The 57,671-nt window shown below is 42.2% G+C and carries 49 protein-coding genes and 1 tRNA gene (2 of these 50 cut by a window edge); 20 read left to right on the top strand and 30 right to left on the bottom strand.

Annotation, left to right across the window (positions count from 1 at the left end; translation table 11 throughout):
• Positions 1-3,092, top strand: partial view of a translocation/assembly module TamB domain-containing protein gene (locus Q3A68_RS18655; RefSeq protein WP_302902639.1) — the 3' portion only. The gene continues 1,471 nt to the left of window position 1, outside the view; 3,092 of the gene's 4,563 nt are visible here — the last part of the coding sequence; its start codon lies beyond the left edge, outside the window; it ends in the stop codon at positions 3,090-3,092.
• On the opposite strand, the gene Q3A68_RS18650 is transcribed toward Q3A68_RS18655, so the two are convergent.
• The 3 genes from Q3A68_RS18650 to Q3A68_RS18640 all read right to left on the bottom strand — a co-directional run bounded on the left by Q3A68_RS18650 (position 3,086) and on the right by Q3A68_RS18640 (position 6,246).
• Positions 3,086-4,288 carry a bifunctional 3,4-dihydroxy-2-butanone-4-phosphate synthase/GTP cyclohydrolase II gene (locus Q3A68_RS18650; protein ID WP_302902638.1) on the bottom strand — a complete coding sequence of 401 codons (1,203 nt, stop codon included), beginning with the start codon at positions 4,286-4,288 and terminating at the stop codon, positions 3,086-3,088. The genes Q3A68_RS18655 and Q3A68_RS18650 overlap by 7 nt on opposite strands.
• 122 nt (positions 4,289-4,410) lie before the next feature.
• Positions 4,411-5,838 (bottom strand): LptF/LptG family permease, encoded by a 1,428-nt coding sequence (locus tag Q3A68_RS18645; protein ID WP_302902637.1) that lies wholly within the window; start codon positions 5,836-5,838, stop codon positions 4,411-4,413.
• 27 nt (positions 5,839-5,865) lie between these two features.
• Positions 5,866-6,246 (bottom strand): START-like domain-containing protein, encoded by a 381-nt coding sequence (locus tag Q3A68_RS18640; RefSeq protein ID WP_302902636.1) that lies wholly within the window; start codon positions 6,244-6,246, stop codon positions 5,866-5,868.
• A 223-nt stretch (positions 6,247-6,469) separates the two neighbouring features.
• Between Q3A68_RS18640 and Q3A68_RS18635 the strand changes: the two genes are divergently transcribed.
• Positions 6,470-6,546 (top strand) — tRNA-Met (locus Q3A68_RS18635).
• A 356-nt stretch (positions 6,547-6,902) separates the two neighbouring features.
• On the opposite strand, the gene Q3A68_RS18630 is transcribed toward Q3A68_RS18635, so the two are convergent.
• The gene (locus Q3A68_RS18630; protein WP_302902635.1) at positions 6,903-7,073 is read right to left on the bottom strand and encodes a hypothetical protein; all 171 of its coding nucleotides are present in this window, start codon (positions 7,071-7,073) and stop codon (positions 6,903-6,905) included.
• Between the two features lie 22 nt (positions 7,074-7,095).
• Here Q3A68_RS18630 and Q3A68_RS18625 point away from each other — a divergent pair, with 22 nt between their 5' ends.
• Complete coding sequence (locus Q3A68_RS18625; RefSeq protein WP_302902634.1) at positions 7,096-8,196, top strand: Fic family protein; 1,101 nt, start codon at positions 7,096-7,098, stop codon at positions 8,194-8,196.
• A gap of 492 nt (positions 8,197-8,688) precedes the next feature.
• Here the strand turns inward: Q3A68_RS18625 and Q3A68_RS18620 are convergent, their stop codons facing one another.
• From Q3A68_RS18620 to Q3A68_RS18595, 6 genes are all read right to left on the bottom strand, one after another.
• Complete coding sequence (locus Q3A68_RS18620; protein ID WP_302902633.1) at positions 8,689-10,173, bottom strand: alpha-L-fucosidase; 1,485 nt, start codon at positions 10,171-10,173, stop codon at positions 8,689-8,691.
• Between the two features lie 93 nt (positions 10,174-10,266).
• The gene (gene lacZ, locus Q3A68_RS18615; RefSeq protein ID WP_302902632.1) at positions 10,267-13,452 is read right to left on the bottom strand and encodes a beta-galactosidase, LacZ type; all 3,186 of its coding nucleotides are present in this window, start codon (positions 13,450-13,452) and stop codon (positions 10,267-10,269) included.
• Between the two features lie 92 nt (positions 13,453-13,544).
• A complete protein-coding gene (locus Q3A68_RS18610) occupies positions 13,545-15,197 on the bottom strand; it encodes a RagB/SusD family nutrient uptake outer membrane protein (RefSeq protein ID WP_302902631.1) in 1,653 nt (550 codons plus the stop codon).
• 40 nt (positions 15,198-15,237) lie between these two features.
• The gene (locus Q3A68_RS18605; protein ID WP_302902630.1) at positions 15,238-18,687 is read right to left on the bottom strand and encodes a TonB-dependent receptor; all 3,450 of its coding nucleotides are present in this window, start codon (positions 18,685-18,687) and stop codon (positions 15,238-15,240) included.
• 294 nt (positions 18,688-18,981) lie between these two features.
• Complete coding sequence (locus Q3A68_RS18600; protein WP_302902629.1) at positions 18,982-20,127, bottom strand: FecR family protein; 1,146 nt, start codon at positions 20,125-20,127, stop codon at positions 18,982-18,984.
• Positions 20,128-20,213: 86 nt separating this feature from the next.
• The gene (locus tag Q3A68_RS18595) at positions 20,214-20,804 is read right to left on the bottom strand and encodes an RNA polymerase sigma factor (protein WP_302902628.1); all 591 of its coding nucleotides are present in this window, start codon (positions 20,802-20,804) and stop codon (positions 20,214-20,216) included.
• Positions 20,805-21,437: 633 nt separating this feature from the next.
• Here Q3A68_RS18595 and Q3A68_RS23210 point away from each other — a divergent pair.
• Positions 21,438-21,524: a BBE domain-containing protein gene (locus tag Q3A68_RS23210; protein WP_368045690.1), complete on the top strand. Its 87-nt coding sequence runs from the start codon at positions 21,438-21,440 to the stop codon at positions 21,522-21,524.
• Positions 21,525-21,563: 39 nt separating this feature from the next.
• Here the strand turns inward: Q3A68_RS23210 and Q3A68_RS18590 are convergent, their stop codons facing one another.
• Both Q3A68_RS18590 and ppsA read right to left on the bottom strand, forming a co-directional pair.
• The gene (locus Q3A68_RS18590; RefSeq protein ID WP_302902627.1) at positions 21,564-22,085 is read right to left on the bottom strand and encodes a flavodoxin domain-containing protein; all 522 of its coding nucleotides are present in this window, start codon (positions 22,083-22,085) and stop codon (positions 21,564-21,566) included.
• A gap of 13 nt (positions 22,086-22,098) precedes the next feature.
• Positions 22,099-24,528, bottom strand: a complete 2,430-nt coding sequence (gene ppsA, locus Q3A68_RS18585) for a phosphoenolpyruvate synthase (protein WP_302902626.1) — start codon at positions 24,526-24,528, stop codon at positions 22,099-22,101.
• A gap of 146 nt (positions 24,529-24,674) precedes the next feature.
• On the opposite strand from ppsA, the gene Q3A68_RS18580 reads away from it, so the two are divergent.
• The 4 genes from Q3A68_RS18580 to Q3A68_RS18565 are packed head-to-tail and all read left to right on the top strand — an operon-like array spanning position 24,675 to position 28,091.
• Positions 24,675-25,055, top strand: coding sequence for a hypothetical protein (locus tag Q3A68_RS18580; RefSeq protein WP_302902625.1), 381 nt, complete (start codon positions 24,675-24,677; stop codon positions 25,053-25,055).
• An 18-nt stretch (positions 25,056-25,073) separates the two neighbouring features.
• Positions 25,074-26,537 carry an MBL fold metallo-hydrolase RNA specificity domain-containing protein gene (locus Q3A68_RS18575; RefSeq protein ID WP_302902624.1) on the top strand — a complete coding sequence of 488 codons (1,464 nt, stop codon included), beginning with the start codon at positions 25,074-25,076 and terminating at the stop codon, positions 26,535-26,537.
• The gene (locus Q3A68_RS18570) at positions 26,509-27,462 is read left to right on the top strand and encodes a 1-phosphofructokinase family hexose kinase (protein WP_302902623.1); all 954 of its coding nucleotides are present in this window, start codon (positions 26,509-26,511) and stop codon (positions 27,460-27,462) included. The genes Q3A68_RS18575 and Q3A68_RS18570 overlap by 29 nt, the downstream gene beginning before the upstream one ends.
• Positions 27,462-28,091 carry a hypothetical protein gene (locus Q3A68_RS18565; RefSeq protein ID WP_302902622.1) on the top strand — a complete coding sequence of 210 codons (630 nt, stop codon included), beginning with the start codon at positions 27,462-27,464 and terminating at the stop codon, positions 28,089-28,091. Before Q3A68_RS18570 ends, Q3A68_RS18565 begins: the two co-directional genes overlap by 1 nt.
• A 14-nt stretch (positions 28,092-28,105) precedes the next feature.
• Here the strand turns inward: Q3A68_RS18565 and Q3A68_RS18560 are convergent, their stop codons facing one another.
• Positions 28,106-28,471: a response regulator gene (locus Q3A68_RS18560; protein WP_302902621.1), complete on the bottom strand. Its 366-nt coding sequence runs from the start codon at positions 28,469-28,471 to the stop codon at positions 28,106-28,108.
• A gap of 201 nt (positions 28,472-28,672) precedes the next feature.
• Between Q3A68_RS18560 and Q3A68_RS18555 the strand changes: the two genes are divergently transcribed.
• On the top strand, positions 28,673-29,539 hold the full coding sequence (locus Q3A68_RS18555) for a universal stress protein (protein WP_302902620.1): 867 nt from the start codon (positions 28,673-28,675) through the stop codon (positions 29,537-29,539).
• A gap of 7 nt (positions 29,540-29,546) precedes the next feature.
• On the top strand, positions 29,547-30,410 hold the full coding sequence (locus Q3A68_RS18550) for a universal stress protein (RefSeq protein WP_302902619.1): 864 nt from the start codon (positions 29,547-29,549) through the stop codon (positions 30,408-30,410).
• 17 nt (positions 30,411-30,427) lie between these two features.
• Here the strand turns inward: Q3A68_RS18550 and Q3A68_RS18545 are convergent, their stop codons facing one another.
• The 7 genes from Q3A68_RS18545 to Q3A68_RS18515 form a co-directional block, all read right to left on the bottom strand.
• Complete coding sequence (locus Q3A68_RS18545) at positions 30,428-30,937, bottom strand: hypothetical protein (RefSeq protein ID WP_302902618.1); 510 nt, start codon at positions 30,935-30,937, stop codon at positions 30,428-30,430.
• Entirely contained in the window at positions 30,924-31,343 is a 420-nt protein-coding gene (locus Q3A68_RS18540; protein ID WP_302902617.1) for a hypothetical protein, read from the bottom strand. Before Q3A68_RS18540 ends, Q3A68_RS18545 begins: the two co-directional genes overlap by 14 nt.
• An 11-nt stretch (positions 31,344-31,354) precedes the next feature.
• The gene (locus tag Q3A68_RS18535; protein ID WP_302902616.1) at positions 31,355-31,516 is read right to left on the bottom strand and encodes a hypothetical protein; all 162 of its coding nucleotides are present in this window, start codon (positions 31,514-31,516) and stop codon (positions 31,355-31,357) included.
• A 4-nt stretch (positions 31,517-31,520) separates the two neighbouring features.
• A complete protein-coding gene (locus Q3A68_RS18530) occupies positions 31,521-31,862 on the bottom strand; it encodes a hypothetical protein (RefSeq protein ID WP_302902615.1) in 342 nt (113 codons plus the stop codon).
• Positions 31,863-31,899: 37 nt separating this feature from the next.
• Positions 31,900-33,213 (bottom strand): L,D-transpeptidase scaffold domain-containing protein, encoded by a 1,314-nt coding sequence (locus tag Q3A68_RS18525; protein WP_302902614.1) that lies wholly within the window; start codon positions 33,211-33,213, stop codon positions 31,900-31,902.
• Positions 33,214-33,260: 47 nt separating this feature from the next.
• Positions 33,261-34,124 (bottom strand): sensor histidine kinase, encoded by an 864-nt coding sequence (locus Q3A68_RS18520; protein WP_302902613.1) that lies wholly within the window; start codon positions 34,122-34,124, stop codon positions 33,261-33,263.
• Positions 34,125-34,295: 171 nt separating this feature from the next.
• Positions 34,296-35,081, bottom strand: a complete 786-nt coding sequence (locus Q3A68_RS18515) for a hypothetical protein (RefSeq protein ID WP_302902612.1) — start codon at positions 35,079-35,081, stop codon at positions 34,296-34,298.
• 374 nt (positions 35,082-35,455) lie between these two features.
• Between Q3A68_RS18515 and Q3A68_RS18510 the strand changes: the two genes are divergently transcribed.
• On the top strand, positions 35,456-35,968 hold the full coding sequence (locus tag Q3A68_RS18510) for a hypothetical protein (protein ID WP_302902611.1): 513 nt from the start codon (positions 35,456-35,458) through the stop codon (positions 35,966-35,968).
• Between the two features lie 82 nt (positions 35,969-36,050).
• On the opposite strand, the gene Q3A68_RS18505 is transcribed toward Q3A68_RS18510, so the two are convergent.
• Both Q3A68_RS18505 and Q3A68_RS18500 read right to left on the bottom strand, forming a co-directional pair.
• A complete protein-coding gene (locus Q3A68_RS18505; RefSeq protein ID WP_302902610.1) occupies positions 36,051-36,668 on the bottom strand; it encodes a CDP-alcohol phosphatidyltransferase family protein in 618 nt (205 codons plus the stop codon).
• A 5-nt stretch (positions 36,669-36,673) separates the two neighbouring features.
• Entirely contained in the window at positions 36,674-37,687 is a 1,014-nt protein-coding gene (locus Q3A68_RS18500; protein ID WP_302902609.1) for a metal-dependent hydrolase, read from the bottom strand.
• A 296-nt stretch (positions 37,688-37,983) separates the two neighbouring features.
• Here Q3A68_RS18500 and Q3A68_RS18495 point away from each other — a divergent pair, with 296 nt between their 5' ends.
• From Q3A68_RS18495 to pta, 9 genes are all read left to right on the top strand, one after another.
• Complete coding sequence (locus Q3A68_RS18495) at positions 37,984-38,754, top strand: MlaE family ABC transporter permease (RefSeq protein ID WP_302902608.1); 771 nt, start codon at positions 37,984-37,986, stop codon at positions 38,752-38,754.
• A gap of 6 nt (positions 38,755-38,760) precedes the next feature.
• Positions 38,761-39,528 (top strand): ABC transporter ATP-binding protein, encoded by a 768-nt coding sequence (locus Q3A68_RS18490; RefSeq protein ID WP_302902607.1) that lies wholly within the window; start codon positions 38,761-38,763, stop codon positions 39,526-39,528.
• A gap of 4 nt (positions 39,529-39,532) precedes the next feature.
• Positions 39,533-40,531: an MlaD family protein gene (locus Q3A68_RS18485; protein ID WP_302902606.1), complete on the top strand. Its 999-nt coding sequence runs from the start codon at positions 39,533-39,535 to the stop codon at positions 40,529-40,531.
• Positions 40,532-40,883: 352 nt separating this feature from the next.
• Positions 40,884-41,336 (top strand): pyridoxamine 5'-phosphate oxidase family protein, encoded by a 453-nt coding sequence (locus Q3A68_RS18480; protein WP_302902605.1) that lies wholly within the window; start codon positions 40,884-40,886, stop codon positions 41,334-41,336.
• A gap of 17 nt (positions 41,337-41,353) precedes the next feature.
• Positions 41,354-41,956 carry a DUF4136 domain-containing protein gene (locus tag Q3A68_RS18475; RefSeq protein WP_302902604.1) on the top strand — a complete coding sequence of 201 codons (603 nt, stop codon included), beginning with the start codon at positions 41,354-41,356 and terminating at the stop codon, positions 41,954-41,956.
• 28 nt (positions 41,957-41,984) lie between these two features.
• Positions 41,985-42,170, top strand: a complete 186-nt coding sequence (locus Q3A68_RS18470) for a hypothetical protein (protein ID WP_302902603.1) — start codon at positions 41,985-41,987, stop codon at positions 42,168-42,170.
• 50 nt (positions 42,171-42,220) lie between these two features.
• On the top strand, positions 42,221-42,427 hold the full coding sequence (locus Q3A68_RS18465; RefSeq protein ID WP_302902602.1) for a hypothetical protein: 207 nt from the start codon (positions 42,221-42,223) through the stop codon (positions 42,425-42,427).
• A 119-nt stretch (positions 42,428-42,546) separates the two neighbouring features.
• Positions 42,547-43,587 (top strand): zinc-dependent alcohol dehydrogenase family protein, encoded by a 1,041-nt coding sequence (locus tag Q3A68_RS18460; protein ID WP_302902601.1) that lies wholly within the window; start codon positions 42,547-42,549, stop codon positions 43,585-43,587.
• Between the two features lie 15 nt (positions 43,588-43,602).
• Positions 43,603-45,738, top strand: a complete 2,136-nt coding sequence (gene pta, locus Q3A68_RS18455; RefSeq protein WP_302902600.1) for a phosphate acetyltransferase — start codon at positions 43,603-43,605, stop codon at positions 45,736-45,738.
• Positions 45,739-46,142: 404 nt separating this feature from the next.
• On the opposite strand, the gene Q3A68_RS18450 is transcribed toward pta, so the two are convergent.
• The 8 genes from Q3A68_RS18450 to Q3A68_RS18415 form a co-directional block, all read right to left on the bottom strand.
• The gene (locus Q3A68_RS18450) at positions 46,143-48,593 is read right to left on the bottom strand and encodes a TonB-dependent receptor (RefSeq protein ID WP_302902599.1); all 2,451 of its coding nucleotides are present in this window, start codon (positions 48,591-48,593) and stop codon (positions 46,143-46,145) included.
• Between the two features lie 74 nt (positions 48,594-48,667).
• Complete coding sequence (locus tag Q3A68_RS18445) at positions 48,668-49,552, bottom strand: SDR family oxidoreductase (protein WP_302902598.1); 885 nt, start codon at positions 49,550-49,552, stop codon at positions 48,668-48,670.
• 10 nt (positions 49,553-49,562) lie between these two features.
• Positions 49,563-51,377 carry an AMP-dependent synthetase/ligase gene (locus tag Q3A68_RS18440; RefSeq protein ID WP_302902597.1) on the bottom strand — a complete coding sequence of 605 codons (1,815 nt, stop codon included), beginning with the start codon at positions 51,375-51,377 and terminating at the stop codon, positions 49,563-49,565.
• Positions 51,378-51,473: 96 nt separating this feature from the next.
• Positions 51,474-52,652 (bottom strand): acetyl-CoA C-acyltransferase, encoded by a 1,179-nt coding sequence (locus Q3A68_RS18435; RefSeq protein ID WP_302902596.1) that lies wholly within the window; start codon positions 52,650-52,652, stop codon positions 51,474-51,476.
• Between the two features lie 20 nt (positions 52,653-52,672).
• Entirely contained in the window at positions 52,673-55,054 is a 2,382-nt protein-coding gene (locus Q3A68_RS18430) for a 3-hydroxyacyl-CoA dehydrogenase/enoyl-CoA hydratase family protein (protein WP_302902595.1), read from the bottom strand.
• Positions 55,055-55,144: 90 nt separating this feature from the next.
• Positions 55,145-55,603 (bottom strand): acyl-CoA thioesterase, encoded by a 459-nt coding sequence (locus tag Q3A68_RS18425; RefSeq protein ID WP_302902594.1) that lies wholly within the window; start codon positions 55,601-55,603, stop codon positions 55,145-55,147.
• Positions 55,604-55,612: 9 nt separating this feature from the next.
• Positions 55,613-57,406, bottom strand: a complete 1,794-nt coding sequence (locus tag Q3A68_RS18420; protein ID WP_302902593.1) for an acyl-CoA dehydrogenase FadE — start codon at positions 57,404-57,406, stop codon at positions 55,613-55,615.
• A gap of 170 nt (positions 57,407-57,576) precedes the next feature.
• A protein-coding gene (locus Q3A68_RS18415; protein WP_302902592.1) for a helix-turn-helix domain-containing protein crosses the window boundary here: on the bottom strand, positions 57,577-57,671 show its 3' end. Its footprint extends 817 nt past the window's final position; only the last 95 of its 912 coding nucleotides appear in the window; its start codon lies beyond the right edge, outside the window; its stop codon occupies positions 57,577-57,579.

Here is a 57,671-nt window from a genome sequence, read left to right as displayed (position 1 = left end):
AAGGGTATGATTATAACAACGTAACTCTGAACGGCACGTTCCTTAAAAAAGTAGCCAGTGCGAAACTCTCAATTGATGACAGCAACATCCAACTGGATGCAAATGGCAGCATAGATTTGAATCCGAAATTACCTGAGTACAATTTCGCAGCCACTATCAACGATGCTAAGTTGCATACGCTAAAATTATTAAAGGATACAATTACGCTTTCTACACGCATTAATGCCAATTTCCATGGCCATGATCTCAATAATACCGAAGGCAAGGTACTTTTATCACAAATAAAGATTACCGATCCACGCAATAATTATGTGGTTGATTCGGTATATCTTGCAGCAAACGGGTTGGGTAAAGTAAGGGAAATCAGTTTAAAATCAGATCTGGCTGATGCCGGCATTAAAGGAAGCTACGATCTGGCAACTTTGCCATCCTATTTCAAAACAATCGTAAAGAAATATATCCCGTCACTGAAGACCGAGATTGTTGCCCCGAAACCTCAGCAGTTTTCGTTCAATCTAACTATAAAAAACCTGGAACCTTTGCTGGCCATGTATGCCCCCACTGTAAAAGTGCCGGACCAGGGAACTTTTATCGGGCAGTTTGATTCGGCAAATAAAACTGCGACTCTTAACGGCTATATCAAAACCGTTCAGTTGGGCAAGACTGTTTTTCATGATTTTATCTTAGACGAGAACACCACCGACAAGGACCTGGAGGCAAACATCTCGTTAAGCCGGGTCAATTTTACGGATAGCCTTTTCGTAAAAAATATAAGTATCTCGAATTTCTTAAGAAAAGACAGCCTTAATTTCAACATCAAGCTAGCCGACAAGGATGCTACTAACCAGCTCGACCTTTATGGCCTTGTGCAATTTGGACGCGATACAACAGCCAAGCTTTCGCTTTTGCCATCAGACGTAATATTGGAACATCAATACTGGCGGCTGACAGATAAAGTTAGAATAAGGTTGCTGGACGGCAAGACCCAGGTAACAGGCTTTGAACTTTCCAACGGCGGACAAAAGGCCCGGATAAACGGCTTTATTTCCGACAACCCGGCTGATCAGTTGAAGGTGGAATTTGAGAAATTCAAGATGTCAACATTTGATCAGTTGACACGCACGGCCAACTTAAAAATGAATGGCACACTAAATGGCGACGTGGTATTAAGTGCGGTTACCAAGGCACCGGTATTTGATTCGCATCTATCAATCGATACTTTCATGATGAACAAGACCGTGATCGGAAATGTGAAGATAGCATCCTCATTAGATACCGCCCGTACTCAGGCCAATGTAAAAATGAATATTATCAACCGTGGTTTGGAAACTATGAATATTGAGGGGGCTTACCTGATCGGAAAACAAACGGACGATAAGCTGGACTTCAATATAAAAATGAACCAGGCCGAGGCTATCATTTTAGAGCCCTTTATTAATGATCTGGTATCGAATCTTAAAGGCACCATCTCTACCGATCTAAAGCTGAGCGGCACTCTATCAAACCCTCAATTTAACGGCGATATTACCCTGGCAAATACGGGGGTGACGGTTAATTACTTAAAAACAGCTTATACCATAAATAATAAACTAGCTGTTAACAATAGCGTAATCAATGTAGATGGGTTGGTATTGAAAGATATTCGTGGGAATGAAGCCACGGCTACCGGAAAAGTTGACCTGAATGATATTTCGAACCCGGATATTGAAGTGGTATTAAATGCCAAAAACTTTATGGCACTTAATACAACATTTAAAGATAACAGGCTTTATTTCGGTACGGCCTATGCCACCGGTCGTTTTAGCTTTAGCGGTCCTACGGATAATATGAATATTGATATTAAAGCAAAAACTGATGCAGGTACAGTATTTAATATCCCGTTAAATACCTCAACTGTAGCGGAGGACTATGATTTTATAAAATTCGTAAGCCATAAAGATACGGCTAAAAATGTCGCTAAACCCAGACCATTCAATGGTGTTAGTCTGAATTTTGACCTTAGCGCTGATGAAAAAACATTGGTAAAAATCACTACGGATTATGGCAAGTTGGAAGGTAGCGGTACTGCGACTAACTTAAAGTTAAACATCAGCAGTCTGGGCGATTTTACCATGTTCGGCGACTTTTTGATCACTTCGGGCAAGTTTGAATTTATTGCCAAGGACGTCATTAGTAAAAACTTTCAGGTAACACAGGGAGGAACCATCCGGTGGACCGGCAATCCTAATAATGCGGAGATAAACATGCGTGCGGTTTATGAGGTACGTACAGGAATCCGGGAGCTTTATTCAGCTGCTGGTATTCCGTTGCCGAATGAGTTAGTATTGGTTCAGGCGAATTTGATCTTAACAAAATCGCTGTTACAGCCTACCATCGACTTTGATTTTAACTTCCCTACAGACCCCTCGATAAAAGAAACTGTAAGCGCATATCTGAGCGATTATAATAATCGTACGCAGCAAGCTTTGAGTATTATTGCAACCAGGAGGTTTACCCCGGGCGGTAATGGGGGCGCTTTGGGCACACAAACATTGAATACAGCAAGTGAGGCGGTAAGCGAATTTGCATTCAATAAACTCAATACGCTTATTTCCCAATCTAACACAATTAAAAGCCTCGATTTGAATATCCGGTCATTTAATGATGCGAGTGCATCATTACATTTATTTAATGAGCGCGTGGTGTTGAGCGGAAGTTTGTATTCCGCCGCAGTTTCGTCAAACGATTTATATTATAACAACAATAGCCTATTTAATTCGAGCTTTAATAACTTATCAAAAGACTTTAGTGCGCAGTATCTTATTACAAAAAACGGTAACCTCACTGCGCGATACTCCTATCGCTTGCTAAACGGCACTGTACTGAATACATTAGACCAACAATTAACGGCGCAATATGTAAATGGTGTCGGGCTGGTTTATCAGCGAGACTTCGACACCTTTGGTGAGTTTTTGAGGAACATGTTTGGCATACGCAAGAAAAAGCAGCCAGTTATACCGCTTCCTGAACCTATAAAAACGCCAAACTCAGGAACAACGCCTGGTGCTAGCAGTCATGCTGTAAATGAAAAGGCAGATGATAATGATCAATGATCCCGCAGGATAGCGTGATCCATTTTATCGCGTTTGGTTTTCAGGTAAGCCTCATTATGCGGATTAGGCTTTATCTCAATCGCCACATTCTCGACAATCTCAAGCCCGTAGCCCATTAACCCCGAACGTTTCTTAGGATTATTAGTCATCAAACGCATTTTAGTTATCCCCAAACTGCGTAGTATCTGGGCACCAATGCCGTAATCCCGCTGATCCATTTTAAAACCGAGCTTAAGGTTTGCTTCAACCGTATCCAAGCCGTTTTCCTGAAGATGGTAAGCCCTTAATTTATTAATCAGTCCAATACCCCTGCCCTCCTGATTCATGTACACAATAGCGCCCTTACCCTCTTGGCTGATCATCTCCATCGCCTTATGCAGTTGAGGCCCGCAGTCGCACCGGCATGAGCCAAAAATATCGCCGGTAACACATGAGCTGTGTACACGTACGAGCACGGGTTCGTGCGGCTCCCAGCTTCCTTTTACCAAGGCCAGGTGGTGTTCTCCTGTATCCAATTGAGTATAAGCTATCATGTCAAAATCGCCCCATTGGGTAGGCATCTTAACAGCAATTTCCTTATGTACTAACGTTTCGGCAGTAAGACGGTATTCGATCAAATCCTTAATAGAAATGATCTTCATATCAAATTCCCTGGCCATTTGCAGCAAATCAGGAAGGCGAGCCATTTCGCCGTCTTCTTTTATGATCTCACAGATCACACCGGCAGGTTCAAACCCTGCCAGAACAGCCATATCAATGGCCGCTTCAGTATGCCCTGTACGGCGCAGCACACCGCCATCCTTCGCTATCAATGGAAATATATGGCCCGGACGGCCCAGATCAGATGGAACTGTAGACGGATCAATCAGAGCCAGAACGGTTTTTGAACGATCGGATGCAGATATACCAGTTGTACAACCTGCCAGCAGGTCGACAGAAACAGTAAAGTTCGTCTCGTGTGAGGTGGTATTGTTGGTTACCATTGGCTCTAACTCCAACTCCTTTGCCCGCTGACTGGTGATGGGCGCACAAACCAGTCCCCTTCCATGACGTATCATAAAATTTATAGTTTCGGGGGTAGCATTATGCGCAGCAGTTAAGAAATCACCTTCATTTTCGCGGTCTTCATCATCAACAACTATAATGGTTCTTCCAGCTTTGATAGCTTCTATAGCTTCCTGTATTGTATTCAGCATTTTTTGGTGTCAGTAGTGTAAATAGGCCTCCGGTAAAGCCAGCATACCATTGTATATTATACAAAGTTAACTGTTACTCTATCCATTACGGTCGGATATTTGTAAAAGTTGCTTTATAGCTCTTATACGTCTTTTCGCCGTAATAATTTATTGAAGAACCGTTTATAAGCTTCCATGTCAAATAAAACAGAATCATTTGCCGCTTTATAAGAAAGGAACAGTCCGATTGGTGTTAATATGATTATCGATATCCATTCACCTATTACCGGCGATAGATCTCCGCCTTTCGCAGATTTCTCGCCAATTGTCCAGGTGATATAATATACAAGGAAGAATATCACAGATACAACAACCGGCATCCCAAGCCCGCCCTTACGAATAATGGATCCCATTGGTGCACCGATCAAAAACAGGGTGATACACGCCGCCGATAACTCAAACTTCTTTTGATATTCCAGAGCGATATTTCGCCCGCTTTTGGCCATGTCTTTATACATATCGGCACGGTTTTTAGTTACCTCGGTAACAGAACGCACTTCATTTTGTGCATTCATCAACGCAGCTACCTGTTGTTGCAGGCTCATATCGCCCAATATATTTTTACTCTTACAAACCACATATTTAATTTTAGCATCCTTTGGCTTTTTAGGTATACCAAAGTATTTAATATACGGACTAACCTGTTTATAATTAAGGCCTGTAACGCTATCCAATTGTCTGCGGGTTGAATCGCCAAAATATTTCAATTGTTTGAGGTCCATCATTTGCACCGCCTGCCTAAATAAATTTTCGTCGGTACGCTTCAGTTTCATGAACGACAGATCAAACTTTTGCTCTGTTTCCTTAAAACGGAAGCGAGTAAACCGCTGGCGCATCTCGAAATTTTTATCACCATGCGCTTCTTCATACCTTACACCATCTTTGAGTCTCAGTATCAGAAACTGATTATCCATTGTGCGGTACATCCTGCCTTCTTTGGCAACCAAGACGTTGGTATTATTGTCCGACTCGTTTTTTGAATAGATCATCACATCATGCAGGGTTTGCCCATCAGGGTCCTTTTTATTTACACGAATAGAATAACCCGGAAAACTGTTACTGAAAACACCCTCAGGTAATAAGTTAGCTGATTTTTGTTGCCTTACGTCATACAAAAGAGAATAATATTTCCTGTTGGCCACCGGGAGCATATTGTCGGAGAATATAAAAGCCGCTATACTAAGAATACCAACCACAATGATCATTGGGTACATTGCTCTGCGCAATGAAACTCCTGCCGATTTTATAGCTACCAGTTCATAGTTTTCGCCCAGGCTGCCATAGGTCATGATGGATGAAAGAAGCACTGAGAGAGGCAATGCCATAGCCACATTGGTAGCCGAGGCATATAACATTAATTGCAAGATGGTGGTCAGCTCAAACCCTTTCCCGATCAGGTCGTCGATGTATTTGAACAGGAACAACATCAACAACACGAACATAACGATCATGAAGGTGACTATGAAAGGCCTGATAAATGCTTTGAGTAATAAGAGATGAATTTTCTTCACAATACAAAATTAGGGAAAATTATTCCCTTATGCACCTAGAACGCTGATAAGGTACTCAATCTGATTATCCCAGATTAATTTTCTTTCACTCAAGGTATCTTCTGCGGCAAAGTCGGTAATGCTCAGGGCGACGTCATTGGTTAGCTCGTCCTGCAATATCTCCATTTCGAAAAAATATTCCGGATCATCATCCAGCCACTTAAACCTGACCAGTTTATTTTCTTTGGTGCAAAGCAATTTTGCTTTTTGTTCTTCTCCGTCCCAGTTAAAGGTAAAAACCTGGTCTCTAACAGTTACATCATCGGCAAACCACTGCGTCAGTCCATTAGGTTCACTCAGGAAGCTATATAGTATCCTGGGCGACGATTTTATTTCGTACTCAATATTAAATTTCTTCTTTCCAGACATAGGGGTTTATAACAACCGGCGGTATGATTTGCCGTAAATCTTAACATTTTTTCTAAAGAAAACGAATTTCTACTATATTTGCAAACTCTTTTTACAGCGATAAAGCTTTATTTGATGCCATTTTCGGCCTGAATAATAAAGAATAACGTTTAAAGCAAATAGAGGCTGATTTTAATACAAGTTGTTGAAAAATAGCCAGTAAAAAGATAAAAAAAAATGATCCGGCGGGGTAGCTCAGATGGTTAGAGCGTAGGATTCATAACCCTAAGGTCGGCAGTTCGATCCTGCTCCCCGCTACCAAATCGGCGAAACCGGCAAAATCCAGACCCAGTTCTGGTATGCCGGTTTTTTTATTGCTTATAACCTGCTGTATATAAGCTCAGATAAGGGTGACCGGTTAGCTGGGCGATTGCCAGGCCCATCAGCAAGGCCACTACAGTACTGATAAAAGGCGTAAAGCAAAGCAGGACACCAACTATAAAAATCGCCTTTTTTGCAGGCTTATTAATATTCAGGAGCAGGCCTGTTTCTTGTATGATTTTTTCTTACGTGGTCATGTTATTTTGTTTTGATAGAACAAATGTCTATAATCAATTCACTCCATTTTCATCACAATTTTCAATGTTCGATAATTAAAATTTATTGATATTTATTTCTTATGCCTCCGTTCCGGAACAAGTGATGGTATTCCGGGTTGATGATGTTGGTATGGGTTTGATAAATAATGAATGATCTCGCAATGAAAGATCTTCAAATACCGCAAAAATGCGGCGAATCGACTGATTATTCACCGCACCATTAGGATATGCGGTAAATTCTATATACATTTACCGCATATTTGCGGCGAATATGCATATTCACACCTTAAAACAATGGCCCGATTTGACCTGGCAAGATCAGGAACTTAGCGTGAAATTGGGAGCAGTAAGACACCGTCAAGGGAAAATACTGGGGCAAATGAATGCTGCAGGCTTTAAAATAAAAGAAGAAGCCATCTTAAAAACCTTAACCCTGGATGTTACCAAGTCAAGTGAAATCGAAGGCGAAATATTGAATCCGGAACAGGTTAGGTCATCGATTGCAAGACGCTTAGGGCTGGATGTTGCACGACTTATCCCCACCAATCACTATATCGAGGGTGTGGTGGAAATGATGCTGGACGCTACACAGAACTATAAAAACCCATTAACTGAAGACCGCTTGTTCGGCTGGCAAAGCGCCCTTTTTCCAACTGGCAGAAGCGGAATATTTAAAATCAAAGTCGGAAACTGGCGAAACGACGAAAAAGGCCCAATGCAGGTAATATCAGGTGCGAGCGGTCGGGAAAAGGTACATTACGAGGCTCCTGAAGCTGAAAGATTACCGGTAGAAATGACCCAATTCCTGCAGTGGTTTAATTCCTCGCAGGAAATTGATGCGGTAATTAAAGCAGGAGTTGCCCACTTATGGTTTGTAACCATTCACCCTTTTGAAGACGGAAATGGAAGGATCACCCGCGCTATTACTGATATGCAGCTGGCCAGAGCTGACGGATCTGAACAACGTTTTTACAGTATGTCTGCTCAGATCGAACAGGAAAAAAGGTCTTACTACGATATCCTGGAAAAAACACAAAAGGGTTCGCTGGATATTACAGAGTGGCTGTTATGGTTCCTGGAATGTCTTGACAGGTCGATGGATAGCACCGATCAGATTGTGGGGAAGGTTCAAGCAAAAGACAGTTTCTGGAAGGCACACGAAGGTGCTACACTCAATGGACGACAACTAAAAATGATTAACCTTTTATTGGAGGACTTTTACGGAACATTGAATGTCTCCAAATGGGCAAAAATAAACCAGTGTTCAACAGACACTGCGCTACGCGATATACAGGACCTTGTAAAAAAGAATATTCTGGAACAGGAAACAGCAGGAGGCCGCAGCACAAGTTACCGGATAGTACAGGTCTAACAAATTCCCTTACAACCAAGTAGCCAAACTGATTGCTGTAATTTTCTATTCAAAAATCAGACTTAATAGCATTCCTCAACTAAAAATCTGGCATTTACAACAGCTTGAATATCCTCCCAAAGCTTCGACATATTGCTGCTTGCTTCTACTTTAAAATCAGGTTGTTACGTGAAGGCGTTTCAGGCTTTTTTATTTTGTTAACGATTTTTAGCTTGCTCTTGCCAATTACAAGATACAAATTGTAACAGACTTTATCAAAAAAAATTCATTTTGAACGTTTAAATTCGGGAAGCTTGAAAACTGCATATAGCGAAACAAGAATTTTCAGAAGGGAATAAACGAAACTCTTTTCTTTGATTTGGTCACTAAAAATAACATAGTTTTTAAGTCGACTCATAACCCGAAGGTCGTAGGTCCGAGTGCTGGTCCCCCGCTCAAAAAAAGCACAGTAGTGTTTAATATTACTGCGCTTTTTGATTTATCTATTTATCGCTACAATGACAGCTTTATATCGGACGTCGACATTTGTTCTTTATAAACACCAAAAGTATGAATTGCCACGCATGCTTTTCCAGATGTGATCCTTAATCGAATTTTAGATGCCATAACCGGATTAAACTTAACCAGCCATTTATAACCAATGGACTGTTTTCCGGTAGCTTCCGGGATTGCCGTCCAATCTTTGCCATCAACAGAATAATCTACAGACCAGCCTATCGTCCGATGCCCAAGTTCAATTACCTCTTGTATCTTTATTACATCAAACGTCTTCTTTGAGTGAAGATCAAAGGTTATCGTATCTGTTTTATTCGCGTCTTTTGTTGCATAAAAAGTGCCCTCTTGTTCATCCACCATGTTTTGCGGTTTAAAGTTTGGCCCACGTGGGTGAAGTGATTTTATAGTAGAACCATTCAGTAAATTTGTTTTAAAAGTACCCACTATTAACCGGTGCAGGCTGTCTGCTCTTTGCGCATCTATATTAGGAACAAGCCCTCTTTTGTCCGGAGGAAAATTCAACAACAATACGCTATTTCGCCCTACCGAATTGAAATAAAGGTCCCATAACTGAGAAACTGTTTTCACCCGGCTATCTTCTTCGGGATGATAAAACCAGCTTGGGCGGATAGAAACATCAACTTCAGCGGGCACATAGGCACTGCCATTAATTTCTCCGTGATTCAATTGCGAGATATGCTCAGATTCGTCTCTGATTGAAGAAGGTTCAATGGTCGACCAGCACGGGTCGCCGGAAATTCCCGATTCATTCCCAACCCACCGGCAATCAGCAAACCGGTAAGAGTTTTTTGTTCCGAAAATAACGCAGTTTGGCTGTAACTTACGAACAGTATCAGCCCAGCGCGTATAAAAGGCTGTAGTGAGTTTATCCGCACCGGCCCCATCCCACCATATTTCCCATATCGGCCCATAATTTCTTAACAGCTCGGATAATTGACCGGCATAATAATCTGCATAGTCTGGTGTTCCATACCTGGAGTCATGCCGGTCATGAGGGCCCAGGTAAATGGCTGCTTTAATACCTGACGCTTTGCAGGCGTCCGTAAACTCCTTAACCACATCACCTTTGCCATCCTTCCAGGGGCTATTCTTTATCGAGTAATTGGTATGGACAGTAGGCCAATTACAAAAGCCATCAGCATGCTTAGCTACCAAAATGGCAGTTGTAATACCCGCACGTTTAAGCACGCTGGTCCATTGATTGCAATCGAGCGCGGTTGGGTTGAACAACTGCGGACTTGCCGTTCCGTCGCCTTCATTGTCATTGGTAAATGTGTTCATACCGAAATGAAAAAAAGCGATTATTTCACGATGATACCATTCAATCTGTCTGGCATTAGGTACTGGCCCTACGGGAGCTGGCGCTTGTTGAGCGCTAGCAAGAATAGGTGTAAGCGAACAAATTATGCTTACAATAGCATAGTAATTTTTTATTTGCGATAATGTTTTTTGAAATCTCATATCCATTATTTGAAGTTTATATTTTATTCAAGCCTGACAGATCAGGATTATTTCTCTTCTACTTTTGTAATTTGGTGTAATTTTAAATACCCCCTATTTATTCTCATTACGGGCATATTCATCGACGTTCCCCATAGCGGGATTATAAGGTTTTATAGTAAATGATATTGTTGCGGGTCTATCAGGAATATAATACTGCGTTAAAGGAGTAGGGCCACAGCTTGCATTCCCTATCCCTAATTGCTCATAGTCCAGGCTTAACACTGTTTCTTTTCGCGGCTTTAACTGATACAAATGATGGGCTTTCCAAAGGTCCTGGTCGGTATAATGTAATGCGGTAAAATTCAACTTGCCCTTAGCTAAAATAACTAATCCACTATTCACATTATTAGCAATTTTAACCCATCGCACATCCTCCCTGTTACCCATGCCCTGAGGTCTTTCATAAGGTTCCAGCATCTGGCTCACTGTTTTTTGATACTGCCCGAATGCCGCGGATTCCTTCCTGTCCGAATAATTTTCATGCGGCCCGCGTCCATACCATTCTACATTTTCCAGATTCTCATCTAAAAACAGCCGTAATCCCAAGCGAGGTATGTCGAGATCGTTTTTACCCGGTTTAAATGTCGCGTCTACGTTGATGAATCCATTTCCATAAATGATATAGGTAATGGTAATATTAGTTTCAAATCCTGAGCGTGTGGTTGCATTAGTGACGGTAGTAAGAATTGCCTTATTATCACTCACCTGCTTAAACACAAGACTTACTAATTTATAATTCAGATTATCATATCCTGCCTTCGACCATTCAATGTAAGGTCCCCGCTCCTTAGTCCGGTCATTATCCATACGGGCACGGTACAGGTTAAACATAGGGCCATCCCTTATAGAATTAATAATGTTTTGTGCTCCATATGTAAGTGACGAAATAGTCCCCACAGCCTTATCAAATGCGATGCTGAAAGTTTTCCCGTTTAAACTTATTTCCTTTTCATTCTCAGAAACCCCTAACGGAGGAATACTATCGGTTTTTTTTGGTGATGGTACTGTCTCAAATGGTACAGCCATCTGCCCCCAGGCAATTACATGGCCTTGTTTTGCCCAGCGGTTATCTTCGTGCAGCTTTAATGAGACCATAAGCCAGTATTCAGCGCCTGGGTGAATTATAGGTTGGGTGAACGGAATTGTAACAGCAGTCGATTGCGCGGCCGGAAGGTTTAATGCCGGCAATATTCCCGATTGAATTGTTGTACCATCTTCGGCAAGCGACCAGCAAAGATCAAATTCTGCAAGGTTGATAAAACTATATTTGTTTGTAATTGACGCTTTACCTTTAATAATGTCTGCAGGCTCTATTTTTACACATTGATAAACCTTTTTCACTTCTTCCATTTCTGGCTTTACCTGACGGTCTGAAGTAACAAGGCCCTTAACACTGAATGTGCTATCATTAGGCTGATCGCCAAAATCGCCGCCATAAGCAAAGAATGTCCTCCCTGCGGTGTCACCCGGAATAGGCTTATTCACACCCTGGTCAACCCACTCCCATATGCAGCCACCGATCAAACGTTTATGAGATTCGATAACGTCCCAGTATTCTTTTAAGTCACCAATCGCGTTACCCATAGCATGTGCGTATTCGCACATAAAGAAAGGTTTAGCTGATTGTTTTTCACCTTCTTCAGTCAAGGTTGCAACCGAAGGATACATGCTCGATTCGATGTCCGCCACCTCATTCTGCCCTTCATAATGGATTGGCCTTGAATGATCAATGGCGAGAATAGCTTTTCTTCCGGCAACAAAGTTTTCACCGCCCCATGATTCGTTTCCCATCGACCAGATGATCACAGAAGGATGGTTTTTATCGCGCTCCACTAATCTTACTTCGCGATCTAAATAGGCAGGTTTCCATTTGGGGTCCTTAGTAAGCTGATCACCCATGCCGTGTGTTTCCAAATTGGCTTCATCAATCACATAAAGTCCATACTCGTCGCATAGCTTATACCAAGCCGGGTCATCGGGATAATGACAGGTGCGAACAGTGTTGATGTTGTATTGCTTCATGAGCTCTATATCGCGGATCATTGTCGCTAATGGTACTGTCTTACCATAGGCTGGATGTACTTCATGACGGTTTACCCCCTTAAGCAACACTGGTTTTCCGTTTACAAATAAACGGCTGTCTTTGATCTCAACTTTCCGAAATCCGAATTCTGATGTAACCACCTCCTGGACTGCTCCACTTTTATCCTTTAATGTAAGAACCACTTTATATAAGTTCGGCTTTTCAGCCGACCATAATAAGGGGCGATCTACCATTCCTTCAAGCAAGTAGTTTTGCTCTGAACCCGCAGATACCGATGCGATATTTTGTGAGATAAATATTTTATTATTCAGTAATCTGCCATCCGGCGTATAAACATTAACTTCTAAAAGTCCGGGAGATGCCCTTTTATCTTCATCGTTCTTAATGGCTGCTTTAACCGAAAGTTTCGCCGAAGAAAAATCATCGGGAAGATCAGAAAGTATAAAGAAATCGCGCACATGCACCTTCGGTGTTGCATAAACAAATACACTGCGGAATATACCGCTGAAACGGAACATGTCCTGATCTTCCAGATAGCTGCCTGCACTGTATTTGTAAACTTCTACTGCGATCAGGTTTTTACCCGGGTGCACATATTTGCTGATATTGAATTCAGCCGGGCTCATGCTATTTTCGCTGAAACCCACTTTTTGGCCATTTATCCAAATGTAAAAAGCACTTTGTACCCCGTTAAAATGAACAAATATTTCCCTGCCGGTCCAGTTATCAGGGACATCAAAGTTACGGCGATAAGACCCTAATGGATTGGGTTCTTTGCTTACTGTCCAGTCTGCCGGAACCTGCCCCATTACTTTGGGCGGATTGGGTTTAAAAGGATAGGTGATATTGGTATAAATGGGTATTCCGTATCCTTGCAACTCCATATTGCAGGGTACCGGAATGGTTTTCCATTTAGTATCGTCGAAATTAGTTTTGTAGAATTCCATCGGTCTCTCAGATGGCTGCTTTACCCAACGAAATTTCCAATAACCATCGAGTGATGAATAATATGGTGAGGATTCTGAAACATCTCGTAATGCTTGTTCTAAATTGGCGTAAGGCGTATAGGTAACATGAGTGGGCTCTTTATTAATGCCAAATATTTTCTCGCTTTCCCAGTCAGGAGTTTGCGCAATAGATATCTGTACACTTGACAGTAATAAAATGATGCAAAGGAATTTTAACTTTCTCATTCAGATTGATTTGTTGTTACCGCTCTGCCAATGTACCTGCAAATCAATTGGTACACTGGCAGCGGCAACAAGCGTCGATAATTTATATATAATTACCAGCCCGGGTTTTGCTTAAGGTTTGGATTTAATGTTAACTCTTGTGTAGGTATCGGGTATAAGTACAATTTATCATCCCAGGTACGTGCGCTGCCCGGATAAACTTCTATATAACTATTAGCATCAGTTACTATGCTGCCCACCTGATCAGGTGGATACTGCGCTCTTAACGCCGGTGTCAACTTCATACCTAAAACTGTTTCAGGATTGTTGATCAGTGTGCCGGCATGCCACCTGTGAAGATCATCCGAACGGAACCCTTCTGAAGCCAGCTCTACGCGGCGTTCACGGCGTATTTCATCGATCAGCACCGGAATATTTGGAAAATCTGACTTTGGATCTTTAACAAGACTGGTAATAATCATATGAGGCATTCCTACCCTATCCCTTAATTTATTGATAGTTGCATCTAATATTCCTTGCGTGCATGTTCCCAGTTCTGCCGTGGCTTCTGCTTCGATTAGCAGAGTCTCAGCATATCTGAATATAAAGACATCGTAGGTGGATTGGTCGGCATTCCATGCTGCAATGCTGGACGAACGGCCTTTGATAGGCTGATATCCTGTAGAAGTTACCGAGGTTCCTATCCTTGGCAATGTAATGATATCGCCATTTAAAAAGTCAAATCCTCTCGTCGCTATTTCCTGTTTATATCGCGGATCACGGTTGGTTGCTTCATCGTCTGGCGTGTCATCACCTTTATATAACGGACTAAGTGAGGTTGGTAATCCATCCGAGCATAAATAAGACCGCACAAAATCCTTACTGTAGCCATCTCCCGCCTCTCCTAATTGTCTGTCGAAATTGTTTGTTAAAACAGTGGTCAGATACCGCATAGGCATGATAGCCTCAGGATTAACCTGCAATTCGTCCTGAATGAAAAGATTGTAGTAATCCGTTTGTGGATGCCCGGTGGTATATATGTTATATTGGCCGGAATTCATGATCTGTTCAGCCGCATCGCTGGCTGCTTGTAGATAAGGTGTCTCATCGCCCGCTCCAAAGTATTTCCGGTAAGTGCCTTCCCAAAGGCATACACGCGCTTTTAAAGCCAGGGCGATATATTTATTTACGCGTCCGTCAGCCGCGCTTTCAGGGAGGTGGTCAACCGCAAAATTGATGTCTTTCAGCACAGAATCCATCACTTGCTTATGAGGCATCCTCGTGCCATATAATGCACTTTTTGAAGTATCGGTTATATACCTGTTAATGTATGGGACATCACCGAATCTTTTCACCTTTCCCCAATAATCATTTGCACGGAAAAAGAGTGTTTCCCCGACATAAATGTTCTTAATATCGGTAGTGGTATTCGCTTTTGAATAATTGGCCAGGAAATAATTGCAGGTACGGATAAAGCCAAAATCCCAGCCGCCCCCGGTGGTCGGCACAGTATAGGTCCCAGCCAAAAACTGATTCATTGATGCATTAGCCTTGTCATCCGAATTATCATCCATATCCACAAAACCTTGTATCGGCAGGTTGGCGTAGTATTGATTGCAATACAATTGCAGATCAGTCTCATCCTTAAAGAAATTTTGCGGACTGACATCACTTAATGGATACCGGTTTAAAAAGCTATCTTTTTTGCACGATGCAAAAGCCATGATAGCCAAGACGATCATATATAGGTAATATTTATTTTTCATCTCAATATTTTTTATTGTTTGTAAAACCTAAACAGCATTTTTATAAAGTGGCCTGCAGCCCGAACGAAACCGATTTATTGTAAGGATATGTCTGAAAGTTCGGAGTATTCAGAAAAGTGAGGCCACTTGTAATGATTTCAGGATCATAGCCCTTGAACAAAGACGTAATGGTAATAAGGTTTGCTCCGGTTACATACACCCTAACCTTTTTGACATGCAGGCTGCTGGCTAAGGTTTGTGGCAGAGAATAACCCAACGTTAACTGTTTTACCCTTGCGTAGGCCGCATTCTGCAGGTAATGGGTGTTGGGTTGCTCATTACCCTGGCCGTTGAATCTTGGCCGAGCAAAATAGGCATCGGGATTTTGAGGCGTCCAGTAATTGGTTGCGTAGCCGTAGGGAAGATTCCATTCATTACCCTGAAATGCATAAAAAACATAATCGTTTGGTGCATAATCAGCTTTGAGTACACCTGCGATGAAAGTTGCAAAATCAAAATTTTTGTAAGCCAGGCTCAGGTTAAATCCAAATTTGTAGCGGGGGGTGCTATTACCTATGATTTTCTGGTCACCAGGATTTGACAGTGTATTGTTCCCATAATTAATCTTGCCATCGTGATTCAGGTCGGCGTATTTGATATCACCAGCCAGCCATTGATAGCCCGCGAGCGCTGAATTATCAACCGCAGCCGCCTCAGCATCTGTCTTATAAAATCCTTGCGATTCAAATCCCCATATATTGCCTAACTTTTCTCTGGGATAATAAATACCACTGTTATTACCAATAATTCCTGTTGGATTAAGGTCGTATTTAGTAATTGTACTGGTCGCATCAGACAGACCAATGGTGGCGCTGTAGTATAACTGGTTATTAAATATGCGGTCTTTCCATGTAATGCTCAGCTCCCATCCATTGGTTTGCAGATTAGCAGCATTCTTATAGGGAGCAAGGGTACCTAATACCGCCGGCAATGGCTGGCCTGCAACCAGCATGTCTTTGGTATTGGTGACATAATAATCAAGGCTACCGCTCAATCTGCTATTTAAAAAGGCATAATCCAAGCCGATATTTTTTGTTTGTACCTTTTCCCAGCTTGGATTGCTACTGATCAAGTCTGGAGCATAAACTGTCACTCCCGGCTGATTATTAAATAAATACCTTACAGTTCCGGTTTGCTGCACGGCTATATACGGGTACTGTGCCGATGATGATACATTCCCCGAAGTTTGCTGGTTTGGCAATTGGCCATAAGATGCCCTTACTTTTACTTCGTTAATAGTATTCTTCAGGTCCTTCATAAAAGGCTCTTCTGCTATATTCCAGCCGGCAGATACGGAAGGCGAGAATGTATACCGGTCATTTGTCGGGAAACGTGAAGTGCCATCATATCTTCCGTTCACTTCGAGTAAATACCGTCGGTCGTAATTATAATTCAATCTGAAGAAAGTGCCGATCAGCGCATATTGTGTTTCCGGTCCCCCAACAGTTGGTTTAGGGTCATTATTAACGCCTATGGCCGGTAAAGTGGGGTCGATCAGGTTTCGCGCGGTAGCATTACTCAGTACATAGTGCTGGTACTCCTGGTTATAGCCTACTATCGCTTTAAAATAATGCTTTTGATTAAATGTGTTCTCATAAGTAGCAAAGGCATTCAAGGCATTGTAATTATTGTTTTGCCGGTACTCGGAAACGCTTGATGGATTTGTATGTGGAAAAACATCAAGGAAAGCGCCATTAACGCCATATTCATTAAAGGCTATAATATGCGATTTGTCAAAGTCCGAGTAGTTGTTCCAGGTATAATCGGAGGTAATAGTTAAATGGTTAACGGGTTTTAAAATGATACGGCCCGTTGTCCAGAAATCATTTTTTGAGTCGATATCCCTGCCATTCTGATTAATCACCGCTACCGGGTTTGTATAATTTCCCTGTCCAGAATAATTGCCGTCAGGGTTATAAATTGGCATCACCGGCCGCAAGTCAGTGGGTATCCATGAACCTCCTTGGTTGCTCTGGTAAGTATATGCACTCTGATTGTTATCAGTATGCGTCATTGACATCACAAAGTTAAATGTCAGCCATGGAGCGACATCCGAGCTTATTTTTACGCTCGGCGTATACCGGTTATATACCTGGTTGGCCAACTTTTCCAGGCCATCTTGCCTTAAATAACCCATACTGGCCGAATAGGAGGTCTTGCCCTCTCCCCCTGTAACAGACAAATAATGTTGCTGCTGTGGCGCCCAGCCAGGATAAAGTACCTTCATCCAATCGGTGTTGCCGACGTACCGGTAGCGTTGCGGGTTCCCAGGATCAATGTATGCATCGGGGTTATGCGCCGGATCGTGAAAATAAGCAGCAACCATTGTAGAATCCTGAGTTGTAAAAGGATCACTGGATGTATAACCACCGCTTTTTGCGCCCGTTCTTTGTGCGCTGTTAAACAGGTTAATATAGTCCAGCGAGTTAATATATTCCGGAATTTTAGTAGGACGGGATGTAGTGTAAGATCCGTTATAGCTAACCTGAGTTGCACCTTTTTTTGCATTCTTTGTAGTAATTAAAATCACTCCGAAAGCAGCCCGGCCTCCATAAATAGATGCCGATGCTGCATCTTTTAATACGGTTACGCTGGCCACATCATTTGGGTCGATCAGATTAGGATCGCGTTGTACACCATCAACAAGTATCAGTGGATTAGAATTCGAATTCTGACCTATCGTTGCGTAGCCCCTGATATTATAGCTTGCACCTGTGCCGGGTTGCCCATCATTCAGATTAACATTCAAATTGGGAACCAGACCGTTTAGACCATCCCCGAGGTTCACTAAAGGGCGGCTATCTAATTTATCACTGCCAACGGAAGCTACCGAGCCGGTTAAATCAATTTTCTTTTGTGTGCCGTAGCCGACTACAACCAGCTCGTTAAGGTCGTTCGGAACAGAAACCAGGCTAACATTGATCTGTTGGTTATTATTGATTGGCATTCTGATCTTTTTATAACCAATAAATGAGAAAACAAGTGTTTGGTTAGCCTCAGCCGCGATACTATATTTACCGTCCTTATCCGTCGAGACGGAGCGATTTGTTTCTTCGACGGTTACAGTTACTCCGGGTAAAGGACTTCCTTTCTCATCTAATACCGTACCAGTTACCGTAATGGGCGCCGAAAGGCTTGCCATGGTTTTCGCCGATAATTCTCTTTCTTTGATTACAACCGTATTATTGCTGATGGTATACGTTAAAGGCTGATTGGCCAACACCTGATCCAGTGTTTCCGTGATGGTTCCGGCGTGAACCTCTATATCCACTGGCTTCGCATTTTTGAGCATGCCTTCCGTGTAAATAAAGTTATAACCACTTTGCTTCCTTATCTCTTTAAATAACTTTTTTAACGTGGTGTGATTCTCATTCAGGTTGATTTGTTGCGCGAATGTGGCTGCGCTGACCTGCATGAAAGTGATGAACAGAAGGAATACAGTTATTTTCATAACCAGTAAAAACTTTTTAAGCAGCCGCGGAAAAGGCATGCCTGTATTAAAAGCAGATATTTTCATACTTTTGTGTGTTTGGGTTAAAACAATGATTTATTGACCAAAATTTTTCCTGAATTATTTCAGGTAAGGGTTAACTCAAACTTATAGGGCGTGACGGTGGTGGTACACCTTCACGTCTTTTTTTTGAGCCCCTGTTGATTTTAAGGGAGTTTTCGTAATGTCTTCTTCATGCGGTTGTTGGTTTAAATTGGTTTACAATAGTGTTAATTAAGTTCTCTCAGATTATTTCTATTTAGTTACGACTATCTTATTGTTTTCTATTCGGAAACGCACCTTCCCGGTCAACTGTAACGTTTTTAGCACTTCAGATACATTATTAAACCTGGAAACAGTTCCGCCAAACTCATCATCTGGTTTTTCGCCATTATAGTCCACATCCACATTATACCATCTGGATATCATGCGCATAATATGTTCTATTTTGTCCCCATCAAACACGAAAAGCCCATTTTTCCAGGCTATAGCGTTTTCAGTATCAACCTGAATAACCGTTATTTTAGAATCTGAAACTCCGAATAATGATTGAGCCTGGTCACCCGGTTTAAGTATAGCCTGCTGCCCGTTTTTACTGATCCGGACTGACCCCTCCAAAAGGGTTGTTTTGATAACAGCCTCATCGTTATATGCATTAATATTGAAATGAGTCCCCAATACTTCTACAGTTTGCCCGTTACTGCTTACCCTAAATGGCTTGGCAACATTATGTGCGACTTCGAAATAAGCCTCGCCGGTAAGCTCAACTTTACGTTCGTTGCCATTGAAAGCGGTGGGATACGTGATGGAAGAAGCGGCATTAAGAAATACCTTGCTGCCGTCGGGCAGCACAATACCAAATTGCCCTCCCCGCGGCGTAGTCACAGTGTTATATAGAGCAGGAGTTTCGGACGTCTCTCCCGCCTCGGTGTAAATAATTTTTCCATCAGCTGTCTTTTTGATCTCCGTTGTATTCTCGGTGGCCAAAAGTCCATTATGAATATCATTAAGCTCGATCTTTTTCCCGTTGCTAAGTGTTAATATTGCTTTGTTCCCTCCCGGTGCGATATCATGTTTTAAAGGTCGGTTATTAGCAGTCTGCTGAACAGGGGCTTTGTGCAAACCGATATATAAACCGGCGGAAATGAAGATAAGGATTGCGGCCGCCGCACTAATCGAATACCATAGATTCATCCTCCGAACTTTATTCGCTTGCGGAAGTTCCTCCATTATCCTGTTCCAGATAATTTGCTCTTCCTGCAAAGGATTTTCAGGCGACTCAGGCATAGGCTGTCTGGTCGCTTCGTCAAGGTACCATCGTTCCAGAAGTGCTTTTTCTTCCGGTGTACAAATACCCAGCCTGTATTTTTCGATTAATTCCTGCGCTTGTTCCTTGTTCATAATTCCGTTTACAACAGATACAAAACATAAACGGGCATCAGAACAGGAAGTAGTAGAAGAAAATTAAAAAAGTTTATTTAAGGGTCCTATTTTTTTAATAAGACAAGGAAAACTGCCCATCCGGAAAGATGGTGAAGCTTAGGGCGGATAATTTTAATAGCATTACTAATCTGTTTTTTGACAGTTTTGTCCGAAATCGACAATTCAGCAGCAATTTCCTTGTAGGTGAGGTGCTTATGCATACGCATTTCGAAAATTTGCCTCATCTTGTCCGGCAGCTGCTTGATTTCGTTTTCTAATGCCTGTGCTAATTCTTTTTCGGTTATTGTGTCGATTATCCGGTTGTTATTTGCCTCGATAAATGAGCTCAAAGAATCAAGGTAATTAACCCGAACACGTTGCTTGGCGATCATGTCGAGCACCTTGTTTTTTGTGCAGGTATAAAGGTATCCCGCCAAATTTGAATTTAGGTCTATTGTTCCTCTGTTTAGCCACAGAGAGGTGAAAACATCTTGCAATACGTCCCGGGTATCATCTTCATCCCTGAGCATTTTAAGTGCATGCATATACATCAGCGACCAGTATCGCCTGTAAATTTCTTCAAACGCATCCCGTTCGTCTTCTTGTAGAATGACAAGTAACTCTTTGTCAGAAAGCGAACTGCATTTAGGGGGCATATTGGGTCTATAAAGCGAATGTAATATAAATTTAACGTAAATATCAAATTTGTTACATGCGCCCATGATATAATTTGCGGCATCTAGCTACGAATTATTCTTGAGTCGTTTTAACTTTCGCATGTCTATCTTGAACTTAGGATTGGCCGAGGGTAGATAATGTCCAATGTAGGCAGATTTTTGAAATGGATATCATTGCGATTGTCAAAACATTGTACAATCCGTCTTAATCAATTTTATTTATTGATTTTTTCGGCGTCAAGGATCCAACAACAAATTACTATGGGGAATTTTATGGCGGAGAATCCCGAATCGGACTTTTCTCTATTTTACAATGATTCTTGTTTTATCACGGTTTTATCACAAAAGGGAAAAGGCTTTACGGATTTTCGCAAAGCCTTGATATTCAATGCGGAGAATATCGGAGTCGAACCGATCACCTATTGCATGCCATAAAAATAAATTTGTTTTCAAATTTCAAATTCTTCAATCAAACCTTTAGCATCTACAAGTGCCTGTATATCAGTCAAAAAGTTAGACCTATTGCGAGCTCCTTCTACTTTGATAATCAGGCAATTATAAGGAATAGCAACTGCCTTAATTTTTTGTTAAGACAATGTTTAAACAGGGCAATTGGCAAATTACCCCCGAATGCAACAGGTGAAACGAAAATGGGATCCAAGAAATATATTTCATGATTCCTGTATAGGAACTAAATAAAAAAAGTTATTAGCCGGCGTTTTCATATTATTTAATTGTTCAAACTATTTTTTCTGTGATCGAATAATGAAGTACACTTTTTATCAGAGGGTTAATATGTTCTCGTTTTACGGCATCGTAGCCCCGCTGCATCACATACCTTTTTTGACGGTCTTTTTGCATCAGGGCTCCAACTTTTATCATCAGCCGGTGAAACCACGACAACCTGGACATATCGACACGCCCCGGCAGAAAATATACCTCACAATGCTTGGCTAAATCAGCAGGTAAATTTTGCTTTACGATCTTATCCTGGGCCACCTGATCTCCGGCCGACCCACAAACCACAAAAAGTTTAATAGTTTTATTGAGCAATGCCTTTTCATTTTTCAAAAACCAGGTTTTTAGCAACATGCTGCCAAAATAAACAGGGGTACCAATAATCAGCGTGTCATATTCTTCAAAGACATCTGCAAAATATTGGTCGACATCAAGAATAGGCAGATAAAGCGCTTCGGCCATCCATTTGGCATATTGTGCTGTAGAACCGTATTTACCCTTATAAATTACAACTCCTTTCATAGTATTTTCTCCTTTACATCACCAGGTTTTTAAGGCCAGTTAGCTCGCTTTTTATTTCTTCCTGACGCTGGGTGTTCAAAACCTCATTAATATTTTTTATACCGCTGATCAATGCATCTGGGTTAAAAGCTATACTATCGATTCCTGCTTCCACAAGTATCCTTGTAAATTCTTTCGAATCACTCGGCGCCTGGCCGCAAAGACCCACCTTGCGATGCAGTTTCCTTGCTTTTTCAATCATCGTGATGATCAATTGTTTGCTTGCAGGATTTTGTTCATCAAACAGGCCGGCTATCAGAGATGAGTCTCGATCTATTCCCAAAGTCAATTGCGTGAGGTCGTTGGAGCCGATAGAGAAGCCGTCAAATATTTTGGCAAATTCTTCAGCTAATATTACGTTACTCGGTATTTCGGCCATGACAAAGATCTCAAGACCATTCTTGCCCCGTTTCAAACCAAACTTTTCCATTTGGGCCAACACTTTTTTCCCTTCATCAACTGTTCTGCAGAAAGGGATCATCAATTTCACATTAGTCAAACCCATGTCGTTTCGAACCAGTTTCATCGCTTCACATTCCAGCCTGAAACCTTCACGGTAGCGTTCATTGTAATATCTTGATGCCCCGCGGAATCCGATCATTGGGTTTTCTTCTTCCGGCTCGAAAGTTTTCCCTCCTATCAACCCTGCATATTCATTAGTTTTAAAATCACTCATACGAACGATAACTTCCTTAGGATAAAATGCAGCTGCTATGGTAGCAACTCCCTGAGACAATTTATCGATGAAGTAACTTTCTTTATTCTCGTAATTCCTTGTCAGGTTGGCGATTTCCAGCCTTTCAGACTCATCTGTTAGCTTATCAAAATTAACCAAGGCCAGTGGATGCACTTTTACGTAATTACTAATTATAAACTCCATGCGCATTAAGCCAACGCCATAACTAGGATAGCGTGCCAGTTCAAAAGCCTGGTCGGGCTCGCCAATGATCAATTGCGGTCTTACAAGTTCGGGTAACTCAAGATTGCTTACATCACTAACGGTTTCTTCCCAGATGCACCTCCCTCGGTAAACGATACCACTTTTCCCTTCCGCACAGCTCAAGGTGATTACTTCACCATCTTTGATCGTTTGAGTTGCATTCTCTGTGCCTACGACAGCTACCGCACCCAATTCGCGTGCTATGATGGCAGCATGGCTTGTCCTGCCTCCTTTGTTGGTCACTATTCCTCCTACCTTCTTCATTATAGGATCCCAATCGGGGCTGGTTATATCCGTTACCAGAATGTCGCCTTGTTGGAGTTTACCGGCTTCAGCAGGCGACGAGAGTACGCGGGCGCAGCCACTGGCAATTTTGTTTCCGATGGCCTCACCTGTAGTAATAACTTCTCCTTTTTCTTTGATTTTGTAAGACGTTATCTTAATAGATCTTTCGCGGCTGTGAACGGTTTCAGGGCGTGCCTGGATAATGTACAACTGGTGGTCAATACCATCCTTTGCCCATTCGAAATCCATCGGTTTTCCGTAATGCTCTTCAATAATAAGCGCCCATTTGGCAAGTTTTTGAACTTCTTCATCATTGAGCACAAAACGTTCGCGCATTTTCCATGGGGTATCTTTATTAATTGTGGTGTTTGTATCATCATCCACATCGGCATAAACCATCATTTTATTTTTTGCACCCAGATTCCTCTGAATTATGGCTTTTTTTCCGTGCCTTAATGATGTTTTGAAAATCAGGAACTCATCCGGGGTCACTGTTCCCTGCACAATATTTTCACCCAGACCCCAAACACCGGCCAAATGAACTACATCGCGGAAACCGGATTCCGGTTCCAAGGTAAAACCTACACCTGAACAACCTAAATCTGCACGGACCATTTGCTGAACACCAACAGAGAGAAATACCTTATTGTGGCCAAAACCCTTATCCTCACGGTATTTGATGGCACGGTCGGTATATAGTGAGGCGAAGCATTTTTTCACTGCATAAAGTAAAGCTGTATGGCCTTGTACATTCAGGTATGACTCATGCTGACCTGCAAAACTTGCATCAGGCAGGTCTTCTGCCGTCGCGCTGCTACGCACAGCCACCGGTTGATCATCATTATCAAATAGATAATCGTAGGCCTCGGTAATGGCAAAACCCAATGCAGGGGGCATATGAGCGTCCATAATGAGTTTGCGCGCCTGGGCGCCTGTCCTGGCAAGGTTCGAAAAATCCTTCCTGTCAAGTTTGCCCATCAACCCGGCAAGTTTATCGCCCAGCTTATTTTCATCAATAAAATACCTATAGGCAGATGCAGTTATTGCAAAACCATCAGGTATAAGCAAATCTTTTGCTGTTAAGTGACTGTACATTTCGCCAAGCGAAGCGTTTTTACCACCAACCTCGGCAATGTCGTTTATACCTGTTTCACTGAATTTCCTGATAAAAGCTTCCATAATCATTTCGATTGATCTGTCGTTCAAAGCTAACTCGCCCCTTCGGTAATGTAGATGACCTAAGTCAACCCCCGATGTGACTGATATCACAATTTACTATGCCCCAAATCATTAGCGGTTATTAGCCAGTGTAGTAATCTTGTGTTATGAAACAGATCAATATTAAACACATCGCAAGTCTGCATACCACCACACTGAATTCACTTGCTTTTTATGAGCAGGAAATTGAAATTCTAAAGAAAAGACTTGCAGAAATAGCATCAAAAAACACAGGGCATGAAGTTTCTGAAGGTATCGAGCATTTTCAAAATCAATTTATTATCCACGGAGAAAAGATCGATGAACTAAAACACGCTTTCCACTCCAATCTGCACACGCTCGAGGTTCAAATATTGGAAACGATGGCTTACGCAGAAGAGGATTCGCTGGAAGCTAATGAACAGCTATTTGATGAATACTTGATGGAAGAAACATTACTGAATGAATTGCGTCACGAATTTTTACGCTTCTCAGCAAAATGGATGTAATTATTAAATAATCATATTATGAGCCAGTATCCCAGCATCTTAGAAAAAAACAACCACGGCGTTTACATCGAATCGTTTGGCGCAGCCGAAACGGTGACTGGATCCAAACATCTTCTAACAACGCCTAGTTATAATCTGCTGATCGATTGTGGATTGTTCCAGGGCATAAAGTACTTGCGCGAAAAGAACTGGGAGCCATTACCGGTCAAACCTTCTTCTATAGATGCTATTATCCTGACCTATGCCCATCTTGATCATTGCGGATATATTCCGCTACTTGTAAAAAATGGGTTCGGCGGCCATATTTATATGAGCAAACCAACCCGTGACCTCACTGAACTAATTCTCCGCGACAGCGCAAAGCTCCAAGAGGAAGATGCATGGAAAGCCAATAAACATCATTACTCTAAACACAAGCCAGCAAAACCGTTGTATGACACTGCTGATGTGGAAGCAGCCTTGCCCTATTTCAGAACGGTCGAATTAAATACAGCATTCGAACTAAATGAAAATTTGTCGTTCAAATTTCATATCGCCGGACATATACAGGGAGCCTGTTCGGTTGAGATAAAATGTTATCAAAAGACTATTCTATTCTCGGGGGACATTGGCCGCTTTAAATCAGAAATATTGCCAGCGCCCGAACACCCGCAAAATGCCGATTTCGTAATCATGGAATCAACTTATGGTGACAGGTTACATGAAAAAGGCGATGTAGCCGACGAATTGTCTCTAATAATAAATGACACCATCCTGAATGGCGGCAATGTCTTGGTACCCTGCTTTGCTGTTGGCCGTGCCCAGGAAATAATCCATTTGATATATAAACTGAAACAAAGAAAAGCTATTCCACCGATGCTACCTGTTTTCCTGGACAGCCCCATGGCAGCATCAGCGGGCAAAGCATTGTTAAAATACCCTGACTGGCTTACCATATCTGAAGAAGAATGCTCACGTATGTCCAGCAGTATAACGATCAATCAGGACGCACAAGGCACGCAGGAGATCATTAAGCAAACAGGCGGAAAAATAATTTTGGCAGCCAGTGGTATGTTAACAGGAGGCCGTGTGTTGGAGTATTTGAAGCATTACCTTCATGATTCAAGAAATACCATCCTGATTATTGGTTTCCAGGCAGCAGGTACAAGAGGGCGCGCATTACTGAACGGTGCCGGGGAATTAAAAATACATGGCCGGTATTACGAGGTTCGGGCCGGAGTAAAAGAAATAGGTGAATTATCAGCCCACGCAGACCAGGCAGAATTATTGACCTGGCTAAAGAAATTCGATACCACTCCAAAACGGATATACCTTGTTCATGGGGAGCCCACAGCACAAGATACTTTACGCCTTAAGATTAAAGATGAATTAGGGCGGACAGCGAAGATATTAAGGGAAGACCAAAAAGAGTTTCTCTTCTCAACAACAGGGGTGCAGTTTCAATCAACAACTGATGGCGGCGATAATTACTATAACTTTTAATCCGGCGCTGGATAAAAGCGTAACCGTGCCTGAACTGATCAGTGAGAAAAAACTGAAATGTTCGCAGCCGGTTTATGAACCTGGCGGCGGAGGTATTAATGTAGCCAGGGCTATAAAAAAGCTCGGTGGTGACCCAACACCCATTTTTTTGGCAGGAGGATTTGCAGGCGCCAAAATCTGTGAATTACTTGCAGATGATGGCATTTCCGCCCAAGCTATTAATATCACTGGTAACAGCCGTGAGAATCTGATAGTAGCTGATGTAGCAACAGGAAGACAATACCTTTTTGATATGCCTGGCCCCATCATTAAGGCCAACGAATGGCGCGCCTGCCTTAATGCCATCGCTCTGAGTGATGGGGTACAATTTATAGTTGTTAGCGGCAGCGTTCCTCCAGGCCTTCCTGATGATATCTTTAAACGGCTTGCATTCATTGCAGCAAAAAAGAAAGCTAGATTATTCGTAGATACATCAGGGGCGGCACTGCAGCAGGCGGTAGAGGCTGGTGTTTATATGATAAAACCCAACCTGAAAGAGCTGGCATCTCTTGCAGGCACTGATTCTTTAACTCATGATACAGCAGTCGAAGCTGCCAAAAAGGTTATAGCCAAGTATAAATGCCAGGCAATTGTAGTATCGATGGGTGGTAACGGTGCAGCACTCGTTACCGAACAAGAAATAGTTGAAGTACCTCAGCCCCCGGTAAAAGTTAAAAGTACGGTCGGTGCCGGAGACAGCCTTGTTGCGGGGGTCGTTTATGGTTTATATCAAAATTATAGTTTGCCGGATGCAGCGAGGTTTGGCGTGGCTTGCGGCAGTGCAGCCACAATGAACCCAGGCACAGAGTTATGTAACAGAGCTGACGCCGAACGTATATATGCTGCTATACGGCAGGCTTCGACCGAAACCATGAATTTGACATAATGCAGAAGAAAGCCCTTTATTTTGGTTTCCTTACAGCGCTTACTGCCTTTATTGCTGCGTCGGGCTACGGCGTAGTGCAATTGTTGCAGTTGTTTCATGTCACCACCTATCCGCTCGATGAGATCCTTATCTATGCTTTTTCTTTACTGATTTCGTTACCATTCTTACTTTCCATATTGGCCCTTCATTACACAACACCACAAGAGAAACGCCTTTGGAGTCATGCTGCCGTTTTAATGGCGCTTATGTATACAACCTATGTTATCTTAATGTACTCCGTCCAGTTGGCAACAGTGATACCCGATTCATTCCACAATAAAATGCCTACGATACTAACAGTTACGCCGCACTCATTTTTCTGGACACTGGATGCCCTTGGATACATTTGTATGGGAATTTCCACTTTGTTTGCATATTTTGCCCTGGAGAAAAGCCGGGCCAACAGGTGGCTAAGAACCTTCATGCTGGCCAATGCCCTAACTGTTCCCCTTATATCTGTGGCTTATTTTTATCCAAATTATTCAATAATTGTTCTGCTTATCGGTTCCCCGTGGATAATTACAGCGCCTGGTTCAATGCTGTCGCTCGCTTTTTATTTCAGAAAGCGTAAATTAATGGGCAGTAACTAGCAGACTAACCATGCTTAACCCTCAATGCAAGCTATAAGCTGCTTTTCATCAAAAGGTTTGAGCAGATAACAGGTTGCCCCCATTTGAAAAGCTTTATCGATCTCATTTTTTTGGGATTGCGCAGTAGAAAATACAAATTTGATATTTTTAGTCTTCTCATCATTCATGAGATTCAGGAAAACGGCATATCCATCGACACCCGGCATAACTATATCACATATAACGACATCAGGTTTTAGAGATTTAGCCATGTGTAATCCATCATCACCGTTAGACGCAGTAAAAACCCAATAACCTTCCAGTTCCAATAGTTCAGCTGTATTGTCCCTTATGTCAGGATTATCTTCTATAATCAGGATAGTTTTCGGGTCGGTACTCATAATTGTAAAAGGATAAAGCTTAATCTACTCTAAGTTCGAAATTAATTACAACTTAACCAATACTTTTCCTTTAGTAATATCTGTTTGCCGAACCAGAACCAAACGCGTCAAAATGTGCTTAAAATCAATTAGTTGATTGACTGGAATCATTCTCCGGGAAAATGCCCTTTGCCATATTTGCTATATGAATATATCAGCGTGATGAAAAATGTGCTTGTACTTACCGATTTTTCGACAAATGCCTACACAGCGGCCGAGGCAGGCCTCCTTTTAGCGGGCAAACTGCATACTGACCTGCTTTTATTTCATACTTATATCAACTATCAAACGATCACTTCGTACGGTGGGGGCGGCTGGGTTGTAGATGAGTATACCGAAAGAAAACATCAGGACCGTATTGGCCTGGCAGCGATGACCGAGGGCCTCGAATCAATGAGCGGCCAGTTGGATCCTGAAGATCGCAAGCCGGCTATAAACAGCGAATCAAACGATTCGGACCTGGGCCTGGACGTGGAAGATTTAATACGCCGGAAAAATGTGGAGATGATTGTCATGGGTTCCCGTTCACACCAGCCGGAGGACATTGGCTTCGGCGCCGACACGAATGCGGTTATTGAATATTCTAAACGCCCGGTATTAATCACTCCCGCCGGCACAAACCTCGGTAAAGTTCACAAAATACTGTTTGCAACCGATTTTGAAGAAGGTGACGTGGAGGCGGTGCATTATATGGCTCGTTTAGCCAGGTTATTTCATTGGAAACTGGAGATCGTCCACGTCTGCGATTCCGGGTATAATCACTGCAACAATAAAGAGGCCGACTTTAAAAACCAATTGGAAAAACTCGATATAACCGGCCTCAATTACCTGGAAATTAACGGCAAAGATATCATCAAGCGAATTCATCGTTTTTTGAGCGACGAACCGAAAACCATACTAGCAATGGTGCATGTACAAAATTCCTTTTTAGTACGCTTATTCCAGCACAGCCTTGTGCACAAAGCCTTGGTGAGTCAGAATACGCCCCTACTGATATTCCCGTCAAAAATGTATCATAAAAATAAATAAGTACATTATGAAAACGATACTTATACTGACTGATTTCTCAAAGAATGCCACACATGCGGCACTCGCAGGAATCAGGCTTGCAAAAGATTTGCATGCCAATATTTTCTTATTTCACTCAAATACCAACCAGGCGCTTACACCAATATATGCAGGCGGTCCCACTGTAGTTGACGAAGTTAATCTCATGGAGGATGAGAACAGGGAAAAACTTAAAGCATTGGCCGATCTTCTTCAACCATTTATTGAAGAGGGCGAAGGTGCCTGGCAACCATCATTGCATTACAATGAAGGCCTCGGGGAGCTTTCCTACCAGTTAAGAAATATTCTGGCTACAAAAGATATCGAGATTATTGTGATGGGTGCGAGAGAAGGCAGTCGCCTGGATCACTTTTTCACCGGCAGCGAAACATTCTCGGTAATCGATCATGCCAACAAACCAGTGCTTGTCGTGCCACAAAATATCGACCTGGTTAATTTAAAAAGAGTGCTATTTGCGACCGACTTTGCCGAAGAAGACATAAGAGCAATACGCTACCTGGCCGGGTTGGGGTCGGTGTTTAATTATCACATCGAAATAGTGCATATCAACTCTTATGGCGATGATGATATTACCAAAGAGCTCAGGAAGCTGGAGTTTATGAAGCACATTGAAAGGCTCCGTTATTCTCTCATAAACAATGCGGAATTGAATGGCAAAGACGTGGTAAATCGCCTTAACAGACTCTGTGAGGAAACGAAACCCGATATGCTGGCATTCACACACTACCGTGACTCGTTTTTTGCCAGGCTCTTACATCAAAGTATCTCACACGAAGCACTCGAAAATCAGAAGGTGCCCATGTTAATATTTCCGGCAAAATTTACGCTTTAAAACAGGTTGGACAGTCTTTAAGCCTTTCTGATTTGCTTTTGCAACTGCTTGATCCGGGCTGAAATAGACGGCACTTCCTCCTTTTCTAGCTGATTTAAAAATGGCAATAGTGCCGTTTTATTATCAGCAAGTTCAAACAAACTTTGAAGTGCATTTACACGAACAATCCGTGAGTTATCTTTATCGGCAGCCCAACTATGTAAAATTGAACGAGCTTCCGTCATTTGATCATGATCCATAGTTATCCGGGATAGCAGCTGAGCCAGGTGCCATTTGAGTTCTTTATGAACTGCAATGCGGGAAAGTGAAAATATATCCAAAATATGCGTCGAAAGAAATCCCGGTTTGTCACTAGTAACTTTTTCAATAACGTCAGCAGCACGCATAACTACAAGGCGGTCATGATGGTAGAGCAACTGAAATAACTGGTCAAAGGCATGCTGCGTTCTAATCAGGGGGATAACCTCATTAACTCTGCCAATGCAGCGCAGATCGCTACCCGATAAAAGTTTATCAAATCTCTCCATAAGTAGCATCCGTTGAAAAGTACTTTTTGGCAAAAAAGCCCACCGACATTAAGCCCAAACCCACTCCAAACATAATCAGGTGAAGAAAATATATCAGAAGAATCATAAAAATCTGGATGATTAGCCATACGATCAAAACAATACCCTGAAAAGCTACAAGTCGCCATAATTTTTTATGGTTAAAAAGGACAGCACCGAAAACATAGAAACTAAGTATGCCATTAACCAAAAGCAATACAATACCAGGCATAAGGTAGCTATTGAAAATTGAATGCCCCAGTAAATCCTTCGGAAGATGTATTCCGCTTCCGTCAGGATATATGATCATCATAAGGCCGCCATATAAGGCGCCTATACCATTAAAAATCAACAATACTGAAGCAATTATTTTTAACAAAAGTCTCATGTAGCGATAAGTTAAGATTTGATACCGCGCTTTCGCATCTCTTCAGCCAGCTTACCGCTGATTGGCCTGCATGAGCAGTTTTTTTGGTGTTCGAGATGCCAGGCTACTCTCTGTTCAAAACTTGGGTTTTTGGGTATCGGATGTGCCAAATGCCATTCCTTGTTGATCTTCATAGTTTTAAATTTTTGCTATTGTCCAAACAACGAACCCGATTATTGTTGCTAGAAGTATGATAATGTTTGCAATTGTGCCAAGTTTTGCATCGTTCCAATCATGAATGATAAGGTATTGCGAAATGATGACTGCCAGGGCAGAAAATATCCACCATGACTGGTGCTCTATTGAAAATAGTATGGCTGCGAAAATAAAAAACAGGCAGGCCACCAGCCATAATAGACCATTCGACTTTGGTATCGGTTGAACCAATTGAGCCAAATCTATTATGCGAAACGCTTTAATAAAGCCCATTGAATGAAGGGTTCCATGCAAGATCAAAAGAACTACAAATGCTATTTTCATAATCATTTTCTTTCAGATTGACGATAAGTTTATCTGCTCAAAATATTTGCAAACCCACCAGATATTCTGTCGTATTATATAATGCTCCTTCCAGTTTCTTGTCCAGATTGTATATATCATTATAGTACACAACCTCGCTATTTTGCACCTCACAGGTGATGTATGTAATTTTTAATGGAATAGGTTTCTCTATAATAAAATTGCTTATGGCATAATCATTTATAGCTTTTCGAAGCGATTCAATCTTATCGGCATGGCCATCTGCCGCCAGTAGAAGCGATGCCAGTTGTTCGCCTTTTTCTACTTTGATATTACCTTTACTCCATGCGCGGTTATCGGATTTGAAGATATTGGTTTCGGGGCGTCCGCAGATCGAAATTCCATAAGGGTTCTTGAACCAGAAATAAATTACTCCCCGGGGGTTTATGCCGGGCGGTATGTTGCTATTGCGTGACATCTTTAACCCTGACGCCGTTGTAAAATCCGTTAAAGCGCTATTTAACTGTGAGGTTGGAGTTGACGCACTACCCACTATAGCCTTAAAGTCATAATTTTTATCAGCTTCATGAACTATTAGCCTAAACGAAGGAATATTTACCTGCAACCAGGTTTCATTACTTACAGCTGCCATCCAGCGCATACGGTCAAGATTAATGGCCATCTGCCGTACCCGCCAGTCAGGTAATGCATCGCAATCCTGCTGAAATTGGGTTAGCTCACGCATTTTCTCTTCCAATTCTGCATAGGCTTTAATTTTAGGCTGAACATTGGTTACCGAACTCATCAAATGAGGTTTTCTGAGCGCCAAAGTGAGCGTTTTACCAGCGCTAAAGCCGGTATCGGCACCAGCATCAATTTTCGCAGCAGTGAAATATGGATTTAATTTGCCATAATGAAGATGATTAATGAAAGTAATGAGCGCATCCGTGATCATCAATTCGCACCTGGCTTTTTCATTATTATTTACCTGTTCCGGGTGTTCAAGCATAGTGTGCAGCCGTGTATAATCTATTTCTTGGGGATGATAATCGGCATGGCAAAGACCAAACTGAAGAACACAATTAATAAGCAGAACACCTTCCCACGTGCGTTTCGGATCCTCCCCGGATTTTATCCATACCGGCTGAAAATTATGAAACCTGTAAAAGCGGAATACGCTGTGCGGGAAATGAAAAATGCCTGTACTTTTAAAATCCCCCAGTTGTACCTTTATTTCCGCCGAAATGGAAGTATCCCTATGGATTTTGACCGGGTGCGCATAGGATTTGACAACAACTGCCATCATCAATAAAATGGTTAGCCCACTTTTGGCTATTAGCTGCTTCGAATGTGTATTCAAAATCGTTTTCATAATTCTCGGATTAAAATCAGCATTTCTTGTACCCAGTGAATTTCTCTTTACGATGTCACCGGGAAAATTAGGTTGACGACAGTTCCTTTCTTAGCATTTTTCTCCACCGTCACCCTGCCGCCCATTAATTCAGCATACCGTTTCACCAGGTTCAAGCCCAATCCGGTGCCTGTAGTGTGGGATGCATTGCTGGCCCTGAAAAACGGTTCAAACAATCTGCCTTTTTCTTCATCCGGGATGCCGATACCGTAATCCTTCACCCAGATCCTGCATGAATCGTCATTTATCTCGGAACCCACCTCGATATGATCAGCGACGTCGGAATATTTAATGGCATTTGAAATCAGGTTTATCAGGCAGTGCTCCAAAAGTTTCTTATCCAGCGAGATATGAGAAGATCCGGAATGGGTATATTTAATATCCTGCCAGTCCCTGGTTTGATACGTCATTTGGCTGACCACGTCTTCTGTTAAGTTTTTCAGATCGAACGCGGATATGACCGGCTGCACTTTATGTTTGGCAATATCTTCTGCAGCAAGAACATCATTAAGTATAGCATACATATATGCCGCAGCTGTTTTGATGCTTGTTACCTCATTCAAGACATTTTGTTTACTCAATGTGTCATAACTACTAGCGATCAGATCAGCGGAAAGCATTATGGTATTCAGTGGGATGTCTAATTTGTGAACAGCCGCTTCAAGGGGTTTATTTTTTCCTTTTGTTTCCTGAGTATGATATCGCGAATACTGATTTAAAAAGTTTCGATGATGGTGCCCCAGTGCTTTTCTGACCGGCGCACCTTTGTCTCCTGTATCAGATAGGAAATACCTGCAGGCAGATGTATGTTTCCCCCTTGGGCTAAGTAAATTAACAGATAAAACCTGGCCAAATCCTTTTTTTGTCCTCATAATATGATTTCTATTTAAACACGTTCAAACAACCTACCGGCCAATTATAATTGCCTTTGATAAAAACAAAAATGACTGATATCTAGCTTTTTGCATATGACTCCCATCATCCAGACTTATGATTTAAATCACAATATCCAGGGCGTACGGACCATTCGGGCATCGTTTTGTTCAAAGCTTATCATACAGTGCTTTTACCAATTCAGGACGAATTACACTGGCCCGATTCTTTGCGGGGTTGCCGCCAAATAATAGACCTCCAAATTGTATTGTGACCGATTCTCGGTTGCTACCAACGCCTTCCGTTATGAAGTATGCAGGAGACCCTGAGTCGCCAGCCCCAAGATCGTCACCTGAGTAGGTAATTTCGTATACCAGAGGGGAACAGGAATACGCATTCCAATCAGGCAAATGAACTATTGCTTTTTTTGAGGCCTGCCCCTCAAATTGTCGTAATGACAGGCTTTGATCATCGACTGCAAACCCGTACGTGAGAATAGTATGAGGGATATGCGAAATTGGCTTGTAATTTAATATGAGTGAGTCCAGTCTGTAAACTTGACAGCTGGCAGGTATATTCACCGGAATAAAATAAATATCATGGCTATAAGGGTCGGCTTTTATATGCTTAAGATCGCTAATGTCTATCGCCAACGCTGTATCCAGGTGACTATTTTTTAAACCTATTTTTATGAAAAGTGTATCAGGGTAACTTCCTTTTGCATCGAACGATTCAAAAAGCCAGCCATTAACAACATGGCTGGCGGTAACCAGGAAAGTGTGGTTCTTTTTTTTAACAAAGAAACCCGTTGCCTGTACACTATTTCCTGAAGAACTGCAGCCATATATTAAATAACTATATTTCGCCAATTTGGACGTATCAGTCAAACGCTGTTGGCCGCAGACCATTGTCAAATTCAACAGAAAAACAAGCGATGTGTAAAAAGACTTTGCCATCTATCCATTATGCAATTTCCTCGGTCAGATTGACCATTGAAGATTTGTTTTTGATATCTCAAAAATATTGAGGCTTTTTGGCAAGGGAAATGACAGCGATCACGTAATAATATGATTTACATATGCAATTAAGGGGATGAGCCAGTTTATTAATTAAAGTTGCAATTGAAATTATCCATTCAGATTGCCAGATCCTGCATGACACAATAGCCTGAGAGCATCATCCGATAAAGTTGACGACAATCAAACCTGTTCGTGATGAAGGTCATAGAAAAAAAGTTTGAATCTCAGGTACTTTGGGTTGCAATAAGCAACGCCGGATTAACCAATAGAGGTTATAAAGCTGATTTTAAACCATTAAAAAATTTAAAGCCATGAAAAAAATCAAGATCTTTTTAGTACTGTTGATATGCCTGGCAGGTATGTCAACCCAGTCGTTCGCCCAAATTACATTGCCTGAAGTGGTTATCAGGGCGGTCAAATATAAATACCTGGATGCCGTTGATTACAAGGGCGCGCCACAACCTGTGAAGGTACTACAAGCGACCGCCGCAACGTACAATGTCAAAACCTCTGAATATTATAACGATGACTATGAAGGCTACTTTGTGACCTTTTATATTCCTAATGGGAAGGTCCTTGCTGCATACGATGCAAATGGTAAATTACTAAGGACAGCTGAAAAATATACAAATGTTCAGCTTCCTAAGGCGGTTACGTCAGCAATAGCTACAAGGTTTCCGAAATGGGCTATCACGAAGGATGTTTATAAAGTACAATTCTATAATAGCAAAGGAGAAGCGAAAAAACGCTATAAACTACTTCTCGAAAACGGCGATCAGCGGGTCAAAGTAAATATCAACGAGAAAGGAGAATTTCAGGATTGAGCAGTATAAATATTAATTCAATTCTTGTAGAGGAGTATTTAAACCACCATTACCTGGTGGTTTTTTTATTGTTTATGAGGCATTACTTTCCCTCAACCTGCTTGACCAGTTTAGTTTCTTTTGCTGCTCTACGTGTCAGTATCCAATACAGCCCTTTTACGTTTGTTCTGTAATCAGGCAAAACTATCACAAGTATAACTTCTTCCAGCAAATCGATGCTTGTTAAAACAACCGTGAGATAAAATATCCAATAAACCGGGTATGGCATGAAAAAGAAAGTAATAAGAAAAATTGCCTGTGAAATTGCTGCAACTTTAGCTGTATAGGTATGAAAGCTTGTCGGCCTTTTATATTTCCGAAACGCTAGCACGTTTTGCAGTAGATATAATATGAGTAAGACGGCTACCGGTATAATCTCAATTAGAAAGAATAGTGAATGCAAAATGCATATACCTATTATAGCGGCCAAAATGGTGCAATCGTCAGCCAGAGAATCGATGTGTGCGCCAAACGAACTGGCAATCTTATATTTCCTGGCAAAAAAACCATCTATAGCATCTGTTAAAAAGCTAATAAGTAACAGCCATTTAAATAAATCAAATTGCCCAAAAACCGCCAAAATAATAAGAAACGGCGCTGCGCAAAGCCGGTAAAGTGTTAAGCTGTTAATAACATAAAAACTGGTGGTTCGTCCGATCATAGCCATCAATTACCTCCTATCCTTTTTATATAATTTTTGACGGCCTCCATATCCCAAACAGCCAAGCGGTTCTTTTGTAACGATGTTATATGAAATTGATTAGTTATAAGCGGATAACTCAATACAAAAGGCGCGTTTTTTTCTCTCCAGCCTTGTATCTGTCCAAACCTCAGTATGTTAATATATAGTGCTTTGTCTGAACCGGAAAATGTGTAGTACCCATTTGCAAAATCCCTGAGATTATGAACCGAATGTTTACCCTGCACAAAACTCAGTAAAGAATAATTCTTAGGTTGAGTTTCCAGCTCAATAACCCGTGATCCACTATCAAATACAGAACTATAGCCTGTATAATAACAGCTATCAGATTTAATAACAATATACCACAACATACTGTTCAGGGGCGTAGGTGTAGTAAAATAATTTTTGGTATTCATTTGGTGTAACTGCAGGATCCTGTTTACACGGCGGTCAATAATAACTTTATTAATACCCGCGTAGACCAGGTAACAACAAGAAAACAGCAGAGCCGCCTGTACCCATCTTGCTCTAAAACTATATGAAGCACTGCTGATCAATAAGAGAATGGCAGCCACAATAAGTCCAATACTAAACAATGGATCGGCGACAAAGAGCAAATTCACTGAAAAGCGCTGATGGCCAAACGGTTCGAGCAAGCCTGTGCCATAGGCGTTACACAGATCCAAAAGATCGTGTAAGGTCAGTTGGCATAAAACAAATAAGAATATCGGGAAAAAACGTTTGCCTTTCTTTTTAAAAATTGGGTAGATAATTAATGAAAGAATAAAACCTCCAAAAGTCGCAAAGAACACAGAATGCGTTAACCCACGATGGATCAAAAGTGAGTGGTCCGCAGGGAGGAATAATCCAGCGATAGTATCGATATCTGGTAAGCATTGAACAATCCCGCCCAAATACAGAATTCCTTTCCCGTCCTCTCTTTTCCGGATTATTTCTGCAGTGCAAATACCTAGCGCCAAATGTGTGACAATGTCCATAAACTTTTAATGGTAAAGCCGAAGAGCCTGTTTTCCGGCAAGCTGCTATTATTAATAACAGGCTAAATATCAAAACCCTAAGGGTTTATTTAAATGACCTTGATCACCATAAATGCTGACTGTTATCAGTAGCATTTTTTGGTTCAGCACGTGTATACCAAAAATTTCAATTAATCTTAAAACAGCGGATATCTGACCTAAATCACTATTCAGCCAAATTCCTGTCATTTTTTTCAACCACAAACGCATATAACTTGGTCAAAAACTTGATTATTAAACATTTACACCATTAACACATGGATATCATCGCTAAAACCCGCGATTTCCTGAACCAAACCGGTTATATAGCACGCTTCACCGGGCAGCTATTTACTTTAGCTGCCAAACCGCCCTATGAGATTAAAGAATTTCTGTCGCAGTGTTATATTATAGGCTACCGTTCGCTGCCGCTGGTAGCGCTGACAGGCTTCATCATGGGTTTGGTGCTTACCATGCAGCTCAGGCCATCATTAGTTTATTATGGTGTGCAGTCCCAACTGCCCGTGATGGTGGGGATTGCCATCGTCAGAGAAATTGGCCCTGTTATCACTGCGTTGATTTTTGCGGGAAAGATCGGAAGCAGCATTGGTGCCGAGTTAGGGTCAATGAAAGTGACCGAGCAGATAGACGCGATGGAAGTAAGCGGTACCAATCCTTATAAATATCTCGTAGCCACAAGGGTAGTCGCCGGCACACTTATGCTGCCCGTACTGACAATGCTGGCCGATGCCATATCACTTTTTGGCGCTTATGTAGGCGTTAATATCAGCGCGGTAACAAACTTCAGGCTGTTCTTCATGCAAATATTGAAAACGCTGGAATTCGGCGATGTGTTGCCTGCTTTCATAAAAACCTTCTTTTTTGGTTTTGCTGTAAGCATAGTGGGCTGCTACAAAGGCTATAACTCAAACAGAGGGACACGCGGTGTCGGTAATTCGGCAAATACCGCGGTTGTCCTATCGTCTGTTTTGATTTTTATAATAGACCTGCTCGCTGTTCAGATAACTGCACTCTTAGGGTTAAACTAACTGATCATGCAACAACAACAGCCAACGGAAATCAAAAAAAGTAACGGAAAAGCAATGATCGTTGTAAAAAACCTCTGCATGTCTTTTGGCAATAATCATGTTCTGAAAAACTTTAATCTAAGACTGAACAGCAAAGAAAACCTGGTTGTGCTTGGGCGTTCAGGGTCCGGGAAATCCGTACTGATCAAATGCATTATTGGCTTACTCACGCCAGACAGCGGCGAGATCATCGTTTTCGGAAATGATGTAGGCGGACTCAGTCATCATGAACTGGATATGTTGCGTACGGAGATCGGCTTTCTTTTTCAGAGCAACGCCTTATATGATTCGATGACCGTACGCGAAAACCTCGAGTTCCCTTTGCGCAGGCATTGGTTTGAGCTTACTCAGAAAGAAGTTGACGACATGGTGATGGAAGCATTGGAGAATGTCAACCTGGGCCATACGGCTGAAATGATGCCTGCCGAGCTATCTGGTGGAATGGCCAAACGGATTGCACTGGCGCGGACAATGATATTAAGGCCAAAGATCATTTTATACGACGAACCCACTACAGGACTTGATCCGATTACTGCCCGCGAAATAGAAGGCCTGATCCTGAAACTGCATGACAAGTACCAAACATCATCGATCATTATTTCGCATGATATGACTTGTGTTAAAAATACCGCCGACAGGGTTGCATTGTTGCTTGACGGAAAATGCTATACAGAGGGTTCTTTTGAAGACCTTAAAAAATCGGAAGACGAACATGTAAAACAATTTTTTGAATAAGAAAATGGCAAACCAGGGGGAAAACAATATCAGATTAGGAGCATTCGTGCTAGCGGGGTTGCTCGCTCTGATTTTCACGTTGTATATGATCGGAGAAAACCGTAGTCTCTTCGGGTCGAATTTCGAGCTCAGGGCACGCTTTGCTAACATCAACGGCCTCATCGAAGGTAATAATGTACTCTTCTCGGGCATACAAGCCGGTACCGTTAAGCAAATAAAGATCCTAAATGATACTTCAATCGAAGTCGTGATGCGTATCGATAATAAAATAAGGCCATTTATTCACAAGAATGCCCGTGCATCAATTGGAACACAGGGCTTGATGGGCGATAAGATCATCAATATTGTACCCGGAAAGGGTGCACTGTCCCTTATTGAGGATAACGATCTGATTGAAACAAAAAAGATCAGTAGCACCGACGAAATACTCGAAACACTATCAAAAACCAGCAACAATATAGCCGATATCTCCGAATCACTTAAGAATGCCGTTCAGCAATTCGACAAAAGTGCGGCATGGAGCCTGCTCAATAATAAAACATTAAAAAACAACATTGAATCGACTTTAAAAAATATTGAACAAACCAGTATAAGCACCCGTGAAATGACCCAGGGCCTGAATGATCTTGTTTCCCGAATAAAGCAAGGTAAAGGTAACGCCGGACTGCTATTGAAAGACAGCACACTCGCAACCAATTTGAATGAGGCCGTAAGTAAGATCAGGCAGGCCAGCGACAATGCCAACCAGGTTACCGTCCAAATGAATAAGATGGTAAGCGAACTGAATGGTGACTTGCATAAAGGTAAAGGAGTGGTTAAGCTTCTGCTCAACGACTCCGTAACAGCCAAAAATCTGAGCATAAGTATGGAGAATATTAAAAAAGGGACAGATGGTTTTAACCAAAATATGGAAGCCTTAAAACACAATTTCCTGTTACGTGGCTATTTCAAAAATCTTGAGAAACAGAAACAGAAAAAAGCCGACACTGTCCGCAAAAAATAGAACAACGTTTTTTTATTTAATGATAAAATTTCAAAATAATTCGATTATCAAGCCCTGACACGCTTCACATCAATTCATGATCTTGGTCACCTTGCTTCACCGTCTGATATACTTTGACTTTTCTTCCTACCCTCGCGTTTCCCGAATATCGCTTCGATATCTTCTTTACAACCAATTAACAATAGCTACATAACTTACTTATAATTAAGATATTATTATTAAAACCACATTAAATGCACAAAGTGATTTATATCACTTATGCCGATGATTAAAGTCATGTAAGCTGCGACCACGCGCGAATACTTTTGTATTAATACAATAGAAAATAGATAAAGTAAAACACACAAAAACAATGTTAGGACAACTCGACGAAAAACAGATAGAAACGCTCCTGGCGGAACAGATAACCGGCAGGCTCGCTTGCCATTATGACGGTGAAACTTATATAGTGCCGTTAAATTATGTTTACAAAGATGGGGTGTTATACGCCCACTCTGGCCCCGGGAAAAAAATAGATATGATGCGCAAAAGCCCTAATGTCTGTTTCGAGGTGGAGGATATAGAAAGTATCTTCCAGTGGCGTTGTGTTATTACCTGGGGGATATTTGAAGAAATATCAGATGAGGATGAAAAGCAGCAGGTTCGCCAGCTCTTAACACACCGGTTTATGCCGCTCGTTTCCCAGCCGCAGCACCATGCATCACATGGCATCGCAGCCAACGAGGTTGATATTGATACACGCGTTGATCCGATAGTATATAAGATCAGGATTAAAAAAGTAACAGGCCGGTTTGAACGTGCTTAAGCGATAAAAAAGTTGTTATGAAAAAGTTTATTAAACTCATGCTGATTACGCTGGCTACTTACCTGGCCGCAGGGTGTTCATCCTACCAATACTATGCAATTCAAAGCAGCAGTGCTAACTTTGGCAAATTCCGCACATTTGCCTGGATTCCGCCTGCCGATACAGTTAAGAACAGCAGGTATAATGATATTGCTGATGAAAAAATTAAAAATGAAGTAACAGCGCAACTTGAAAAAAGGGGGCTGGTTTTAAAATCGCATCGCCCGGATCTTCTTGTCCGATATTCAATAGCCGTGAATGACAAAGCCAGGCTCTATAATAACCCGGTCTATATCTATAGCGGTCAGTTTTATCGGGGTGCCGTTCGATCCTATAATGGTCACTATTTCTATTATGCTTATCGTGCCCCCTACCCGATCTACGTTGGCCAGGAAATTCAACAGGTGCCCTATAAGGAAGGCACTTTGATTATTGACCTTATTGACCAGCATTCTTCACGCGTTATATGGCGGGGCTACGGCAGAGGGGAGGTCGATAACCCGGAAAAAGCGATCAATGATATACCGGAAGTTGTTGATGGCATTCTGAAAAAGTTACCAATTCGCCCACTTGCTAAGTAATTACAAACCTGACAGACCAGTAAAGTTTATGAAAGAGCAAATTAAAAAAGCGGGCAACCAGGGTTCAGTACTTTATGGCATGGGGTTTATAGGTTCATTGGTATACTTCATCAGTCATGCCATGAGTTTTTGGATGGGCATTTTAGGTATTATAAAAGCCGTATTCTGGCCGGCTTTGGTGATTTACAAGGTGCTCGAGTTACTGAAGCTTTAACCAAATCAACAATCAAACAATCAGTATTGCCGCTTGTTGCAACAGGTATAATGATCAAGAAAACATTCCCGGGTGAGCAGGAAGAAATGCCTGTAAATCCACAAAAACCTGAAATACAGAAACCAGGTGAACCCACCGGGCCTGGTATACCACAAGAAAACCCTCAACGTGAACCAGCTGAGGTGCCCCCGCCACCGTCCGTGCCTCCATTGCCAAATACTCCTGCGCCGTCCGTTCCGCCTTCTCCGCAGGCATAATATCTGCATTCAGTTTAATTAAATAAACGGATTAAAGGATTCTATGTCACGCCATAACATGACCATCGTCATTTATTGCATACAAAATTTCAGTCAACTTTGCTTTCAAATTAAAGATTATGAAAGCACTTGTTTATCACGGGCCGGGGAAAAAATCATGGGAGGAGAAACCCCAGCCGACAATCTTGAAACCTACTGATGCGATCGTCAGGATTTCGAAAACCACTATTTGCGGGACCGATCTGCACATCTTGAAAGGTGACGTTCCCGAGGTGATTGATGGCCGCATTATCGGACACGAAGGTGTAGGTATTATAGAAGAGGTTGGGACAGCTGTCAGCAATTTCAAAAAAGGCGACCACGTATTGATCTCTTGTATCACATCATGTGGAAAATGCAGCTATTGTAAAAAGGGAATGTATTCGCACTGCGAAGACGGCGGCTGGATACTAGGCCATTTGATTGACGGCACCCAGGCTGAATATGTGAGGATACCACATGCCGACAACAGTCTATATCCCATTCCAGCGGGGGCTGATGAAGAAGCATTGGTAATGTTAAGTGATATATTGCCTACCGGCTTTGAATGCGGCATTTTAAACGGGCAAGTAAAGCCCGGGGATATAATTGCCATTGTGGGTGCAGGGCCAATCGGCCTGGCATCGTTGCTGACAGGACAGTTCTATTCGCCTGCCGAAATCATAATGATTGACCGTGATGAAAACCGTCTGGAAGTGTCTAAAAAATTTGGAGCAACCCAAATCATTAATTTCGAAAAAGAAGACCCGATTGCTAAAGTAAAAAGCCTGACAGGCGGTAAAGGGGTTGATGTAGCTATAGAAGCCGTCGGCGTACCGCAATCCTTTGAACTTTGCGAGTCAGTCATCGCTCCGGGGGGGCATATTGCAAATATCGGCGTACACGGCAAAAGTGTCAATCTTCATCTTGAGTCGCTTTGGGCTCAAAATATTACCATTACAACGCGTCTTGTAGACACCGTTTCTACTCCCATGCTTTTAAAAACGGTTAATGGTAAAAAATTGCAGCCTGAAAAGCTTATCACTCATCGGTTTAAGTTAGCTCACATATTAGATGCTTATGACACTTTTGAACATGCCGCTGATAATAAAGCTTTAAAAGTGATCATTTCACAGGGGTAAGCAAATTATAACTCTATGGCAAAGTCAGTATATGTGCTCAGCACTGAAGCCGACAGTGGAAAATTTGTGATTTCCCTGGGGCTGATGAACATGTTCGGTCAGAGTTTTAAGACTGCTTATTTTAAGCCAGTGATCGGTCAAATGAAATCGGGCGAAGAAGACCCGGATATCAAAACCATCAGCAATTACTTTTCAACCGGCGCTGAAATGAAGAATTGCTTTGCGATTAGCGGGGATTATTGCACGCTGGAAGCCACAAACCGCGGGGAGATGATCGACACGATCATAGAAAAATATAAGCTGCTTGAAAAAAATCATGATTGGATCATTGTTCAAGGCACTGACTATTTTAACACAGCGAGCGCTTTTGAAACCAATCTCAACATCGAAATAGCTGAAAATATCAGCACTCCCATTTTATTGGTAATTAAGGGGGACAATAAAACTGAGTCTGAAATTTTGGCTGAGGCTGATGAAATGTATTGTCAATTAAGCAGCAGATCCATACTCATGGCAGGCATCGCCGTCAATAAAGTGGCTCCAAGCTTAACCAAAATGCTGCTTTACAAGCTGCAAAATAAATTTAGCAGCAAATTTCCGGTTAGCGTAATTCCTTGTATAAAGGAATTGAGTAACCCCGTTATGGCCGAGATTTGCAGGGCTGTGGATGGAGTTCTTTTATCAGGAAAAGAAAACTTATTAAACACCGTATCCCAGACTATTGTGGGAACAGCATCCGTAAAGAGAACATTCAGTCAAATCGATGAACCGGCCCTTATTATTACTTCTGCTGATAGAATTGACATAATTAAAACTGCCGCAAATGCTTATCATTCTGGAAACAATAACTCTATTGCAGGAGTAGTTCTATCTTCAAAGGCCAAACCAAATGAACAACTTTTAAGGTTGATCGCAGAAACGGATTTACCCGTTATTTTTTCGTATAATGCTGTTTTTGATATTGTCCTTTCAATAAGTCACATCAGGTCACACATTTCCTTTGAAAAACGGGAAAAAATACGCCAGGCCATAAATGCTTTTGAAAAATGGGTAGCTAAATCAGGATTGGAAAAGCGCCTTAAGGAGAAGTTCCCCTATATAATTACTCCTCACATGTTTCAATTTCAATTAATGGAACTGGCAAGGAAATCGAAAGCGCGTATAGTTATGCCCGAGGGCGACGATCCAAGAATATTGAAAGCGGCTGCAAGAGTAATTTCGCTAAAACTCGGCGAAATTATTTTAATGGGTCATCCGGATCAGATCAAGTCGCTCATAAAACAAGATCAGATCGGCTTAGATCTGACTCAAGTTGAAATTGTCGATCCGATTAATGATCTGGATTTTGAGCTGTATTCAGACAGGCTTTATGAGTTGCGAAAAAAAAGCGGGTTATCGCGTAACACTGCTGACGCGCTAATGGCAGACGCCTCTTATTTCGGAACCATGATGGTGTATTCCGGTCGTGCAGACGCGATGGTTTCAGGGGCCGTTTATACGACCAGGCAAACTGTTAAACCTGCGTTGGAATTTATAAAGATGAAAGAAGGCAAACAGCTTGTTTCGTCCATATTTTTTATGTGCCTCCCTCATCGCGTAGTTATATTCGGTGATTGTGCAATAAACCCGAACCCTAGCGTGGAACAGTTGGCAGAAATTGCTATTTCATCTGCAGAAACCGCCCAAATTTTCAATATCGAGCCACGAATAGCAATGATCTCTTATTCGTCAGGCCAATCAGGAGTTGGGGATGAGGTCGAGAAAGTGCGTCTCGCCACAGAAATAGTAAAAAGCAGGCGGCCTGATCTTGATGTTGAGGGCCCTATCCAATATGATGCTGCGGTGAACCCGTTAACAGCCAAAACTAAACTCCCAGGTTCCAAAGTGGCAGGGAAAGCTAACGTTTTCATTTTCCCTGACCTGAATACCGGAAATTCAATTTATAAGGCTGTTCAGCAGGAAACAGGCGCTATGGCGATTGGCCCAATACTGCAAAACCTTAATAAACCAGTAAATGACCTCAGCCGCGGCGCAACTGTAGATGACATATTTAACACAATCCTGGTGACATTAATACAATGCGGGCGGGAAGATAGTAGAATAACAAAAACTTTCCATTCCAGAAAAACTGCTGCCATACTGGGTAGGTAGCAGTTCGGGTGAGCCGCTGAAAAGCTGGAAGCAGCTATTATTTTTGCTCCTGACGGTCTTTTGCGAATATAAACTCTTATGGTTGCCACCCAAAACATGCATAGTTCCCGCAAATAACCCTTGGGCAAATTTACGGGCTTTGGTCATAAAATGTTCATAGAACAGCTGTATTGATATGGATCGATATGTTTCCAAATATGTTTAACCACTCAGGTAAATGGGCCTCGGTTCGGGGATCGCCTTACGACCGTCAGCGGAATTAAAAAAGCTGTTGAAAAAGGTGGAAATGGGGAAAAAATTAGTCTTCATAATTGCCCTTACTTTTGGATAAAGCATAACGATAACTCTCTAGCAGGTGCAAAAAACTGACCTTTCATTGTATAACAACCACCCGTATCATCCTATTAATGTGCCCTGCTTTGTTCACTGTCGGCACCACCGGTCTCACGTTTTTCAGGTGTATTGGTTGATTTACCAAAACTATAGGTAAATGCCAGAGTTGCTACACGGGTGTCCACAAAGTTATGGAAGGTGGCGGTGGCATCCTGGATATTAGTAATAGTCCCGCTTGGTGCAAATGAGTGCAATATGTCGCGTACGTTTAATTTGATGGAACCTTTGTTGTTCAAAATCTTCTTTTGAAGTGCAGCATTGAGCATTCCTTTGGGTAGTAGAACAAATTGACCGTAAGTGCCACCGGTATTATAAAATCCGCTTAGCTCGGCACTCCACCCATGCGGAAAAGTAAACTGGTTATTGGCATTGGCAGAAAACGAATATTGTGATTGGTTAAGATACCCCGTGTAAAACGCCCCCTGGTAAGAATTTCGATATTCTTCGGCATATAAATTAACCGACCACCATTTGGCAGGCTGGAAATTGCTGCTAACAGAAAGGTCGAACAGCTTCTGCTGCCCGATGTTGCCTGTTGTACTGATGAAAACTTTGCCGATTCTGTGAATGGTTTCGCCCTGAACATCAGCGGTATGATTATAGGTAAGGGCAACTGTAAACAGGCTCCTGAAGCTATAAGCCAGTTTATAATTATCCGTGAATTGCGGCTTCAGGTAGGGATTACCGGAGAAGTAGGTAAACTCATCCACAAAAAAGGTAAAGGGGTTTAAACTTCCGTAGTTCGGTCTTCCAATGCGACGACCGTAAGACAGTACAAGCACATTGTGAGCCGCTGTATCGATATTATAGGAGAAATAGGCGGTTGGGAACAGATTGGTATAGTGATTCACAAATGATGAATCCGCCCTTTGGGCATTACCCAACTGATGCCCCCATCCGTTGGTGTTTTCTAAACGTAACCCTGTTTGTATAGAGAACCTACCAAAATTTTTATTAAAATTGATATAGGCAGCATTTATATTCTCTTTATATAAAAATCGGTTAGTCTTGCTATAATCAATGGAATCCACATTATTGATCACATTAAAGTAGTTCGCAGCGTTATCGGTATTTACATAACTGCTTTTTACACCTGCCTCAATCCTGGCCTTGCCTTTAAGCGGGTGCGAGTAATCGGCCTTTGCTGAGTAAATATTGATGACAGCAGGCAAATCATCGGTTAAGGTTGTTGAGTTGGTTAAAGTATTGTCTGGTAAAAAGGTATTGTTCACAAACATTTGATTACTGCCTGATATGTCATGAATATAATCCAGGTCGAAGGTGAACTGACGACCTGTACTATCAAACTTATGGGTGTAATTCAAATTGATGCCATGGCTGTTAAATTTATTTTTAGAAGTATTAAGTGTATTGATCGTTGAATCCAAACCGCCGTTTGCCCCATACAATAAGCTGAATACAGGGCTGCTGTCATGACCGTTCGATATATCGCCTGTGTAAACAAAGCCCCAGGTGGTTTTTGGTGATGAAAAGAAGTCCATTCCCGCCTTAATGTTGGTGTTATGATTAGTCGGTCTGAAGTAGGAAATATCTTTTAGTGATGACGTCATATCGCCATTTACATCTAAATAGTTACGGTCAATCTCGAGCCTCCTGTAAGTCTTTTGGCCATTATAAGAGATGTTTGCAAACAAGTTGACTTTGTTTACGCGGTAATTCATATTAATACTCTCGTTGGTGCGGTTATAAAAACCCTGCGCATAATTAGCGGATACAACAGCATTAAATCCCCTTAAGGTATTCTTTTTCGTCTTGATATTGATCACACCTGCATTTCCGGCAGCATCGTATTTGGCCGGCGGGTTATCCATCAGCTCTATCTGGTCTAATGCTGAAGAAGGTAAAGATTTCAGGTAAGTAGCCAGGTTTTGCGCCGAAAGATAAGTAGGCTTATCATCAATCATTACCAGCACACCGCTTTTACCTTTAAAGGTGATATTGCCTTCAGCGTCCACCTGCACACCCGGCGTTTTTTCAAGAACTTCGAGTGCGTTAGCGCCAGTATTGGATATCAACGCATTTACATTTACTACAGTTCGATCAATCTTTTGCTGAACATACGATCTCTGAGCAGTCACGCCTACACCACTCAATGCTTTCCCAATCGACAATAAAGTGATCACCGGTAAATTAATGGTTTTTTGTCCGCTGACTGCGATATTTTTACTGGTGTAGCTTTTATAACCGATGTAAGTTACTTTGATTATGTAGTTGTTATCCTTTACGTTTTGAAAAGCAAAACTTCCGTCTGATTTCGCAAGCTGATTACTTACCAGCGATGAGTCTTTCGCCGCAAGCAGTACAACGGTTGCCCCATTAAGCGGTTTTCTAGTATCGTCTAAAACCGAGCCTGAAATTTTGCTGTCTGAGGTTTGTGCATCAGCAAAATTGCAAAGTAACAGTGTAAATAAGGTTAAAAGCAGTAACTGTGGTAGTTTCATGGCTATAAGACATGCTTATCGCCGATACCGTTACAACATTTTTATAATTTGAAAGAAAAAGGAGGGGCGTGCATTTAGCCTCGTCTGGCTTTATCAGTAGCTTCCCACATTTCGTCCGGCACCATCTCCAGCATATTGAATTGCCCCGCTCCCTGCAACCATTCTCCACCGTCTATGGTTATTACTTCGCCATTGATATAGCCTGAGGAGTCAGATACCAGGAAAGCCGCCAGATTTGCCAGTTCCTGATGGTCACCTACCCGTTTAAGCGGCACCTTATCTTTAAAATCAAACTTTTCAGCAAGCTCTCCCGGTAATAACCGATCCCATGCGCCTTTGGTTGGAAAAGGCCCTGGTGCAATAGCGTTGGTTCTAATCCCATACTTACCCCATTCTACAGCCAGGGACCTTGTTAAGGCCAGCACACCACCTTTTGCACAAGCTGATGGCACTACGTATGCGGATCCTGTAAAAGCGTAGGTTGTTATAATATTCAGCATGACGCCGGGTATTTTTTCTGCAATCCAATATTTGCCCAATGCCAGCGAGCAGTTAACTGACCCTTTCAAAACAATATCGATAATCGCAGAGAATGCATTTGCAGAAAGGCGTTCCGTTGGCGAAATAAAATTGCCGGCAGCATTATTCAGCAAAACATCTACGCGTCCAAAGGCATTGATGGCTGCATGAAGCATGTTTTCAACCTCATCGTATTTTCTTACATCGCAGGTAATTGCTATTGCCCTGCCTCCGGTCTCAGCCTCCATTTCGGCGGCTGTTTCCTTTAGCACATTGTAATTACGGCTGGTGATCACCAAATTGGCCCCCAACTTTAAAAAATATATGCCCATCGCTTTACCAAGCCCGGTTCCTCCTCCGGTGATAATAATGGCCTTTCCCTTTAAGGCGTCATCACGTAAGGCCCCGCCAACCGGTTTTTGTTTATCAGAATTATTCATCGTAAATCGGTCATTTTACCAGATTGGGGCTTTCGCTCACTTCATCGGCATACATGCTTTCTATTTCGGCATTATATTTTTCTGTGATTATTTTCCGCCTCATTTTGCCGGTTGGTGTAAGTTCTCCGCTATTCAGGGACCACTCTTCTGCAAGTAACTTTATTTTTTTGATCTGCTCCACATGATTAAATTCAGGATTGTAGCCATCGATTATCGACTGATACAATGCGATAACCCTTTTGTCCTTAATAAGTTCCTCATGAGTCGAAAAAGCTATTTCATTTTGTTTGCACCATGGTATTAAGTTGGCATAGGACGGCACAATAAGCGCTGCCGCGAATTTCTTATCTGCTCCCACAACCATCATTTGTTCAATAAAATAACTCTCTTTCATTCGGTTTTCGATAGGTGTCGGTGCAACATATTTCCCGCCTGATGTTTTAAATATTTCCTTTTTGCGATCGGTTATCTTCAAAAATGAATCCTGATCCAAAACTCCAATATCGCCAGTATGAAACCATCCGTCGCCCATTACCTCAGCAGTCAGCCCCGGGTTTTTATAATACCCCACCATAACGCCGGGTCCTTTGCAAAGTATTTCGCCATCTGAAGCTATCATTACCTCCACGCCTCTTAGTAAAGGGCCTACGGTGCCAAACCTCCTTTTATTCTTTTCATAGTGATTAACGGAAATTACCGGCGATGTCTCTGTTAAGCCGTATCCTTCCAAAATAACAATACCTGCGGCCGTAAAAATCTTTTCGAGCCTGACAGGGCAGGCAGAACTCCCTACTACTATCGCTTTAACATTTCCACCGATTGCCTTACGCCACTTACTGTAAACCAATTTATCGGCTATGGCCAGTTTTATTATGTACCCTATACTTTTATTTTCCAGTTCAAATTCATTGGCTACTTTTATCGACCATAAGAAAATCTTACTTTTTATACCTGTCAATTTCTTGCCCTCAATTAGTATTTTCTCAAACACTTTTTCGAGCAGCCTCGGCACCGCGGTAAATAACGACGGTTGCACCTCTCGCAAATTAGGGCCGATGGTATCCATACTTTCGGCATAAAAAATAGAATAACCAGAGAAGAGGTAGATGTAGGTGACCATCTTCTCGAAAATATGGTTCAAGGGCAAAAAGCTGAGTGCGCGTTTTTGTTCCACCGGTATTTGGCTCAGAACATCATTTGAGGCCATTACATTGCTTAAAATATTTTTATGAGTCAGCATCACTCCTTTGGGGTGACCGGTGGTCCCCGAAGTATAAATGATGGTTGCCACATCATCTTCCCTAACCGTATTGCAGACCGCTGCCAAAGTTTGGTGATCTTTTTCCTGCAGAGGTTTAAGTAATTCTGTCCAGCGGGTGCTGCCCTCTATTTCATCGAAGGTGAAAATTGCTTTCAAGGAAGAGACTCGTGAATGTATCTCATTTACTTTATCATATATCTCCTTGTTGCTTACAAATACACATTTTACCTGCGCTTCATTTAGTATTTCTTCAAGTTCGTGGGCACTGGTGTTAGGGTATAATGGCACCAATACTGCTCCTGTTTGCTGTACGGCCAGATCAGTTATTAACCATTCAGGGCGGCCGATACTGATCAGCCCGACTTTGTCGCGACCCTCGGTTGTACCATCTCCATAAGAAACACCCATACTTAAAAGAGCCACAGACAACTGATTAATCAATTCATGCACCTCTTCTGTGCTATAGGCCTTCCATGTTCCATTCACTTTGGCATTTAACAAATCAACTCGTGGCTCTTTTGCCTGAGTTGCTATGCAATCGAACAACCTCGTCGCCTTTTCCATGTGTACAACAGTTTAATAAGGTAAAAAGCTATTAAACCACGAAAGCTTTTACATCTTCTTTTGCAATTAGTTATCTGTATTATTCTTCATGGTTTATTATGATAACAGTTCAAATATTCCTGCGGCGCCCTGACCTGTGCCTACACACATAGTCACCATACCGTATTTTTTATTTCTTCTTTTCAATTCGTTAAAAAGCTGAACAGAAAGCTTTGCACCGGTGCAGCCGAGCGGGTGGCCGAGAGCTATAGCTCCGCCGTTTACATTAATAATATCAGGATCAAGGTTTAAGCCTTTTATTACAGCTAACGACTGTGATGCAAAGGCCTCATTTAGTTCGATCAGATCGATATCCTTCTGCGCGATCCCAGCCATTTTTAACACTTTTGGTATTGCAAAAAGAGGGCCAATCCCCATAATTCGCGGAGGGACACCCACAACCGCATAATTCACCAGGCGGGCGATCGGTTCCAGCTTATTTTCTTTTAAAAAACGTTCGCTCACCACCATTACAAATGCCGCTCCGTCGCTTGTTTGTGATGAGTTGCCGGCAGTGACCATTCCTTTGGCATCAAATACTGGCTTAAGTTTTGACAATGCATCTAATGATGTATCTGCACGCGGCCCTTCGTCTGTATCAACCGTAAATTCTCTTTTTTTCTTTTTCCCTTGCTCATCTACATAGGTCTCCGCAACATTTATTGAAGCTATTTCATCTTTGAATTTACCTTCCTGAATAGCGCTGATTGCTTTTTGATGCGAACTATAAGCAAATTGATCTTGTTCGTCGCGATTGATTTTATATTCCTTCGCAACCGCTTCGGCTGTTAAACCCATTCCCCAATAATAATCAGGATGGGTAATCGCGACATCAGCATTGGGTATAATCCGCCACCCTCCCATCGGTACCAGGCTCATACTTTCAACCCCGCCGGCAATAATACAGTCGGCTAAACCGCTGTGTACTTTTGCCGAAGCTATCGCGATAGTCTCTAATCCTGATGCACAATACCGGTTTACGGTCATTCCCGGTACCTTATCAATATCGAGCGCCATTAATGAGATCAGTCTGCCTACATTTAAACCCTGTTCTGCTTCCGGTGTTGCATTCCCTACTATTACATCGGCTATTTGCTCACGGTCAACATTTGGCACCGATGCTAAAAGCTGTTTTATAACGTCAGCAGCAAGCGTATCCGGGCGGGTAAATCTGAAGCTTCCCCGGGAGGCTTTTCCAACAGCACTGCGGCGGGCCGCTACTATATATGCATTCATTTTATTTACAATTTATAAAATCAGTTCCTTAATACTTTTCCGCCTGTTAAAATGGATTGTATACGCTCTAACGTTTTCCTTTCAGCGCAAAGCGATACAAACGCTTCGCGTTCCAGGTTTAATAAATAATCTTCGCTTACCAGCGAAGGCTGTGAAAGGTCGCCTCCTGAAAGAACGTAAGCCAGCTTTTGGGATATCTTGGCATCATGCTCGCTAATATAGTTACCGCTATACATGGTATTGGCACCCACATAAGCCAACCCAAGCGCTTGTTTGCCCAACACCCTGATATCTGTGCGAGGTGTGGGTTGCACATACCCTTCATCTGCCAGCATCAAACAGTGCTGTTTTGCTTCAGCTAACAGCCTGTTCCTCGACAAAACCACTACATCCCGGCCTTTTTTAAGATACCCCAGTTCGAAAGCCTCATATGCAGAAGTGGATACCTTTGCCTGGCCGATGGTTAAAAATCTTTCCCTGAAATTGTTTAATTCTATGTCTCCCTCCTGCAATTCGTCGGAGAGGCGGAGCGCAAACTCTTTGGAGCCTCCTCCGGCAGGGATCAGACCAACGCCAAACTCTACCAGGCCCGTGTATAACTCGGCATGGGCTATTACCTTATCAGCATGAAGGCATATTTCACACCCCCCCCCCAAAGCCATCTGATGCGGCGCTACAACTACAGGAATTGAGGAGTAACGTATGCGCATCATCGCACTTTGAAAGGCCTTTACAACCATGTTCAATTCGTCGAACTCCTGCTCAACGGCCATCATGAATATCAACCCTACATTAGCGCCGGCACTAAAATTGGCACCCTCGTTCGAGATTACAAGTCCTTTGTAACTTGCTTCGGCCAAAGTAATGGCCTTATGGATACCTTCAATTACTTCGCTCCCTATAGTATTCATCTTGGTATGAAACTCAAGGTTGATTATTCCGTCACCAATATCTGTAATGGTTGAGCCACTGTTTTTCCAGACAACGTTTGCTATGCGGATATTGTCTAGCAACAAAAAATCTTCTGTGCCTGGGATTACCTGGTAGCTTTTAGAAGCAATATCATAATACCAGCGTTTGCCATTCTCGGTTTTATAAAAGCTGGCTGCTCCCGATGACAGCATATCGTACACCCATTGTGCAGGCCTATTTCCTGCGGCTTCCATCTCCTGCACCACACGCTCCACACCCAACGCATCCCATTTTTCAAAAGGCCCCATTTCCCAGCCAAACCCGGCATTCATGGCAGCATCTATTTTATATAATTCGTTTGCTATTTCGGGGATACGATTACTTGAATAGGCAAAAAGTGCCATAAAAGTAGCCCGGTAAAAATCGCCGGCTTTATCCTTTGCAGTAAACAAAATTTTAAGCCTTTCTTTTAGACTGTCCACTGCTTTGGTAGTCTCCAGCGAGGGGAATTTTACCTTCTGTGAAGGCTTATATTCCAATGTCTTTAGATCAAGCGCATAAAACTCAGTGCCAGCGCCAGTCTTTTCCTTTTTATAAAAGCCCTGATTCGTTTTGCTTCCCAGCCAATTGTTTTTAACCATTCCGTTCACAAAATCTGGTATGCGGAATGATTCTTTAGCCTCATCATCCGGTACGTTTTTGCTCAACCCGTTTGCAACATGAACCATAGTATCTAGTCCGACGACATCGCTGGTACGGAACGTTGCTGATTTAGGGTGACCAATAACCGGGCCCGTAAGTTTGTCTACCTCCTCAACTGTCATCCCTGTTTTGTCAACATAGTGCAGTATAGACATGATGCTGAAAACACCGATACGGTTGCCAATAAATGCCGGGGTGTCTTTGGCCAGCACAGTCGTTTTCCCCAGGAATTTCTCGCCATACTCCATTAAAAAATTCACCACGCTTGCTGATGTATCTCCGGTAGGAATAATCTCCAATAATTTCAGGTATCGCGGCGGGTTAAAAAAATGCGTTCCGCAAAACTGCTGCTTAAAATCTTCGCTTCGGCCTTCAGTCATTAGGTGTATCGGAATACCGGATGTATTGGAGGTAATCAATGTTCCCGATTTCCTGTATTTTTCTACCTTCTCAAATACATTTTGCTTGATATCCAGGCGTTCAACGACTACTTCAATTACCCAGTCGCATTCCCCGATTTTTGGCATATCATCCTCGAAATTCCCAGTGGTTATGCGTCTTGAAAAAGACTTAAGGTAGATTGGAGAAGGATTAGACTTTAACGCAAAATCCAGCGCATCGTTTACTATCTTGTTTCTTGCTTTTTTGTCATCCTGGGGAGCTCCCTCAGGCACGATATCCAATAATAACACCTGTACGCCAATGTTTGCAAAATGGCAGGCGATCCGGCTGCCCATTACACCCGAACCCAGTACTGCCACTTTTTTTATGACCCGTTTAGTATCCATACAATGCGCTTATATTGAAAAATTTGAGCTTAAAATTTGCTTTGGGTTATTATTAAGTAATTTACTTATTTCCGCACACTATCAATACAATTAATCTGATTTAACCGGTGTATGGCCGCGAGCTTCAATGTAATCGTCGCTTTTAGGCGCCTTGATGAACAACTGGCTCAGTTCGGCTGGTAAAACAGTCAGCTTACGCTTTATTGTATCAATCCAGGCACCATCCACGGTAACAACCGACGCTTTAATGCCGTCACTCCGGTACAGTTCATGACGAATGGACCAGCGGGAGCCATCAGGCCGCGATTTGGTAATTTCGCAAGTTATTTTCAGGTGTTCATTGAGAGCCACCTCGCGCAGGTATATCAATTCTTCTTTAAATAAAACGGGCCCTATATTATATTCAAAAAGTTTTGACAGCTTTAAGCCTACACTTTCCAGCATGTTTAATCTTGCCTGTGCGGCAAAATCAGCGTACGCGCTGTGGCGCATATGTTGGTTGGCATCCATCTGCGACCAAAGTACCTGCCCTTCATAAAACACATTCATATAGCAGCTTTAAAAACAATATTTATTTTCAGCAATTACCTTTGCAGCGATATCTCTTCGCGCCTGCGTGGTATTAATGTCCTCAGTTTTAGTAAAACGCTTTAAGCCGATCATCATCATCTTCCTTTCGTCACCCTCGGCAAATGAGTTAATCGCCTCCCTTCCCGATTTGGCGATATGCTCGGCAGCGTCGTTAATATATACCCGCATCATCTCTAGTTGTTCCCTGCAAGCCTCTTCACCTTTTAAGCCAACCAGTTTCTCTACACGTAACTGCAGCGATTCGCTTACATACAGTTCAATCAGCATATCGGCCACGCACATCAGCACTTCCTGTTCCTTAGCCAGTTGTGTCATCAGCTTTTGGACAGCAGCACCTGCCACCATCAATATGGCCTTTTTAAAATTTGCGATGTATTTCTTCTCTTTTGAAAATAGGTTTTCCTCTTCGTCTGAACCAAAATCAGGGATGCTTGTCAGCTCACCGACAACTTTTTGAGCAGGCCCCATTAAGTCAAGTTCACCTTTCAGTGCGCGCTTCAGCATCATATCTACGGTCAGCATCCGGTTAATTTCGTTGGTGCCTTCAAAAATCCTGTTGATCCTTGAGTCACGGTAAGCCCTGTCCATAGGCGCTTCTGCACTATACCCCATACCGCCGTATATCTGAACACCTTCGTCGGCAACATAATCCAGCATTTCAGATGCATGAACTTTGATGATTGCCGCTTCTATCGCAAACTGTTCAGTGCCTTTGAGTTTTGCTTTTGTTTCATCAAGCCCTGATGCCACATACATTGCCTTTGCTTCTTCTATATTTTGGCAAGCACGGTAAATAGCTGATTCTGCGGCGTAAGTTAAAATAGCCTGCTGTGCCAGTTTGTAGCGTATAGCTCCATATTTTGAGATCGGTCTTCCAAACTGCTCGCGTTCATTGGCATAGTGTACGGCGGTAGTAATGATTTGCTTAGCCGCGCCAACGGTTGCACCGCCTAATTTTATCCTGCCCAGGTTCAATATGTTCACTGCTATTTTAAAGCCATTCTGCCGTTCAGAAAGCAGGTTTTCGACAGGCACCTTGCAGTCATTAAAAAACACCTGCCGGGTTGAGCTTCCCTTAATACCCATTTTATGTTCTTCAGGGTTCAGCGAAAGCCCTTCAAAGCCTTTTTCTACAATAAATGCACTCAGGTTTTCGTCATCATCAATTTTGGCGAATACAGTGAATATGTCGGCAAAACCTGCATTGGTGATCCACATTTTCTGACCGGTGATCAGGTAATATTTACCATCTTCAGAAAGCCTGGCGCGGGTTTTCCCGGAATTCGCATCAGAACCAGCACCTGGCTCGGTAAGGCAATAGGCTCCTTTCCACTCGCCAGTGGCTAGTTTGGGGATGTATTTTTGTTTTTGTGCATCATTGCCGTAATACAATATAGGCAAAGTACCTATCCCAGAATGAGCCGAAAAAGCAACAGAAAAAGAATTGCCTGCGCCTAATTTCTCGGTAACCAGCATCGAGGTCTTAAAATCCTTCCCGAAACCGCCATATGCTTCAGGAACAGATATACCTAACAGGCCAAGAGCCCCAGCCTCTTCTATTAGATGAGGCATGAGCCCTTCTTCCTGCTCATCGATACGATTTAGATTCGGTATCACATTCTGCGCAAGAAAATTGATGCAAGTTTCGGCAATCATTAATTGTTCTTCATCCCATTCTTCCGGGATAAAAATATTCTCGGCTGAAGTTTCCCTGATCAGGAACTCGCCGCCTTTAATAGCTTTTACAACTGTATCATCCATAATTAACTACTTTAAAATAAGGTCGTCATCATGAGCCTTTCCCGGCTGATGGATGCTTTATCGGTTTATAATTAATAGTAAAATTAGGCGCTTTTTTAGATCAATAAAAGGGCTGTAACGCGGAGATATTGGTCAAAAAGTCGGAAAGGGGACGGTTAATCTGGTCAATTTCACTTAATCTCGGCCGGATGATTTTGATGCGTTAATACCATCCTGTAATCAGTGGGCGATAGCCCTGTGTGTTTTTTAAAATATTTACCAAATG

This window comes from Mucilaginibacter tolerans (genome assembly GCF_030519375.1).
Taxonomy (GTDB): domain Bacteria; phylum Bacteroidota; class Bacteroidia; order Sphingobacteriales; family Sphingobacteriaceae; genus Mucilaginibacter.
Note: the sequence above shows the minus strand (reverse complement) of the source record. Positions and strands in the feature narration are given on the sequence as shown.

Bases quoted from the DNA above. Each gene is read 5' to 3' on its own strand.
- Q3A68_RS18650 (WP_302902638.1), bottom strand. From the start codon at position 4,288: ATGCTGAATACAATACAGGAAGCTATAGAAGCTATCAAAGCTGGAAGA.
- Q3A68_RS18640 (WP_302902636.1), bottom strand. From the start codon at position 6,246: ATGTCTGGAAAGAAGAAATTTAATATTGAGTACGAAATAAAATCGTCG.
- Q3A68_RS18630 (WP_302902635.1), bottom strand. From the start codon at position 7,073: ATGTATATAGAATTTACCGCATATCCTAATGGTGCGGTGAATAATCAG.
- Q3A68_RS18625 (WP_302902634.1), top strand. From the start codon at position 7,096: ATGCATATTCACACCTTAAAACAATGGCCCGATTTGACCTGGCAAGAT.
- Q3A68_RS18620 (WP_302902633.1), bottom strand. From the start codon at position 10,173: ATGAGATTTCAAAAAACATTATCGCAAATAAAAAATTACTATGCTATT.
- lacZ (WP_302902632.1), bottom strand. From the start codon at position 13,452: ATGAGAAAGTTAAAATTCCTTTGCATCATTTTATTACTGTCAAGTGTA.
- Q3A68_RS18610 (WP_302902631.1), bottom strand. From the start codon at position 15,197: ATGAAAAATAAATATTACCTATATATGATCGTCTTGGCTATCATGGCT.
- Q3A68_RS18605 (WP_302902630.1), bottom strand. From the start codon at position 18,687: ATGAAAATAACTGTATTCCTTCTGTTCATCACTTTCATGCAGGTCAGC.
- Q3A68_RS18600 (WP_302902629.1), bottom strand. From the start codon at position 20,127: ATGAACAAGGAACAAGCGCAGGAATTAATCGAAAAATACAGGCTGGGT.
- Q3A68_RS18595 (WP_302902628.1), bottom strand. From the start codon at position 20,804: ATGCCCCCTAAATGCAGTTCGCTTTCTGACAAAGAGTTACTTGTCATT.
- Q3A68_RS18590 (WP_302902627.1), bottom strand. From the start codon at position 22,085: ATGAAAGGAGTTGTAATTTATAAGGGTAAATACGGTTCTACAGCACAA.
- ppsA (WP_302902626.1), bottom strand. From the start codon at position 24,528: ATGGAAGCTTTTATCAGGAAATTCAGTGAAACAGGTATAAACGACATT.
- Q3A68_RS18580 (WP_302902625.1), top strand. From the start codon at position 24,675: ATGAAACAGATCAATATTAAACACATCGCAAGTCTGCATACCACCACA.
- Q3A68_RS18575 (WP_302902624.1), top strand. From the start codon at position 25,074: ATGAGCCAGTATCCCAGCATCTTAGAAAAAAACAACCACGGCGTTTAC.
- Q3A68_RS18570 (WP_302902623.1), top strand. From the start codon at position 26,509: ATGGCGGCGATAATTACTATAACTTTTAATCCGGCGCTGGATAAAAGC.
- Q3A68_RS18565 (WP_302902622.1), top strand. From the start codon at position 27,462: ATGCAGAAGAAAGCCCTTTATTTTGGTTTCCTTACAGCGCTTACTGCC.
- Q3A68_RS18560 (WP_302902621.1), bottom strand. From the start codon at position 28,471: ATGAGTACCGACCCGAAAACTATCCTGATTATAGAAGATAATCCTGAC.
- Q3A68_RS18555 (WP_302902620.1), top strand. From the start codon at position 28,673: ATGAAAAATGTGCTTGTACTTACCGATTTTTCGACAAATGCCTACACA.
- Q3A68_RS18550 (WP_302902619.1), top strand. From the start codon at position 29,547: ATGAAAACGATACTTATACTGACTGATTTCTCAAAGAATGCCACACAT.
- Q3A68_RS18545 (WP_302902618.1), bottom strand. From the start codon at position 30,937: ATGGAGAGATTTGATAAACTTTTATCGGGTAGCGATCTGCGCTGCATT.
- Q3A68_RS18540 (WP_302902617.1), bottom strand. From the start codon at position 31,343: ATGAGACTTTTGTTAAAAATAATTGCTTCAGTATTGTTGATTTTTAAT.
- Q3A68_RS18535 (WP_302902616.1), bottom strand. From the start codon at position 31,516: ATGAAGATCAACAAGGAATGGCATTTGGCACATCCGATACCCAAAAAC.
- Q3A68_RS18530 (WP_302902615.1), bottom strand. From the start codon at position 31,862: ATGAAAATAGCATTTGTAGTTCTTTTGATCTTGCATGGAACCCTTCAT.
- Q3A68_RS18525 (WP_302902614.1), bottom strand. From the start codon at position 33,213: ATGAAAACGATTTTGAATACACATTCGAAGCAGCTAATAGCCAAAAGT.
- Q3A68_RS18520 (WP_302902613.1), bottom strand. From the start codon at position 34,124: ATGAGGACAAAAAAAGGATTTGGCCAGGTTTTATCTGTTAATTTACTT.
- Q3A68_RS18515 (WP_302902612.1), bottom strand. From the start codon at position 35,081: ATGGCAAAGTCTTTTTACACATCGCTTGTTTTTCTGTTGAATTTGACA.
- Q3A68_RS18510 (WP_302902611.1), top strand. From the start codon at position 35,456: ATGAAAAAAATCAAGATCTTTTTAGTACTGTTGATATGCCTGGCAGGT.
- Q3A68_RS18505 (WP_302902610.1), bottom strand. From the start codon at position 36,668: ATGATCGGACGAACCACCAGTTTTTATGTTATTAACAGCTTAACACTT.
- Q3A68_RS18500 (WP_302902609.1), bottom strand. From the start codon at position 37,687: ATGGACATTGTCACACATTTGGCGCTAGGTATTTGCACTGCAGAAATA.
- Q3A68_RS18495 (WP_302902608.1), top strand. From the start codon at position 37,984: ATGGATATCATCGCTAAAACCCGCGATTTCCTGAACCAAACCGGTTAT.
- Q3A68_RS18490 (WP_302902607.1), top strand. From the start codon at position 38,761: ATGCAACAACAACAGCCAACGGAAATCAAAAAAAGTAACGGAAAAGCA.
- Q3A68_RS18485 (WP_302902606.1), top strand. From the start codon at position 39,533: ATGGCAAACCAGGGGGAAAACAATATCAGATTAGGAGCATTCGTGCTA.
- Q3A68_RS18480 (WP_302902605.1), top strand. From the start codon at position 40,884: ATGTTAGGACAACTCGACGAAAAACAGATAGAAACGCTCCTGGCGGAA.
- Q3A68_RS18475 (WP_302902604.1), top strand. From the start codon at position 41,354: ATGAAAAAGTTTATTAAACTCATGCTGATTACGCTGGCTACTTACCTG.
- Q3A68_RS18470 (WP_302902603.1), top strand. From the start codon at position 41,985: ATGAAAGAGCAAATTAAAAAAGCGGGCAACCAGGGTTCAGTACTTTAT.
- Q3A68_RS18465 (WP_302902602.1), top strand. From the start codon at position 42,221: ATGATCAAGAAAACATTCCCGGGTGAGCAGGAAGAAATGCCTGTAAAT.
- Q3A68_RS18460 (WP_302902601.1), top strand. From the start codon at position 42,547: ATGAAAGCACTTGTTTATCACGGGCCGGGGAAAAAATCATGGGAGGAG.
- pta (WP_302902600.1), top strand. From the start codon at position 43,603: ATGGCAAAGTCAGTATATGTGCTCAGCACTGAAGCCGACAGTGGAAAA.
- Q3A68_RS18450 (WP_302902599.1), bottom strand. From the start codon at position 48,593: ATGAAACTACCACAGTTACTGCTTTTAACCTTATTTACACTGTTACTT.
- Q3A68_RS18445 (WP_302902598.1), bottom strand. From the start codon at position 49,552: ATGAATAATTCTGATAAACAAAAACCGGTTGGCGGGGCCTTACGTGAT.
- Q3A68_RS18440 (WP_302902597.1), bottom strand. From the start codon at position 51,377: ATGGAAAAGGCGACGAGGTTGTTCGATTGCATAGCAACTCAGGCAAAA.
- Q3A68_RS18435 (WP_302902596.1), bottom strand. From the start codon at position 52,652: ATGAATGCATATATAGTAGCGGCCCGCCGCAGTGCTGTTGGAAAAGCC.
- Q3A68_RS18430 (WP_302902595.1), bottom strand. From the start codon at position 55,054: ATGGATACTAAACGGGTCATAAAAAAAGTGGCAGTACTGGGTTCGGGT.
- Q3A68_RS18425 (WP_302902594.1), bottom strand. From the start codon at position 55,603: ATGAATGTGTTTTATGAAGGGCAGGTACTTTGGTCGCAGATGGATGCC.
- Q3A68_RS18420 (WP_302902593.1), bottom strand. From the start codon at position 57,406: ATGGATGATACAGTTGTAAAAGCTATTAAAGGCGGCGAGTTCCTGATC.